We start from the raw sequence: 57,181 nt of genomic DNA, 5'->3' as shown, positions 1-57,181 counted from the left end.
CTGAGATGTTGCCTGATACAATCCGTACGACTGCCAAGATCGCGAGTCCGGTCAAGATACCAGCCACGATCCATTCGGTTTTCGTCAACGTCTTAATTCCGTTCTCACGCTGCGCTTTAATATAGAGCAACGTCCCTGGTGCATACAGAAGTGTCGTGAGCAGTAAATAGTCGATACCGGCCGCGTAGATCAACCAGATCCCGTAAATCGAGGCGACCGCACCGATAATAAGGTCACGCGTCCGACGTTCCCCGGCATCATAGCCAATCCCGTTTTTGGCGACTTTGACTTGGTAGAACGCCGAGAACGCATACGGGATCAAGATGGCGCTCGAAGCGAGTGAGAACGCAAAGTTATAAGCAGCGTCTGAGAACAGGAAGGTGAAGAGGAACAACTGAATCAACCCGTTCGTGAGCCAGAGCGCATTGGCCGGTGCGTTATTTTTATTCTCTTTCGTGAACCATTTCGGGAAGACGCCGTCTTTACCGGCAACAAATGGGATTTCCGCCGCAAGCAACGTCCATCCAAGCCAAGCACCGAGTACCGAGATGACGAGGCCCCCGTTGATCAGCATCGCGCCCCACGGTCCGACAGCCGATTCGAGCAAGTACGCCATCGCCGGTTGCGAAGCGTTCGCCACGCTCTCAGGGTTCAGCAATCCGAGTGACATGATCGAGATGAGCAAGTAAATGACGAGCGTACCGAGTAAGCCGATGACGGTCGCTTTCCCGACGTCCGAGCGCTTACGGGCCCGGCCCGACAAGACGACCGCCCCTTCGACACCGATGAATACCCAAAGCGTGACGAGCATCGTCGACACGACTTGGTCTCTCACACTGCCCCACGAGAAGCCGCCTTGGCCCCAAAAGTCGAACGTGAAGTTATCGATATTGAAGAAGAACAAGGTGATGGTGATAAAGGCAAAAATCGGAACGAGTTTCGCGATTGTCGTGATGATGTTGATCATCGATGCTTCGTGGATGCCTCGTAAAATCAACGAGTGTACGAGCCACAACATGATGGAGGCGCCGATAATCGAGGCGATGTTTTGACCACCTTCAAAGATCGGGAAGAAGTAACCGACCGAACTGAACAATAGTGTGGCGTAGGCGACGTTACCGAGCCAAGCGGATAACCAATAGCCCCACGCCGAGTTGAAGCCGACGAACTGGCCAAAGCCGGCGCGAGCGTAACTGTATACCCCGCCGTCTAGGTCAGGGCGACGCATCGTCAAGTTCTGAAAACTGAGACCGAGCGTGATAATCCCGATACCGGTGATGACCCACCCGATCAAAATAGCTCCGGCGTTCGCGCCTTGGGCCAAATCGGCCGCCAAGTTGAAGGCGCCCCCTCCAATCATCGAACCGACGACGAGGGCTGTCAGTGCACCAAGACCTAACCGTTGATCTTTTTTACCAGGACTCGCACCAGCCGAACCACTTGAGTCATGATCTAATTTAGTAGACATATAACTCATCCCTTTCGTTTAGTACGAATGAGGAGGACATGCCTCCTCGTTCGTCAGCGTTCGAGCCATTCAAACGTATCGGTGAGTGTCGCCGCCATGACGGCTTTGATCGTGTGCATCCGATTTTCCGCCTGATCGAACACGTATGAATGGCGGCTGCGGAACACCTCGTCGGTCACTTCCATCTCTTTCAGTCCATATTGTTCATGAATCGCTCGCCCGACCTCGGTCTCTAAATCGTGGAACGCCGGCAGGCAATGCAGAAACATGACGTCTTTATTTCCGGTCTTCTCGACCATGTCCATATTCACTTGGTACGGATGAAGGAGCTTGATCCGCTCTTCATATTCAGCTTCTTCGCCCATCGATACCCACACATCGGTATAGATGACGTCCGCATCAGCGACAGCTTCGTCGATGCTCTCCGTCAAGGTGATGCGTGCTCCTGTTTCAGCCGCGACCGAACGCGCGTAATCGACGACCTCGTCAGACGGCCAGAGCGATTTCGGCGCACAGATTCGCATGTCCATGCCGACTTTGGCACCACCGATCAACAGCGTGTTGCCCATATTGTTGCGTCCATCTCCAACGTAGACGAAACGAATGCCAGCCAAATCACCTTTTTGTTCTTTGACGGTCAAGAAGTCGGCCAAAATTTGCGTCGGATGATACAAGTCCGTCAAACCGTTCCAAACTGGGACCCCGCCATCCCGTGCAAGACCTTCCACCGTTTCGTGAGCGAAGCCACGGAATTGGATGCCGTCGAACATGCGTCCAAGCACGATCGCCGTATCACGGACCGATTCTTTTTTCCCGAACTGGATATCCGATTTCCCGAGGTATTCAGGATGCATGCCGAGGTCGATTGCCGCAACGGTGAACGCACAGCGCGTCCGTGTCGACGGTTTTTCAAACAAGAGCGCCACGTTCTTGCCTTCACAAATCCGGTGGGGAATCCCTTGTTTCTTTTGACGTTTGAACGCTGCCGATAAGTCGATCAAGTAGTTCAGTTCGTCCCGCGAAAACTCGTTAAGCGATAAAAAATGACGACCTTTCAAATCAAAGTTGAACGTTGTGGACATGTGTTTCTCCTCCTCGTTAAATATCTTCACGGATAATTGGACAACTCATACAACGTGGGCCTCCACGGCCTCGTGATAACTCACTCGACATGATTTCGATGACTTCGACCCCTTCTGAACGGAGCAGCTCGTTCGAAACGTAGTTCCGGTCATACGTAACGACGACACCTGGGGCGATTGCGAGCGTGTTCGACCCATCGTTCCATTGCTCGCGCGCCGCAGCGATCGGGTCGCCCCCACCACATGGGATCAACACGATTTCCTCTAGGCCGAGAGCCGATTTCAACACTTTCAACAAATCAGTGTGTTGCGTGATGTGCAGCTCACCTTCCGCGTTCAACGTCAGCTCGAAGATGTTCATCTTGCCGCCCGGTCCTTGGATGAAAGGATGGATCGTGAACTTATCGTGGTCGACCATCGTGAAGACGGTATCAAGGTGCATGAACGCACGCGACTTCGGAATCTCGATGGCGATGACTTTCTTGAACGTGCCCCCGTTCGCGAGCAAGTTGAGGGCAACGCGCTCGATTCCTTGGGCGGTCGTCCGTTCCGATATCCCGATGGCGACGACTTCTTTTGATAGGACGAGTTCGTCCCCGCCTTCCATCGCGAACCGATAGTCACGATCCGACCAGATCGGGATATCATGCTTCGCAAAGCGTGGATGGTATCTCATAATATATTGCGTGAACAGTGATTCGCGGCGACGCGCCGGTTCTTTCATGCGATTGATCGACAAGCCGTTCCCAATCGCCGCGGCCGGGTCGCGCGTGAAGTACAGGTTCGGCATCGGGTCGAGAAAGAACGGATACGTGTCCTCGATCATCTCGTGCAGATGACGGCGCTTTTCGCGCTTGATCTCGGTTTTACGGATACCGGCCATGACCGTCTCGATCAACTGTTCGTTATCATAAGCGAGTAAATACTCTTTGAGCGTCTCGTATGAACCGTTAATATTTGATTTTGATTCCGAAAGAATGTCGGCGACGAATCGTTCACGTACGCCAGGCAGCGATAGTGTCTCTGCCATCAAGTTTTCTAAATAGAGCACCTCGACGCCCCGGTTTTGTAGCACGCTCGCAAAGTAGTCGTGCTCTTTTTGAATGACCGGCAAATGTGGAATGTCGTCGAACAGGAGTCGTTCCAAATACTCCGGCGTCAAATTCTCAAGTTCGCGTCCTGGACGCTTCAATAGTACAGTCTTTAGTTCACCAATTTCTGAATACACGTGAATCGGATGTTTCAGCGTTGTATCCCGTGCGGTCAATTGATCCGTCATCGATATCATCTCGCTTCCTCCTAGTGATTCGGGTGTGTTTCTACCCTTACATTATCAACTTACCCGATTCCGAGGCGGGTAATTCCGACGTTCTGATTGTGGTCGATTCCACAAAAAAATGGATACAATATGAGTCAAATTGAATGAACAAACGGTTGTGAATCAATGAACAAGGAGAGGGCGACGGTTGGGATGGATACACGATGTATGAATTGTGAATAAAATCCATTATTTTTTCTTTTCAAATTAAGGTACGATAACGACAGGATACGAAAAATGACTTTAGAAAAGGAAGTGAGTCGATGGCCATCGAACGTACAGAACGCGCGCGTCATGAAGCCCAAGTGACAGCGCTCATCCAAAAAGGGGATCCGGTCGATTTCCGCGACGTGTTTTTAACACTTCACCCGGGTGAACAGGCCGACATCTTCATCGAACTTAACCAACCCGATCGGGCGTTTGTATACAGCGCTTTATCACCTGAAGAGTACACCGATTTATTTGAAAAATTAGAGCTCGATGAACAACAGCAGTTCATCCAAGAAATGCCACGCCCGTATGCGGTCAGCGTCTTAAACGATATGTTCTCGGATAATGCCGCCGACCTCATGACCGAACTTCCGGACGATTTCATGAACGAACTGTTCGAACAGATGGACGAGACCGAGGCGACCGAGGTCAAAGACTTGATGCGCTATCCAGATGATACGGCCGGTGCCATCATGACGACCGAGTTCATCGTGTTACAGGCCGACAAAACGATCGGGGCGACACTCGAAGAGTTGCGTGACCTCGGTCCTGAAGCTGAGACAATTTACTATTTATATGTAATCGATGTAGACCGACGTCTCGTCGGCGTTGTGTCGCTCCGTGATTTGATCGTTTCCCCGCTCGACCATCTCATCGCTGACATCATGGGGCGGCGGGTCGTTTCGGCCCACGTCATGGCCGATCAAGAAGACTTGGCCCGAACCGTCCAAAAGTATGACTTGCTCGCGCTCCCGGTCATCGATAGCGATGATCACCTGCTCGGCATCATCACCGTCGACGACGTCATGGACGTCATCGAACGCGAGACGACCGAAGACTTTGAAGAGCTGTCCGCGACGAAAGGCTCGTCTGACATCAACATGGGCCCGGTCGAGGCAGCGAAAAAACGTGCCCCTTGGATCATCAGCCTCATGTTCCTCGGGATGATCACCGCATCGACGATCGGTGGATTTGAAGATACGCTCGAGACGATCGTTTTGCTCGCCGTCTTCATGCCACTCGTCATGGGATCGGCCGGAAACGCCGCCACCCAGTCGCTCGTCGTCGCCGTACGTTCGATTGCGCTCGGCACGATCAATCGGAAAAATGTCGCCAAGATGATTCGCCGGGAGTTCGGAACCGGTGTCCTGCTTGGACTCGCCTGTATGGTCGTTATTTTCGGGGTCATCACGGTCCTGTACGATAGCGCCTTGATCGGCATAATCGTCGGCTTGTCGATTTTCGCCTCACTGAGCGTTGCCACGATTGTCGGTACACTCGTCCCGCTCTTGATCAACCGCCTGAAACTCGATCCGGCCGTGGCCTCGGGTCCATTCATCACGACGGTCGTGGACAATCTCGGATTGATCATCTACTTCACTGTCGCCACTTCATTGCTTCGCTTTTTCTGACACCTGACGTTTCAGGTGTCTTTTTTCGTGTGAGCTTTGTTACGGTTTGTTTACAAAAGCTATGATGGGAAATAATTATCGTGCCAGGCGGGTAATTACGAAAAGTACTTATAGATAAGAAGTAATACAAGGAGGGATAAATCGTGACGATTCAACAAGTTATATACATATTAGTGACCGGAGCCTTATTCATGGGACTCGTCGCTTACGTATCCTATCGCCTGACAAAAGGAAAAGTCGACAGCGCCGATGATTATTTCTTGGCTGGTCGCGGGCTGACCGGTCTCTTCATCGCCGGGTCGCTCCTGCTCACAAACTTATCGGCCGAGCAGTTGATCGGCTTGAACGGGCAGTCGTTCGCCGGCAACATGTCGGCGATGGCATGGGAAGTGACGGCCGGGATTGCCGCCATCATCATGGCACTATTCCTACTGCCACGCTTTCTCGGCATCGGGATCACGACGATCCCTGAGTTTTTAAGTCAACGCTATGACGAGGACGTCCGGCGCTTGACCGTCCTCTTGTTCTTGTTCGGTTACATGTGCGTCACGATTCCGTCGATGCTCTATTCCGGCGGACTCGCGGTCCTACAGCTCTTCGACGTGCCCGAACTGCTCGGGATCAGCTTTGAACAGTCACTTTGGCTCGTCATTTGGTTCATCGGTATCATCGGCGCTATCTACGCCATTTTCGGCGGCCTCCGCGCCGTTGCGGTGTCGGATACACTCAACGGCATCGGGCTCATCATCATCGGCTTCCTCGTCCCGACGCTCGGCTTTATCGCACTCGGCGACGGCAGCGTCGTCGAAGGGATGAAGACGATCGCGACGTCGAACCCTGAAAAGTTGAACGCGATCGGGTCATCGAACGACTCGGTGCCATTCCTATCCATCTTCACCGGAATGATTTTCGCGAACTTGTTCTACTGGGCGTTGAATCAATATGTCATTCAACGGGCTCTTGGGGCTAAAAACCTCGCCGAAGGACAAAAAGGTGTCCTCTTCACCGGTTATTTGAAGTTGCTCGTTCCGATCTTTATGCTGCTTCCAGGCATCATCGCGTTTCACTTATACGGCACGAACATGGACAAGGCAGACCTCGCCTATCCGAGTTTGATCGCCGATTTGTTACCGACGTGGCTCATGGGCTTCTTCCTCGCCGTCTTGCTCGGCGCGGTGTTCAGCTCGTTCAACTCATTGCTGAACAGTATCGCCACACTGTTCGTGCTCGACATTTATAAACCGAAGTTCAAACCCGATGCCTCGGACAAAGATTTGATCCGGGTCAGCAAATGGTTCGGGACGTTCGTCGCGCTCGTCTCGTTCTTCGTCGCACCGAACTTGATGTACGCGCCGGACGGTCTTTGGGACTTGATTCGCCGTTTCACCGGTTTCTTCAACATCCCGATTCTCGTCGTCGTCTTGATTGGCATGCTCGTCAAGCGCGTGCCGCCGATCGCCGCTAAAATCGTCATCGGCTTCCACGTCATCACGTACTACTTCTTAGTCTGGGGTATGAAACAGTGGTTCGGATTTGACCTTGGCATCAACTTCATCCACATCTACGGCATCTTGTTCGTCATCGAGACGAGTATCATGTTGTTGTTCGCCAAACTGCGTCCGATGCAACAAATCAAGCCGATCCGGATCGACCTCGGTCGGGTGAAACCTTGGCGTCATGCGATCTCGACGTCAATCATCCTCGTCGCCTCGATGGTGTTCGTCTACTTCGTCTTCTCTCCGATCGGTCTCGCCTATGCGGACGGGATCGTCTCGGGCTGGTTCTGGCCAGCGACGCTGACATTGTTCGCCGCGACGAGCGGTCTCGTCTGGGTATCGTACCGGTACTGGCTCCCGAGATACGAGGTGTACTTGAACAACCTTGGAACGACCGAAACCGAGCTCGAAGAAAAAGCGAGCGGCGGGTGACCTGCCTCTTTACAAAAACACCGTTCCTGCTGAAATGAATCAGTTCGAACGGTGTTTTTTCATCTGCAAAATCGCCTCACCATAAGAATGACACCTATCATTTTTCCATTATTTAGGTTAATGTGTAATGGTATGATTTACATACTTAGAAACGGAAAGGAACAGCCAAACGTCGGAGGTCCACTCATGAATACTAATTGGTCAGATTTTGAAATCTCATCCGCTTTTTCAGGCACATGTCTCGCTGTCCGAAAGCACGACCTATTAATTGAACGACAACAAGGATATGCGAATCGTTCCGAACGACTGCCAAACCGTGACGTGACTCGGTTCGGGATCGCCTCTGGCTGTAAGTTGTTCACGGCGATCGCCATCTGTCAGCTCGTCGAACAAGGGAAGCTGGCGTTCACTTCGCTGCTCCGAGACTGTCTATCCCTTGATTTACCTAAGTTTGATACACGTGTGACAGTCGAAACGTTACTCACTCATACGTCAGGCATCCCGGACTATTTTGATGAATCCGTCATGGACGACTTTGAAGAGTTATGGCAACAACGTCCGATGTATCAGCTAAGACGATTGAGCGACTTTTTGCCCATGTTCCAGCAACAGTCAATGAAACATGAAATCGGCGAATTCCACTATAATAACGCCGGTTACATTTTGCTCGGTCTCATTGTCGAACAAGCGAGCGGATTGACGTTCTCGGATTACATCGAACAGTTCGTCTTCACACCGGCCGGCATGACCGACTCCGGTTACTTCTCGCTTGACGCCCTGCCTGCCGATACGGCGCTCGGCTATATCAACAATCCGGACGGTTCATGGCGGACAAACCAGTACTCTATTCCCGTCAAAGGCGGTTCGGACGGAGGGGCGTTCGTGACGGTGGCCGACATGGCCAAACTATGGGACGCGTTGCTCAGGCATCGTCTTCTCGGTCAACAGATGACAACGCGGTTATTGACACCTCACGTGACCGTCAATGACCGGGGCGGACATTACGGGTATGGCGTCTGGATTCAACTCGAACCTAACGAAGAGGTATTCAAATATCACGTGATGGGCTACGATCCCGGTGTCAGCTTCCATTCCGCCTATTACCCTGCTTTCGAAGTCACTTCTGTCGTCTGTTCGAACGAGTCAGAGGGGGCGTTTGATGTGATGAAAGCGATTGAAGTGAAAGTGGGTGCGTCTTGATGATCATCCGTCTTTACGATGAACGAGATTTTGAACAGATTCAAGCGTTGAACGAAGCTGAGGGCTGGCACCAGCTCGTTCGTCAAGATGAGTTGACAAAAGAAGCATGGCGCCGCTCGAACATCGCTTTCGTCATCGAGTCTGAAACGGGACACGTGATCGCCTATCTTCGCGGTTTGACCGACACAAAAGTCAGCCTTTACGTGTGCGAGTTGCTCATCGCTGCTTCGCACCGCCGGCTTGGCCTCGGGGAACGGTTATTGACACACGTCCATGCACTCTATCCTGAGACACGACTCGAGATGCTCGCGAGCGCTTCCTCGCATACGTATTATGAACGCTTGAACTTCCGCCCCTTCTACGGTTTTCGAAAAACGATTCACGAATAGGAGAGAATTTATTTGAAACTTGCCCTTGTCACCGGTGCGTCACTCGGTCTCGGCCGTGCTGTCGCTGAAGAACTGTCGAGACGAAACTACGACGTCATCAACCTATCACGCTCGCAATCACGCGATTTAACGTTCAAACATATCGAAGTCGATTTATCCGACGTATCGAGTACACTTCGAGCCCTTGACCAAATCAAGCCGTACATCGCTGACGCCACGTCGCTACTCATCATCCAAAATGCGGCGTTGATCGAACCGATTCATCGGGCCGGCCACCTCGACACGGAGCAGCTCACCGCTCACGTTCAGGCGAATCTGCTCGCCCCGATGCTGATCACGAACGCCGTCCTCGCTTACGATGTGCCCGTCTCGCTCATCCACGTGACGTCAGGTGCCGCCAAACGTCCGATCTCGGGGTGGAGCGCCTACTGCGGCACGAAAGCTGGACTCGACCACTTTAGTGAGACCGTCGCGCTCGAACTAGAAGGAACGAGACATCGCCTCGCCTTGTTCAACCCGGGCGTGATGGACACATCCATGCAACAGACGATCCGCGCGTCTTCACGAGAAGCGTTTCAAGATGTCGAACAGTTTCAAGCTTACGAGACGGAAGGAAAACTCCGCTCGCCTGAGACGGTCGGCCGCGTCCTCGTCGAGCAGTTGATCGACAAGCCGTTTGTCAATGGAAAAACGTATACCATCCACGACCTCATCTAATTTTCAACCAGGTATAAAAATAGACCAACCCTGTCTCGTTTGACCGGCTACACTAGAGTCAAATCAAATGAGAAAGGGTGGCGTGATGTATGAAGACTATAGCGGGAGGATTGCTGTTTTTCGGGATATTCAGCCTCGTGCTATCGTTCACGATGATTGGAGATATCGCGATCGTCGGAGCGTTGGTGAGCGGTGTGTCCCTGCTGTGTAGCGTCGGACTCTGGTTCGGTGCCACGGAAGTGATGCGTATGCGTATGGACATGAGCGAAGTCAAAAAAACGTCTTTCCCTTCTGAATAAGGGAAAGACGTTTTGGATTCAGTTTTGGTTATCGGTCTCATCTTCAAAGTCATCATCGGCAAACTCTTCAAAATCGTACTCTTCGAAGTCTGCCTCATCGATAAAGATGTCACGATCATTGACGACGTGAATCGGGCCATTGGCCACATCGATTCGAATCGTCCATGCCCATGGAATGCGCAGTCGGCTATATACGCCCGTCCAGAATTCCATCGATTCTTGCTCGTATCGTTCGAACTCTGTCAGTAACTCTTTAAACGTTACTCCTGACAACTGGAAGTTTGATTCTTGGATTCGCTCGAGCGCGTTATGTGTCGCTTCAAGCTCCGCCGCGCGGACCATCTCTTCGGCAGTCGCCATTTCGAGAATAGTTCCATCTGGTGGCAGAATGTCGTATACGTTGAACAATTCGCCTTCTTCTACTTCTACTTCTTCATCAAACTCATAGTCGTCGTGCCGCATGCTTCATTCCTCCTCACTCTAATTGAATCTACTACATTGTACCATTCCACACCTCGTTATAACGAAACATTCGCGTATATATTTTCCAGAGTGGGTAATGATACAAAGGGAACAGATTTGCCATACAGAAAGGGGCCAATTTACAATGAACGACTCATTTCAAGCACTCGTGCTCGACAAGCGTGACGACCGACTCCATTCCGAGGTGACTGAGGTCGAGCTCGACTCACTACCTAAAGAAGAGGACGGCAACGTCCTCGTCGAGGTCCATTATTCGGCACTCAACTACAAAGACGCCCTCGGATTGACCGGATCGGGCAAAATCGTCAGCCATTATCCGTTCATCCCAGGCTGCGAATTTGTCGGGAAAGTCACCGAATCTGATCATCTTGATTTCAAGCCTGGGGACGAAGTCATCGCGACCGGCTTTGGCATCGGTGAGCGTCATTTCGGTGGCTTCAGCCAGTTTGCACAAGTTCCAGGAAATTGGCTCGTGAAATTACCGAAAGGCATGAACATGCGAGATGCCATCACGATCGGGACACCCGGACTGACCGCCATGTTCGCGATTGAGGCACTCGAACACGAAGGCGTTCATCCCGGTCAAGAAGTGCTCGTCACGGGAGCATCCGGAGGAGTTGGAAGTTTCTCGATTGCCTTGCTCCATAAACTCGGCTATCACGCCATTGCCTCGACTGGAAAAACAGATTCATCTTATTTAACTGATCTCGGTGCTGAACAGACAATACCACGCAGTGAATTGGAAGGAACCCCCCGACCACTCGCTCGCCAACGGTTCGATGCTGCGATCGACTCGATCGGTGGTAACACACTCGCAAATATTTTAAGCCAAACCCGATACGAAGGAACCGTCGCCGCTTGTGGACTAGTTGGAGGGCACGAACTTCCTGCGACCGTCTACCCGTTCATCCTGCGAGGCGTCCGTCTCGTCGGCATCGATTCGGTCATGCAGCCGATCGCAAGACGAGTGACGGCGTGGGAGCGTCTACACGAGCTGATCGAACCGCACGTACTCAACCAGATGGTGCACGAGATCCCGCTCCATGACGTCCCGCGTCAAGCCGAGGCGATGATGCGCGGTGAGCTGAGTGGCCGGACCGTCGTCCGCATGAACGACTAAACGTCAAAGAAGGGCTGAATCCAACGATTCAGCCCTTCTTCTGTATGCTTGGTAATGAAATTCAAACGGCCGGTTCTTGGCCTTTTAATTTTTTCAGTTCTTCTAACAAGATATCCGATTCATTGAACGGGATCGCTTCGCTGCCGACACGTTCGACATGGTCGTGCCCTTTTCCGACGACGACGATGCGCTTGCCGTCGAGCGCTTGCACGGCCGCATGGTGCAACGCGTCTCTTCGTGCTTCAAACGTCACATAATGCGTGTCCGCGTCGATCCCTTCGAGCAGCCCGTCAATGATTTGCTTCGGATTTTCGGTTCGGACATCATGTACCGTCACAATCAAATCGTCCGAATAGCGGCTCGCGATGCGTCCCATCTCAGCCCGTTTCGTCGGGTCACGGTCTCCGGCCGCGCTCAAGACGACGACGAGCTGCCGCTCCCCTTTTTGTAAAGTGGACAGACATTTTTCAAGCCCGTCCGGTGTATGGGCGTAGTCGATATAAATCTCCGCATCTTCCGTGTCAAGCCGCTCGAGACGACCTTTCGGAAGTGTGAGCCCTGGAACATTATCGATAATCGCGCGAAGCATGAGCTCCGACGTCGAGACGAGACCGATGGCCGCGGCCAAGTTGGCAGCGTTGAACGATCCCATAAAGTGAACAGGTGCTTCGATTGTCATCGCGTTCATTTTGATGCGGACGGTGTGACCTAGCCAGATGACTTGAATATCGGCCGGGACGTCTGCGTGCGTACTGTACATGACTTTCCGCCGTGTCGGTGCGAATGCGGCCATCGTCTCGCTCGCCGGGTCTTCCGCGTTCAAGATGATGGCGTCGCCGTCCGTCGTTTCAACTTGTTCGAATAGACGCGCTTTCGCCCGTGCGTATTCATCCATTGAACGGTGGTAGTCGAGGTGGTCGTGCGTCAAGTTCGTAAACGCCGCCGCATGGAAGCGGACTCCTTCGACGCGCCCTTCCATCATGGCGTGCGACGATACTTCGACGACACAGTCGGTCACCCCGGCATCTGCCATTTCGGCCAAGATGCGGTGCAAGACGACGGCTTCTGGCGTCGTGTTAGGCGTCTTTAACTTCTTATCTTTATAACGGGCTCCAATCGTACTGACAATCCCGACCGGACGTCCTGATAAACGAAATAAATCATATGTTAACGTAGCAGTCGTCGTCTTCCCGTTCGTACCGGTGACGCCGTAAATTCGCATCCGATGGGACGGGTGGTCGTAAAACGCGCTCGCCACCACTCCGGCCGTTCGTTTCGTATCGGCAACGACAATGTTTGGCACCTCGAGGTCAAGCGGAGATTCAGAAATCACCGCGCTCGCTCCTTTAGAGACAGCGTCTTCGGCGAATTCATGTCCGTCCACCGTATAACCACGGATGCATATAAACAAATTCCCTGGACTGACCTTTCTGGAATCTGTTTCAATTCCGGTCACCCATGGATCACATTCGATATCATCCATCTCATTTCCTAGAATGGCGGATAAATGTTTCGTCCTCATGCTGTGTACTTCCTTTCTCATGGGTGTCGCTAGGTTAACAAACCTTATCGTCATGGTACTAGATTTTAGGCTGAAATAGAGATGACAAATATATTACTTCCCTCTTTCATAGGAAAACATACGTCTAACTAGAAAATTCCTAGCCCATAACGGGACTAGGAATTCATTTCGCTATCCGTGAACCGAAGTCCTTGTTCAGCGAAAGCACTCTTTAACAATCGAAACACACTCGGTCCGACACCATGCATCACGGCGATCTTCATTCTCGGATAAGCCGTGAGTTGTTCGAGCGTATCAGTAGAGGCGGCAGTGCGCGTTCTGCCGGCGCCGAACATTTGGGGAGTGGCGTCATCCGACTCCCTCTTCTCCTCCAAATTTCCGGTCGACCATCGGGAGGCAGGCGAGGATGCGCTCGATGCAAAACGTCCGCCGGGCTTGCTTCATGATGTCCCATGCGATTACTTGTTCCCCTTGTAGCTTCATCAACTTGACCCGTCGCTTCGAGATGATCCCGTGACGATCCACATACATCAATTCGACGACCCGGCCCATCCGCATCCAACGCGTCACTTCATCCTTCATCCTGCCCCCTCCTTTGTTACATTCATTATACAGAACGTTTGTTCTTATTTCTAATCTAAAGGTGTACGTTTGAGTAATTTCCCGTATGCTAGAAGAAACGAATCTTTTGTGAAAGGGGTACGCCCGTCATGACATACGTCATGTTGGCCGTTTTGGCCATCTTCTTATTTATTTCCATGATTTTTGCCGCCAAGGCGTTGCCGAACTTGAAAGACGTCTTATTCAACCGCGGAAGCTTGTTCGGTCAAGAGAGCAAGACCGTCACGTGCCCGAACTGTAAACAGACGTTCAAACGGGCACCGGGCAGTAGCCAAACTTGCCCCCACTGCTATCATTCATTTTGACCTAAAACACCCGAAGACCCGCATAAACGGTTCTTCGGGTGTTTTTGAATGTGCTCCGCGGTCAAAGTAACCGTTTACGGCGCGGTGATTAGTGAAATATAATCATTACTTATTTAGCCGATTGACCACCGCGACCAAAACATGAGAGAACTGGACCCTCTGAAGGAGTTTACAATGTCATTTATTACCGACCGCGAATTGTACGAACGCATCCAACAAAAAGACGCCCTCGCTTTAGAACTCCTATACGACCGTTACGAACGCATATTATACGCCGTCACACTGCGTTTGACGACACGCCCTGACTTGGCGGAAGCCGCCCTCGTGACCGTGTTCACCGAACTTTGGCACAGTCACGTCTCATTTGATTTTTCCACGAGAACGGTTCGGTCCCATTTGCTCGCGAGCGCGCAACAATCGGCACTCCGCTTCGCTTAAAGTGCATGAAGTGAACTAGTGCGACCGTGTCTCCTGCACAAACCGCATCAACACCTCTAGTATTCCTTCCGCATAACTTCCCGCGGTCACACGATCGTGCTCAGACATGGCTTGCTCCGTCCCGTTGCCGAGGACGTATCCGTTACCGACGTGCTTCAACATCGCCAAGTCGTTCCCACTGTCACCGAACGCATACGCTTCGCCTACTTGAAATGCACAGCGGGTACAGACGTAATCGACCGCGGCGGTCTTCCCGGCTCCGCGTGGGATGAAGTCGATATCATACGCCCCGACGGGATCTCCGGCGAGCGGATTGCAGCGACTGACGTTGACCGCGATCCCAAAATCACGAGCGGCCGTTTGGATACGCTCTAGCTCGACTTCATCTTCACCGAAGTAATAATAGTTGTGCATCCACGCGTTCGTCCCCATGTTCGTCTGCGACTCAATCGTGAGCGCATGGTGAGTCACGACCTGTTCGACACGGCGAGAGAAATCAGACGGGAACAGTGACTGGAAGTTCGAGTCTAGCTCGAGTTCTCCTGCAGTTGTGACATGGTATAACTCTGTCCCGAGGCTCGAGGCAATCCGATGCGGAAAGTAGCGCATGTCGGCCCGCCTCACCTTCTCAGCAATCGTCTCAAGCGAGCTCCCCGTCACCCACATCGTCGAAAACCGATGGGAGTGCTGCTCGAGAAAATCTTCAAGCCGCCGCAAGTGCTCGAGCTGTTCAGCCGTACACGCATGCGGGAAATACGTCTCGTCGAAATCAAAACAGACGAGCGTCCGCCCCTCGTTCGTAAATCGTTTCATGGTCATCCTCCTTGTGTCGTCATACCCCATCTCGTATAGTAAAAGGACGAAAGGAATGAGCGACATGAAAAATCGATTAAGTCGGTACTACTGTCAGTATAGTGGAATCTTGATCGGTTTCGCCCTCGTCTTCGCCTTATTGTCCGGCGTGCGGACGTATCCGTTCTGGCATCAGTCGCTGTCAAACGGGCCCGCGCTTGTCATGACACTCGTCACGGCGGCGCTCTTCAGCTACGCGACACATCAGCTGCTCACCTACTTGAATTTACGACTCTTCCGTCAAATCGGGGATGCAACTTCCACGTGTTCACGTTGAACACGATGGATACATACGACTATTCACAAAATAGTCATAATCAAATAGGCATCCATTTGACGATTCTATCCGTTAGACAAATACAAGGGACTCCCTTCATGATTGACACTCCCACGGCTAAAGCCGCAAGCCCATCCCTTCAGGATGAGTGGGATTCCGAAGTGCTTGTGCGAACGCAGTCCATTTCTGTTTTGTCCGAGCCTTCAGATGAGGGTGTGCCATCACCCCTCCTGAGACAGACCCTATAGGTTCTCAGGCTGGTCGACTGTCACCATCGACCACAGGTGCGTATCGGATGTTCATCGCACCGACTAGATCTCTGTGTTTTTTGAATCCACACGGACAGGCGTACGTCCGGTCTTTCGCTTTGTTTCGTTCGCCGCAGGAAGGACAGGTTTGAGAGGTATAGGCCGGATTGACATATTCGACCTTGATCCCTTCGAGCTTTGCCTTGTACTCGATGAACAATGCCAAGCGATAGAACGACCAGGTGTGCAGGTTCTTGTTGTGTTTACGGCTTGTTCTTGCCGTCTGTCGGATGTTCGCCAGTTTTTCTAGGCGGATGACAGAAATATGGTTCTCTTGCGCGAAGTCGACGATCTCACGGCTCACCTTGTGATCTTTGTCTTTCATCCAGCGCTGTTCTTTGTTGTTCAGCTTCTTGATCGCATCCAGTTTCTTCTGTTGACCGAGCTCTTTCCGTTTCGCACGAAACTTGCGCTTCATATACTTGTTCTCACGCCCGTTCCCGAAGAACCGCGCCTTGCCACGATCTGTCGATGCGACGGCGGGGACTTTCAGGCCGAGGTCGACCCCGAGCACGTTGGTGCCCCCCTTCTCCGTCGTGGGGATCGTGACGGCGATCTGCGCGATCCACTTGTTCGATTTCTTCGTGATGCGGAGCGTTCCGAGCTTGTTGGCGAGGAGCGTGGCGTTCCGGTTGTCCGGGTCGACCATCTCGGCGCGGATTGCCGTCTTCTTGACCTTTCCGTCGATCATGATCGGGAAGGAGATCGACTCGAAGTCGAACGAGTAGTTTTGGTTGTTCCAGGTGCAGTACGGCTTCTTGAGGACAGGGACGACCTGGAAGTCCTTCTTCTTCGCCCTCCTGAACACGCTCTTCGCGTCTTGGATGGCCTGATTCTTGACGGCGCTCGGCAGGTCGGAACTCACGTTTTTGCTCGTCAGCTTTAAGCTTTCTCGAGCTTGCACCATGTCCGAGACGAGCTGGTTCGTCGTGCCGATGTAGGTGCGCATCATCCGCTTTAAGATCGATTGTTGCTCTTTTGTCGGACGAAGTTTGATGTTCACCGTCAATGTCTGCGACACGGTGTCACCCCCTTGTTTTTTGTTCCTCGACATAACGCTTGATGGTCTCACTGGAGACGCTTCCCTCCGTCGACACGAAGAAAGATCTCGTCCAAAGACTTGTGAGATGTGTGAGATGGGGAAACTCCTCTCGTAGTCGCTTCGACGAGACGCCTTTGATGCGCGCCATGATGTCAGACGGGCTGAGGGATGGCAACGCCGACAAGAATAGATGTGTGTGGTCCCGATCACACGCGATGGCGATGAGTCGAATGTCGAGCTCTTCGCAGACGTCACGGACGATCTCTTTGAATCGTTGCTCGAACGTATCGTCATCGAATAATTTTCGGCGATACCTCGGGCAGAACACGAAATGATATTGGATCATCGACACGGTGGTTTTGGTTCTTCTGTAATTGTTCATACGTTTATCGTATCATTAATTTTATTAGAGTGATACATTTTCTTGGGATAAGATCATACTTGTTGATTTCTGAAATTCCGACTAGCGGGACTCCGAAATCAAGCTCACGTTCATCCCACCACTAAAGGATTGGGCTTTCCCGTTCGCAAATTCTGTAAAGGAGAACGCCATGACTGATATTGAATTGTATGAGCGCGTCAGGAAAAAAGACAAGCAAGCGCTCGAAACACTATATGACCGCTACGAACGAATCTTGTACGCGTTCGTCATGCAACTGACGAAAGACCGCGACCTCGCCGAAGAAGCGATGCAAGAAGTCTTCATCAAGCTGTGGCGCGGCGGCGGTGTGTACGACGAGTCGAAAGGCAAGTTCAAATCGTGGCTGTTCACGATGAGCCGACACGTCACGATCGACTTGATTCGAAAACGCAAACCCGATTTACAGCTCGATGAATCATATGCTGAAGCGATTCCTTCCCCGTCCCCTTCTGTCGAGACCGAGGTCGAGTGGCAAGAAGAACGGGCCCAAATCGAGACGGCGATGGCCGAGTTGCCGGTCGAGCAACAAAAAGTCGTCCGGCTCATGTATTTCCAAGGTCTCAGCCAGCAGAAAATTGCCGATGCGTGCGACATCCCGCTCGGTACCGTAAAAGGAAGGATTCGATTAGCGCTGAAACAGTTACGAAAACATCTATCCCATGACGATATAGATAAGGAGGTGGAACGATGAACGCCTGTGACCAATTGATCGACTATTTCAACCAACATTTAACGGAAGACGAACGGATTCGCTTCGAGGCACATTTAGCAACATGCCAAACGTGCCAAGAAGAACTCGAACAACTCGAGGCACTCGTCGGAGGCGTCGCGTTCCTCTCTGAACCGACCGAACCACCGAGCGGCATGAAGGCTCGCATCCTCGACAACGTCTTTGCCGAAGACACAACTGAACCGAAGCTCGTCAAAGCCGAACCGGCTCCCGTCACACCGTTCACGGAAACCCGTAAGAAGCAGAAGTCTTCGTGGGGAGCGCTCGCACTCGCGGCCGCACTCGTCCTCTCACTCGTCGGTAACGGCTATCTGTTGATGAATCAAGACGAGCCGACCGCGATTACCTTGACCGATACGGTGCCACTCGAAGGCGAATCAGAAGGGGTCGCCTACTTGGCCGAACAAGACGGCGATCGCCAACTCATCGTCCAGACGAACGGCCTCGCACCGCTCGAGGCGAACGAAGTGTATCAAGTCTGGTTGCTCAAGGACGGATCTCCGATTCCGACCGGTGCGTTCGTCACAGACGATAAAGGCAACGGTACCGTCATCTATACGCTCGACTCGACCGAGTCAGCGACAGATTGGGACAAGGTCGCCGTCACGAAAGAGCCTGAACGGGGCAATCAAACACCCGAGGGCGACATCGTGTTAAGTGCCAGTCTCTGACATAGAACCGGATGACTTTACGCGTGAAGCGTAGGTGTCATCCGGTTCTTTTTTCGTTATGATGAGAGAAAGGAGTGGTACATATGAGAAAATCGAAAATCGGTGTCGTCGGCCTCGGCGGCATCGCCCAAAAAGCGTATTTGCCCATCTTGACGAACAGCACCTCGTTCGAACTCGTCGGCGCCTACTCTCCGACACAGGCTAAACGGGATGAAATTTGTCGGGCATATCGGATGGAATCGTTCACGGGACTCGATTCGCTCGCCTCGTCCGTCGATGCAGCGTTCGTCCATAGTTCGACCGAGACGCATTACGAGGTCGTTTCCTACTTACTCGCGCAAGGCGTCGACGTGTACGTCGACAAGCCGCTCGCCGCAACCGTCGAACAGGCCGAACGGCTCGTCGAAACGGCAGAACGTACGAACCGCAAGCTGATGGTCGGCTTTAACCGTCGCTTCGCCCCGATGTATAATCAAGTGAAGGCAGCGGCCCCGTTCCACTCACTCGACTTCGTCAAGCACCGGGGGGACGGCTTGCGCGGACACGATTACCGGTTCACGTTACTCGACGATTACTTGCACGTCGTCGATACGCTCCGCTATTTTGCCGGAAGCGACTTACGGCTCGTGACGGGACAAATCGAGACGACCGCATCGAACGGACTCCATTTCGCACGTCACGTCTGGCAAGATGAAAACGGCCTGCATACGACGTCGATGCACCGCAAGGCGGGCGTCAATCACGAAGGACTCGTCGCCATCAAGGACGGACTTCGGTTGACGGTCGATGAAATGGTGACACTCCATCGCTTCGAACACGGCTCGCATTCGACCGAGACGTTCGGTTCGTGGGATACGTTGCTCACGCAACGCGGCTTCCAAGGAGCAATCGATCACTTCATCACGGCGCTGACTGACGATACCCCGATTTTGACGGACGGACGCGAGGCGTTGCTCACGCAACAACTAGTCACAGACTTGTTCAGCAGACGCTGAGAGGAGGAAAAATCAGATGGATTTCTTTTTCTACATCATGATCATCGCCGTCATCGCCATCGCCTCGGACACAATCATCAAGACGCGCAAAGCCCGCATCGAGGAGCTGCGGCTCAAAGTCGAGCAAGAAAAGCTGGCAATCCAGCGGCTCGAACTCGAGATGAAGCGCGACCAGGACAAATTGGATGAACACGGATTTTAAAAAGACGGTCGGCCTTCATCGGGCCGACCGTTCGTGTTATAAAATGTTTCGTTCGTATGAAGCCGTCACGTCGAGGCGACGCTTTTGCCGCCGTTCGACGAGTGTCGACCAGGTGACGGCCGTGACGATACAGGCAGCGCCGATGAAAAAGTTGCGGTCGAGCTGTTCGCCGAGAACGAGCCAACCGAGATAACCTCCGACGAGCGGCTGAAAGAAGAAGAACAACGACCCGACGCTCGCATCCATCAGTTCGAGTCCTTTGTTCCAAAAGAAGAACGCCCCGGCCGTCGAGATGATGCCGACGTATAAAACGCTGAGCCAAAGGACGCTCGTCATGTCTGGAACGCCAGACTGCACGACTTCTAGCCCCATGAGCGGTGTCATCAAGACGAAGGCGATCCCAATCGCGAACGTCGTGATCGTCAGAGACGAGACCGTTTGCGAGGCGACTTTGACATACACGGACATGAGCGCCCAGGTGATGGCGGCACCGACCAAGACGAGGCTGCCAAGCAAATACGTCCCATCGACGTGCCAGCCGACGACGATGATGACGCCGAGCGTCGCTAAGACGAGTGACCCAATTTTGACAGGTGTGAGCTGCTCTTTCAAAATCAACCGGGCGAACAACACCATGAACGCCGGCGTCGCTGCTGTCACGAGTGAACCGGTGTGGGCATCGGACAGCTTCGTGCCGATGAATTGGAATGAGATCGAGGCGACGTAACCGATCACACCGACGCGCGCGATCCATTTCCAATCCTCGCGCCTCACTTGTTCACGACCGAACAACGACCATGCCGCGAACAAGACGATGAACGCGACGGCGTAGCGCATCCAGACGAGCGTGAACGGCTCGATAAACCCGAGCGCATACTTACTGACGACGTACATACCGCCCCAAATACTAGCGGCGAGCGCCAAACTGATGGCACCGAGCCACTCCTTGCGCATCTTCATCCCTCCTTTGATTCCTAACTAATACGACGTCCATCGAATGAACTCCTGTTTTTCAAGCGTTGTCGAAACCCAAGAAATCGCTTACACTAGTTGTATCGATGATTGAAAGGAGGGAGAAAGGTGAACTTTGTCGGACGTACGCACTGGTCAACTGAACATTTGTACATTTTGCGTGCGATTTTTCACGATGTCGCTTAAACAAGGGACCCGTCTGTCCTGTTTTAGACATTGTTGAAAATACGACGAAGCGCCTCTCTTCCTTACCGAGCGCTTGTTTGCGCTCGGTTTTTTTGATAGGCCTCGACTTTAGGAGGAACTTACATGTTGATCGACATGCACCACATTCAAAAACAATTCGGTGGCCACGCCGTCTTAGTTGATGCCAATCTTCACGTGAACGCAGGCGAGCGGATCGGACTCGTCGGACGGAACGGCAGCGGTAAAACGACGTTGCTCCACTTGATCGTCGGCACCGAGGCGCCGGACGATGGCACGATTTATCGAAAACAACGGCTCAACATCGGTTATTTGGCACAATTGCCCGACTATCCGGACAAGAGCGGGCGCGACGTGCTCTACACCGCGTTCGCCGAACTGATTCGACTCGGCGAGGCGATGCATGCGCTCGAGGCAGAGATGGCGTCAAGCGACAGACTTGAACCGTTATTAGACAAATACGGAGCGCTCCAAACCCGATACGAGCAGAGCGGCGGCTATGTGATCGACTCCAAAGTGAACGCTATGATCGACGGGCTACGCCTCACGCGGTTTGTCGACCGCCCGTTCGACACATTAAGCGGCGGCGAGCGGACGAAGGTCGGGCTCGCTTTGGCACTGCTGCAAGAACCGGAACTGCTCATCCTCGATGAGCCGACGAACCACTTAGACTTAGAAGCGATGGCTTGGCTCGAGTCGTTCTTACGGGACAGCCCGTCGACGCTCCTGCTCGTCTCGCACGACCGGGTCTTCCTCGATGCCGTCGCCACACGAATCGTCGAATGCGAGGACGGTGAGTTGACGAGTTTTGACGGCAATTACAGCTCGTTCGTCGCTCAAAAAGAGAAGCTGTTGCTCGACCAATTCCATGCCTACACCGAGCAACAAAAGAAAATCAAGAAGATGAAAGAGACGATCCGGCAGTTGCGGCAATGGGCGAACGAGGGCAATCCCCCGAACGAAAAGTTCTACCGCCGCGCCAAATCGATGGAAAAGGCGCTCGCTCGGATCGAGACGATCAAAAAACCACGACTCGAGGCGATTCAGCCCGACATCACGTTCACCGCGAGCGGGAGAACCGGGCGTGATGTGTTTGAAGTGACAGACGCTTCTGTCACGTATGATCAGACCGTGTTTCAAAACGTCTCGTTCTACGCCGGTCACGGGGAACGGATTGCCATCGTTGGACCGAATGGCAGCGGCAAGTCGACGCTCTTGAAGCTATTGCTAGGCGAGATCGAGCCGACTTCCGGAGACGTTCGCCGGGCGGAACGGGCCCGAATCGGCTACTTGTCCCAGCACGTCCAGTTCGACGACGGGCATCGATTGATTGAGGCGTTCCGAGACCGGATCGCCGTCGACGAGGGCAAGGCACGGCAGTTGCTCGCCCAGTTCTTGTTTTATGGAGCGAGCGTGTTCAAACCGGTCGGCAATTTGAGCGGCGGTGAAAAGATGCGGCTCATGCTCGCGGTCCTCATGCACGAAGACATGAACGTGCTCGTTCTCGACGAACCGACGAACCATCTCGACATCGAAGCGCGCGAGGCGCTCGAAGAAGCGCTCGACCGCTTCACCGGAACGCTCGTCGTCGTTTCCCATGACAGGTACTTCTTGAACAAACTGTTCCCGATCACGTATTGGCTCGATGGAACAATCACCCGTTTCCCGGGAAATGTCGCCTACGCGCTTGAAAAACGGGTTGAACCTCACATCGCTGAACCCGTCTCCCAACCGAAAGCCAAAATAGCCAAACCGAAACGGCCCGTCGATACCGCGGCCGACGAGGCACGATTGAACCAGCTCGAAGATGATCATCAGCGTCTACTCACTCAAATGAACGACACGAACGACGTCGAGGAACTGATGACGCTGCAACGACAAGCCGATGCGCTCCAAGCTGACATCGATACGCTGCTCAATCAGTTGCTTGAATCGATTTAACGACGAACGACGCCGTGTCAACGGCGTCGTTTTTGTTCGAACCAGGATTGGACTAAAAAGCCGGTCACACCGACCGCCATCAAAAAATACGGGACGACGCGCGGCACCGCGCTCGCCTCTCCGATTGACATGAGCAGCAGTCCGCTCACGAACGTGCCGAGCCAGTACAATTTCGGCATAGATTCACCCCTTCATTCATCACCTAAGAAAAAGCGCCACACGTGTGGCGCTTAACGGTGAGCATTTTCTAAAAAAGCGGACTTTCACCCGATCGAGAAACATCTCGATCGACCGTCCCAGCGGATTGGTCAAATACGTGCTAGAAAATCGACGCGATTCACGCAATGATTTCTGAGCGTACGTTCGTCTAGAGGTCGATATAGCCTGGCACAGAAGCAAAAAATCGGTTCCGGATTGGCATGTTACCGACACTTCGACTGTGAAAAATGAAATCTGTCACGAACCTCGTCCTGCTCACCTCTGTTTCCAGAAAAATCGATAGCCGTTGACGTCTGCTTCCCCAAAGCATCATGTTTGTCTGCCCCTTGCCATTTTAACATACGCAAGGTGGACGACAGATCGGATATGAAGGACGGTCACACAGGTCGATTTTTCTGACATGCTGTCTCTCGTTTCACCGAGCCGGCCTCGGCCAAACAACGACTGAATCTTTGTTTCATTCGTTGCCCCCTTTCAGCTCAACACGTTGAATGAGGACTACATTAATACAATAGCCGTTCTGCCCAGCGACGAACCCTAGTTCACCATTTCTTCAAAATTTCAGCTCATACATAACGATCCAGCGCATACGCGACCCCATCCGCCTCGGCGTCTTTCGTAATATGGGTACTGATGTCTTTTAGCGGATCGACCGCGTTGCCCATCGCAATTCTCGTCTCCGCCACCTCGAACATTGAGATATCATTCAAGTTGTCCCCGATCGCAACGATCTCTTCTTGCGGGATCTGATGATGCTCGGCGAGCTGCTTCAACGCCATGCCTTTACTCGCCTTCGGATGTCCAATTTCAATCTTCGTCCATCCCGCCGTCGTGATCAAAATATCAGTCCGCGGCTCGTAAAGCTTCCGTAGCTTATGCAGCTTACGACGATCGAACGAATAGATGAACACTTTGTACACTTCATCGGCTTCAAAATCAATCTCATCAATCGTATCGACGTACGTCAGGCCGAACTGTTCATTTTGAATCTCGATCTCCCGCTCGCCCCACTCTCGGGTGAACGACTGGTCGTGCGGCAACACCTCATCTAATTCGCTTTTTAACAAGTCGGTACCCGTGCGCAACACTTTGACACCGGCGTTCGTATAAAACTCGACGTACGTATCATGCTCATGCGCCACGTCCCATAACTCCTGAACGACTTGTTTCGGGAGGGCGTGATAGTAAATACGTTCATTTTCATAAAATGCGATCGCCCCGTTCCCGGAAAGGATCGGGCACGTCAACTCGCTCCGCTTCAAAATTTCCTCGATATCATGGATTGAGCGTCCTGACGAGATGGCGACCAAATCACCGCGCTCCTGGCGTCGCCGGATTGCTTGTTGGTTCGCTTCAGTGATGACACCGGTGCGCGACAATAACGTCCCGTCTAAGTCGATGGCAATCAATTTCATTTAATTCTCTCCTTTCAGCATGTTTGTCTCCATTCTAATTCCCTGATTTGCTCAGTCTCAACTGTCAGATTGCACAGTAAATGAAAACTCCGGTTTCCCACTTTCAAAAATAGGGAATTTATTATTAGTTCTCAATAATATTTGTCCGTTCGGAAAGGAGTTCTTTATGAACATCTCACCTGGAAAGCCGCGTTTGAATCGTGTGTTTTACATCTCTGCGAGCATCATTGCCCTGCTCGTCTTATTCGGTGCGATTCGCCCGACATTATTTGCTGACATCGCCGGCAGTATCTTCAACTTCACGACCCGGTCGTTCGGTTGGTTCTACTTACTAGCCGTCTTCTTTTTCGTCCTCTTCTTAATCTTCCTCGCTTTCAGCAAGTACGGAAAGATTCGTCTCGGGGCAGACAGCGACCGACCACAATACCCGTTCTTCACTTGGATCGGAATGTTATTTTCAGCTGGTTTTGGGGTCGGGCTCGTCTTTTGGGGCGTCGCTGAACCGATGAGTCACTTCATCACGCCCCCATATGCGGATACGACTGAACTGACAGTCGAGGGAGCCCGACTCGCCATGGCCTATTCGTTCTTTCACTGGGGCGTCAGTCAATGGTCCGTCTTCGCCATCGTCGGATTGATCATCGCCTACTTCCAGTTTCGCCGGAATACAGATGGACGGATTTCGACAAGTTTATCTCCGCTCATCAAAGAGCGGCCTTACAAACAACCGCTCAACCAAACAATCGACATTTTTGCCGTCATCGCGACGGTCATGGGTGTCGCGACGTCGCTCGGGCTCGGCGTCCTGCAAATCAATGGCGGACTGAATAGCGTCTTCGGGTTGCCGAACACGGCACTCGTCCAAGTCCTCATCATCGTCGTATTGACCGCCTTGTTCTTGACGTCGACGACGACCGGTCTCGATCGCGGGATCAAATGGCTCAGTAACATCAACCTTGGAACGGCACTCGTATTGATGGTGTTCGTCTTCTTCGCCGGTCCGACCATCTTCATCTTAGAGACGTTCACGCTCGGGCTTGGCGACTATTTGCAAAACTTTATCCGCTATAGTCTCCGTCTCCAACCTTATCAACAAGGGACGTGGGTACGGGACTGGACGATTTTCTACTGGGCATGGGCCATCGCCTGGTCGCCATTCGTCGGCGCGTTCGTCGCTCGTGTCTCACGAGGCCGTACGATTCGCGAATTCATCGTCGGTGTGCTCGTCGTACCACCGTTCATCGCGCTCATGTGGATCGCTGTGTTCGGCGGAACCGCCCTTCATCTCGACTTGTTTGAAGGGACATCGATCGCCCAGGCAGTCGATGCCGACGTCACGAGCGCCTTGTTCGTCACGTTTGCCGAGCTACCGTTCAGTTTCATCCTGTCTATCTTGTCGATTTTATTGATTCTCACGTTCTTGATCACGTCGGCCGACTCGGCGACGTACATCATCAGCAGTATGACAACGAACGGAAGCTTGAACCCGCCGCTTTCCGTCCGCATCGTCTGGGGTATCTTGCTTGGTGGTATCGCCGCTGTCCTGCTCATCGCGAGCGGACTCGAGGGGCTACAGACCGCTTCCTTGATCTCGGCCCTGCCGTTCACGATCATTCTAATCTTGATGGTGTACACGCTGTTCAGCTTGTTGCGTCAAGAGAACATCAAAAAAATCAAATGAGTTTGTCTGAGCCGCCGATTTCATGGCGGCTCTATTGCTGTCTCAATGCGTCGGTCCGTGTTGACACGTATGCGTCCGATTGCTACGCTTTTGTCAGCATGGCACGATAGTCAAAGGGGGAAATGGTATGGTTCAAGATTTCACACGCGGTTATGCGGAGACGCGAGACGCAAGCGACCCACTCGCACGCTACCGGGGAGAGTTTTACTTGCCGCAGGACGGGATCTACATGGACGGGAATTCGCTCGGTCTGTTATCGAAACGAGCCGAGAAGACGTTGCTCGAATCGCTCAGTGATTGGAAAGAACTCGGAATCGACGGCTGGATGTCGGGGCGCCATCCGTGGTTCAATCTGTCAGAAGAGCTGGCCGCACTCAACGCGCCGCTCATCGGTGCGAGCACCAATGAAGTCATGGTCACCGGATCGACGACCGTCAACTTGCATCAGCTCGCCGCCACGTTCTTTAAACCGGTCGGCAAACGGACGAAGATTCTCGCCGATGCGCTGACGTTCCCGTCGGACATTTACGCACTCCAAAGCCAACTCTTGCTACGCGACCTCGATCCGGCCGAACATCTCGTCCAAGTGCCGAGTCGTGACGGTCGTTATTTAAATGAGGATGACATCATCGCCGCCATGACCGACGATATCGCGCTCATCGTCTTGCCGACGGTGTTATACCGGAGCGGTCAGATTCTTGATATGGCCCGTCTCGCCAAAGCCGCACACGAACGCGACATATTGATTGGCTTTGATGCATGCCACTCGGTCGGCGCCATCCCGCACGCGTTTCATGATTGGGGCGTCGACTTCGCCTACTGGTGCAACTACAAGCATTTGAACGGCGGACCGGGAAGTGTCGGTGGGCTGTTCGTCCACGAGCGTCATTTCGGGACGACGCCAGGTCTTGCCGGTTGGTTCGGATCACGAAAAGACAAGCAGTTCGACATGGACCACACGATGACACCGGCTGAACATGCCGGTGCGTTCCAAATCGGGACACCGCACGTCATGAGCCTCGCGCCACAACTCGGCGCGCTCGAGATGTTCAATGAGGTCGGCATGGAAGCGATTCGTGAGAAGTCGCTCGCTTTAACGACGTATATGACCGAATTGATCGATGAACTGCTCGCACCGCACGGCTTCGTCATCGGCAGCCCGCGCGATGAAAAACGTCGCGGTGCCCACTTGAGCCTCGAGCATCCGGAAGCGGCTCGTATCTGTAAAGCGCTCAAACAACACCGTGTCATTCCTGATTTCCGAGCGCCGAACATCATCCGCCTCGCACCGGTCGCGCTCTACAACACGTTCACCGACGTGTACGACGTCGTCATGATCTTGAAAGAAATAATGGACAATAAAGAATACGAGGCGTTCGAGAACGTCCGTGAAGTCGTAGCTTAAGGAGATTAACGATGAGTGAACGTATCGAACATAAAGTCGAGCAATCGATTCAAACTGACTTTTCAAAAGACATGTCGTATGGCGACTATTTACAGCTCGACCCGATCTTATCGAGTCAACATCGCCTGTCGGACCACCACGACGAGATGCTGTTCATCATCATCCACCAGACGAGTGAGCTGTGGATGAAGTTGATCTTGCATGAGTTGACTGCGGCCGTGACCGCCATTGAAACGGGTGAGCTCGAACGATCGTTCAAAATGCTCGCCCGCGTCTCGAAAATCCAACAACAGCTCATCCAATCGTGGAGCGTCCTCGCGACGCTCACACCGGCCGAATATTTAGAGTTCCGTGACGAGCTCGGCTCGTCATCTGGTTTCCAATCGTACCAGAACCGCCAGATTGAATTCGCGCTCGGCTTTAAAAACGCACGGACGCTCAGTGTCTATGCCCATGACGAGGCACTCTATCCGCTCCTTGAAGCATCACTGAACGCACCGAGCATCTATGACGTGACCGCCCGTGAGATGCACCGCCGCGGACTGCATATCGACGCGGACGTGCTCGACCGGGACGTGACGCAGGACTGGGAGTGGAACGAGAGCGTCGAGAACGCTTGGGCCGCCGTGTACCGGGACGTCAACACGTACTGGGACTTGTATGAACTCGGCGAGAAGTTGCTCGACATCGGCAACCAACAACAGATGTGGCGTTTCAATCATATGAGCACGGTCGAACGGATCATCGGTCAAAAAATGGGCACGGGTGGATCGTCCGGCGTGAACTACTTGCGCCGCGTCCTCGACCACCGTTTCTTCCCTGAACTATGGACCGTCCGGACAAAATTGTGAGGAGACATAACGATGACACAATGGATTGACGTATCACAGCCGCTCGACGACTCGATCACGACATGGCCGGGCGACACAAAGTTCAACTACGAGATCGCTTGGCCGATGGCGGACAGTGGCTCCGTCAACGTCGGCAAAGTGACGATGAGTCTACATACAGGCACACATATCGACGCCCCGTTCCATTTCGACGATGCCGGCAAGCGGGTGATCGACCTCGACCCCGGGCTCTACATCGGACCGGTCCGGGTCATTCATTTGCCCGGGCGACAAAAGATTGAAGCAAGTGATTTGGACGGATTCGACTTGACCGGTGTCGAGCGCCTCATCCTGAAGACGGACGGATGGCCGAACAAAGCTGAATTTCCAAGCCAGATCCCGGAACTGACGCCATCCCTCGCCGAGCGGTTGGGACAGCTCGGTATTTATTTGATTGGTCTCGACCTGCCATCGGTCGACGCCATCGACAGTAAAGACATGGACGCCCACCACGCGCTCGCGCGGAACGGCGTCCACATCCTCGAAGGGCTCGTCCTCGATGCGATCGCGCCCGGGGATTACGAATTGAACGCCGTCCCGCTTCCAATCGTGGAAGGTGACGGTAGCCCGGTGCGCGCATTGCTTCGCTCGATTGACTAACTGATCTTACATCCACTCCATTTTGACGGTGTGGATGTTTTTGTTTTATGTGAAAGGAACCATTGACGCTTGAGTTTGCAACTGTTCGGGAATGGATAATCATCGGAAGTGTGTAGAAAGGAGTGTTTTTTATGAAGACGATTTCTATGGTATTACCTGCCTATAACGAAGAAAAAAACATTCCTCTCATCTTCGACGCCATCCATGAACAGTTTGACGGCACTCCTTATTCTTATGAAATCTTATTCGTGAATGATGCAAGTTCGGATCGTACACTTGATGTAATTAAATATTTGGCTAAGCGTCATCCTGAAGTGCGTTACATCTCATTCTCGCGAAATTTCGGGAAGGAAGCAGCCATCCTGGCCGGGTTACAACACGCGACGGGGGATGCGACGATCTTGATGGATACCGATTTACAGCATCCGCCGTCCCTGATTCCGGACATGGTTGCCGGTTTCGAGCAAGGATTTGATCAAGTCATCGCCAAGCGCGACCGAGCCGGCGAAAGCAGGACTCGAAAACTGGCCTCTCGGACGTATTACAAGCTTATCAACAAAATCGTCGACGTCGAACTCGAGGACGGTGTCGGTGACTTCCGTCTGCTAAGCCGCGAGGCTGTCGACGCTCTCTTACGAATGAACGAGCATCAACGGTTCTCAAAAGGCTTATTCTCGTGGATTGGCATGGAACAAAAGACGATTACTTATCAAAATGTACTCCGTCAAAACGGCGAGACAAAATGGTCGTTTAGCCAACTATTCAATTACGGTGTCGATGGGTTGATCTCTTTCAATTCGAAACCGCTGCGCTTTTGCTTTTACTCAGGCGTATTGATTTTACTACTGTCGATGCTCTATATTCTGTTGACACTGTTTGACATCATTCAAGACGGTATCGACACACCAGGCTATTTCACGCTCATCTCAGCCATCCTGTTACTTGGTGGAATCCAGCTCGTCAGCCTCGGGATCATCGGTGAGTACGTCGGTCGCATCTATTTTGAGACGAAACGCCGTCCGGCCTACTTGATTCAAGAAACTAACATACAAAGGAAGAGTGCGAATGAACAAGAGAAAGGCCGAGTTTATAAGATTCGTCGCCATTGGGGGAATTAATACTCTTAACTACTATTTGATTTATATGTTGTTTCATCATCTATGGAACACCGGCTATGGGGTCTCTCATGTGGTGGCATTCACGCTCAGCATGATCGCCTCTTTCTTTTTGAACAGTTATTTCACGTTCAAAGTCAAACCGACGCTACGGAAATTTTTGCAGTTTCCGTTGACGCAAGTCGTCAACTTCACAGTCACGACGGTGTGTATTTATTTGCTCGTCGAACAACTGAACGTCTCGACGACGTTGGCCCCGTTGTTCGCCATCTTTATCGCTGTGCCGGCGACGTTCATCGTCACGAGTAAAATTTTGAAACGTGAGCAATCGACAATATGAGACAGTTCAAACTCATCAGTGTTGCGTTGCTCGTGTCGACCATCGCCCACGCTTTTTTCATCTACTATCAATCACAGGGTGGCTTCATCGCCGGACCGAATGACGGCTTATCGCAAATGGTCCCGTTCAAGCATTTCCTTTACGAAACGTTCCATAAAGGGAATCTCGTCTATGCCGAGGACTTCGGCTTCGGCGGCGGTATCCTCACACAACTCGCTTACTACTTTTCGACGTCAGTCGTATTTTGGCTCTCGGTCGCCGTCGTTTCCTTATTTGATGTGCTCGGACTCGTCACACCTGACTTGGACATGTGGTTGCGTCTCGCCTTGATTGTGAGTGTCATCCGGCTCGCTGTCGTCATCGTGTTCGCGACGTATGCGTATCAGTTGTTTAACGTCCGCACACTCCACGCTTTCGTCGGTGCCGTCATTTATGGTGTGTCGGTCATGTACATCCGTCACGTGACGTTTTGGGAGTTTTTTGCGGACGGCTTTTTGTGGGTCCCGCTCCTTGTCATCGGTCTCGAACGCATCATCCGAAACGGTCGCGCCGACTTCTTTATTGTTGTTAGTGCCATCATGCTGATCAATAACTTTTACTTTGCCTACATCAATTTAGTCTTCGTTCTCGTCTATGTCTTGTTCCGACAATTCATTCACCTACCCGAAGATCGGGTCAGTCGTAAACAGCAATGGTTGCTCTATAGCGGATCTGGCGTCATTGCCCTACTTCTGAGTTCGTTTGCGTTCATTCCGGCGACTTATGGCTTTTTGCAAAATGAGCGACCATCGCTCGAGCATGAGATTCGTTGGATTCAGCTCGACAATTTGTTATACGATAGCAATCTGCTGATCCTACCGGCCGTCTTCCTACTGTTCGCTCTTTATCGTCCGCTCTACCGTCACGTCACGTTTCGATTGTTTGCGAGCATGAGTCTACTGTTGACCCTACTCCATTTCAGTCCGCACGTCGGTAGCTTCTTCAACGGCTTCTCGGCACCGCAATATCGCTGGGAGTATTTGGCGAGCTTCACGATCGGCGGCATGGTTGCTGTCGGCTTGACGCATTGGCGCTTCGAAAAAACATCATTTTTCAAGGCAGCAGTCGTAACCGTTTTGGCTTATCTCGGTTTTGGGCTATTCGGTAACGCGCCATGGCCAATCGTGTTCGGTATGTTTGCCCTCATGATTTTAACCGTCTTATCGTTTTGGCTTAAACCATTGTTGGCTCCGTACCTCATCATCGCGTCTTGTCTCATCGTGTTCAACGGTTACACGAAGTTCGCGCTCCACGATATGGCGATCGTCAACACGAACGCGACGTTCGTTACGAGTGAGCAGTACAACAGCGCTGAACAACGGGAACTCATCGACGTCGTCCGTGAAAAAGCCGGTCCGCTCGAACGCGTGGACTGGATGATACCGTTGCGAAACAATACACCGATCGTCCAGTCGTTCCTTGGGACGAGCCTATACTCGAGTATTTTGAACGGGAATTTGCTCACATTCTATTGGAGCGACCTTGAAATTGATATGAGACGGGAAAGTGTCAGCCGTTACGGGACACTCGGCAACCGTTCGAACTTACATCATGTGCTGTCGACTCCTTATTGGATGCGTGATAAAACAATCGCGAGCGAAGCGCCGTACGGCTTCCAACTGCTTGCCGAAACAGAACGTTACGCCGTTTATGAAAGCGAGACCCGCTTGCCGTTAGTCCGGACGACATCAAACACGTACAGTCGTGAAGCGCTTAAAGATGTCTCAATATTGACGCGTGAGCAAGCGATGCTGTCCGGTGTCATCTTAGAACAGGGAACCGCAGCACCGTCCCCAGCGCAAACGATTACGTTTGTGAGTGCGCCTGTCAATGCGGTATGGGAAGATGAGACACTCCAAGTCACCGCTGAAGAAGGCGGAGTCGACTTTATTCCGGACGTCCCAGACTCGGCGGCGGGTGATTTGTACGTCTCGTTCAAGATTCGCAAGCTTGAAGGTGATGGTTTCTTCATCCGGCTTGGGAATTACCGGACGACTCGAAAACCAGAAGCGTCGATTTATCGGACCAATCTCACTTCGATGACGCTCCGGACACCTCTCAAGAAAAACGTACCGCTCCGTCTACCGGAAGGAACGTATGTGCTTGAAGACGTGACGATCGAGTGGGAAGATTATGCGACACTCGAAGACGCCCTTGAAGAAGCGGCTTCTATCCCGGATATTCCGGTCGTTTGGGACGGACCTGACATCGACTTCACGGTTGAAGACGCAACCGAAGGGACATATGCCGTCCTCCCTGTTCCGTATGAACGAGGGTGGAAGGCGACTGTGAACGGAGAGCGACGCGACGTCTTGCAAGCAAACTATGCTTGGAGCGCCGTTTCACTCGACGAAGGTCGCAACGAGGTCGCGTTGACGTATCGTCCGCCGTTCTTCACACTCACGACCGGGCTTACACTCTTCGGAGTTATCTTATTCGGATTTTACCTTGTATTAGCTCGACGCATACAAATGCGAATAGCATCTTAACAATAAACATTGAAAAAGAGTCAGCGTGTTTTTCGATCAACACGCTGACTCTTTTTCATTTAACCAACTCGAGGTCGACCGGAATGTTTTCTTCCACGGTCTCACCTTTCAAGTAGTTGACGGCTGCTTCGACACCGAGTTTTCCGATCTCTGTCGGTTTTTGCGCCACCGTTGCGGCCATCGTTCCGTCTTCAACAGCCTTGACCGCGTCATCCGTCGCATCGAAACCGATGACTTTGACATCGCTCAATCCGGCACTGCTCAACGCTTGGACCGCACCGAGTGCCATTTCGTCATTGTGCGCGAACACCGCGACGATATCTTTATTGTCTTGGAGAATGTTTTCCATGACCGTTAAGCCTTGGGCCCGGTCAAAGTTTGCCGATTGTTTGGCCACGACGTCGAGTTTTCCATCGATTGCCTCGTTGAAGCCTTGACCGCGATCGCGTGTGGCCGATGCTCCTGGAATACCTTCTAATTCAACGACTTTCCCGCCTTCCCCGACGAGTTCAACCATGTACTCACCAGCGAGCTTCCCGCCAGCTGCGTTGTCTGACGCGACGTGGGCGACGACTTCTCCCGATTCTGCGTTCCGGTCGACCGTGATGACAGGGATACCAGCATCGTTCGCGCTTTGAACAGCGGCTCCGACCGCTTCGGAATCCGTCGGGTTAATCAAAATCAAATCCATGCCTTTTTGAATCATATCTTCGACGTCGCTCACTTGTTTCGCCGCATCGTTTTGTGCGTCAGCCACAGTGAGTGTCGCATCGAGTTGCTTCGCCTCTTCTTCAGCTCCATCTTTCAAAGCAACGAAGAACGGGTTGTTCAATGTAGAGATGGAGAGTCCGATCTTAAAGTCCCCATCTTTTGGTTCTTGTTCCGAACTTGTTCCCGGTTGTTCCGTCGAACAAGCCGCCATCATGACCATTGTCAGTACGAGTAGCCAAGCTGTCCATTTTTTCATCTTCTGTTTCCCCTTTCGATGATTACGCGTTTTGTTTGCGATCAAGTAGCACCGCGAATAAGATAACGGCCCCTTTGACGACGAGTTGGAAGAACGACGAGACGCCGAGAAGATTCAAGCCGTTATTCAACGTGCCGATAATTAGAGCGCCAATCAATGTTCCGACAATCCAACCACGTCCCCCGGCTAAACTTGTTCCCCCGAGAACAACAGCCGCAATCGCATCAAGCTCGTATGAAGTACCTGCCGTCGGCTGAGCCGAATTGAGACGTGACGTTAAAATGATTCCTGCTAACGCTGCCAACATGCCTGACAACGAGTAAATCATCACTTTGACTTTATTAACGCCAATCCCCATCAGTTTAGAGGCTTCCTCATTACCGCCAATCGCATACGTATGGCGTCCGAACGTCGTTTTTTTCAAGATGAAGTAGAGTATGCCGAACGCAATCAACATCGTGACCGCCGGCACCGGAATAATCCATAAGTAGCCACGCCCTAACATTTCAAACCAAGTTGAGTCCCCTAAACCGGTGATCGGCCGGCCATCCGTGTATACGAGCGTCAGCCCTCGGTAGATGGTCATCGTCGCCAGCGTCGCAATGAACGGCGCGACTTTTCCGTATGTGATGACGGCTCCGTTAAACGCACCGAGCACGGCACCTGCAATCAATCCGAGCGCGATCGCCATGACAGCGTGTTGACCATCGACCATCATCCCGGCGACGAATGCCGAAGAGAGCGCGAGAATCGACCCGACTGATAAATCAATTCCGCCTGTCAAAATGACGAACGTCATCCCGAACGCAATCAAGGCGTTGATGGAAACTTGCCGCAAGACGTTAAAGATGTTGTTCAACGAGAGAAATCCTGGTTCGAGAGCCGTCACCACAACGATGATAGCAAGTAATCCGAACAGTGGACCGAGTTTTTGCCCCCATCCGAGCTTTTGCGGTCGCCCTAGCGCAGCCGTTGCTTTCAATTCCATATCATTGTCCTCCTGTCGCATATGTCATGACTTTTTCTTGCGTCGCCTCGTCTTTTGCTAACGTCCCTGTGACGACGCCTTCTCGCATGACGACGATTCGATCACTCATCCCGAGCACCTCGGGTAAATCCGAAGATACCATGATGATTGCGACACCTGCCTCTGCCAACTCACTCATAATCGTGTAAATTTCTTTTTTCGCCCCGACATCGACTCCTCGTGTCGGTTCGTCGAGGATGAGCACATCTGGTTCGACGCCAAGCCACTTGCCTAGAACGACTTTTTGTTGGTTCCCGCCAGAAAGCGACTTCACTTTTTGTTCCATCGAATGATGTTTGACACGCAGCTTCTTCAAATATCCGTCCGCGAAGCGCTCCTCGTCTTGTCTCGAGATGATTGTTCCCTTCGCCCGTTTATCGAGCGTTGGTAGCGACAAGTTTTCTCGTAACGAGAAGTCGAGGAGCAACCCTTCACCTTTTCGGTCTTCTGTCAAAAACGCGATACCGTGACGAATCGCATCAGCCGGCCGTCTGATCTTTATTTCTTTTCCATTCAGTTTGACGACACCGCCTCTTGTGCGGTCGGCGCCGAACAAGGCGCGCATCACCTCGGTCCGACCGGCTCCCATCAATCCTGAGAAACCGACGATTTCACCCGCCCGTACATCGAACGAGACGTTGTGGAACCGGTTACCTATCAAACTATCAACTTCGAGGACGACGTCGCCAATCGTGGCGGTCCGGTCCGGGTAACGTTCCCCGATCTCGCGTCCGACCATCTCTTTGACGATTTCTTCAAATGACGTCTCGGCGATAGGATGCGTCCCGATCGACACCCCATCACGGAGAACGGTGATGCGGTCACACAGTTCAAAAATTTCTTCCATCCGATGGGAGATATAAATGATGGACACGCCTTGGTCACGTAATGCACGCGATACCGAGAACAACGCCCGAATCTCACGGTCGGTCAAGGCGGCCGTCGGTTCGTCCATGACGATGACTTTTGCGTCTGTCATGAGCGCTTTCGCGATCTCAATCATCTGTTGTTGACCGACGGACAAGTTTTTAGCAAGCTCATCGACTTCCATGAATACGTTCAGCTCGGCCAAATATTCCCGGGCGCGACGCTTCATCTCTTGTTGCTTGATGACACCGAACGGACCGGTCAACTCCCGACCGAGGAACAAGTTTTCCATCACCGTCAATTCCGGCAAAATATTCAACTCTTGATGGATGAAGGCGATGCCGGCTCGTTCGGCTTCTTTCGGATGTTTGAACTGCCGCACGGCACCATCGATTTGGACCTCCCCTTCGTCTTGCGCGTGAAGTCCGGTCATCACTTTCATAAGCGTCGATTTGCCGGCCCCGTTCTCACCCATCAACGCGTGAATTTCACCAGGCAACAATTCAAAGTCCACACCTCTCAATACACTTACCGGACCGAAAGACTTATGGATGCGTTTCAACTGGATGTGCATCGAACCCCTCCTTAAAATAAAACGCCGGCGTGTAAAATGACGTTCGCATACGGTGTCGCTTCACCTGTACGAATGACGACTTTCGCCTGCTCGACTTCACGCTTGAACGCTTCATGCGAGCATGTCTTGACCGTTTCGAATCGTTCGGTCAACGCTTTGGCAATCGGCTCGTTCTCGGTGAACACTTCGTCCGCCACCGTAATCTGTTCGATGACCATGTCAGCCTCAACCGCATTCAACACATCAAGAAATGACGGTTCGCCTAGACGTAGTGCTAAATCGACCCGCTTTACTCCTTTAGGGATTGGCAGTCCGCAATCGGCGATGACGACTGTATCCGTATGTCCCAGGTCAGCAAAGACTTTTGCCAAATGACTATTGAGAATCCCCTGTTTTTTCATCACACTCGCTCCAATCGTCTCATCACGTCGGCTCGGTTCGGCATCCCGCCTTGAGCCCCGAATCCTTCCACGCTCATGCCCGAAGCTACGACGGCAAAACGCGCGGCTTCTTCTAAATTGTTTCCTTCCACGAGGGAAACTGCGAGAGCGCCATTGAATGTATCTCCCGCTCCGGTCGTATCGACGACATTCGCCAGGATGGCTGGGATATGTTGAATCGTCTTCCCGTCGAAGAAACGAACACCTCTTACTCCTTCTGTCACAATCAATTTGTTTGGGTAACGGCGCAATACGTCTTCAATCGGCAAGTCGCCGAATAGATCGCGGCATTCGTGCTCGTTCGGCGTCACGTAGGTCACCTTTTCAAGTAACTCACTCGTGAGCGCTTGAGACGGCGCCGGATTTAACAGGACTGGAATGTTTCGCTGATGACAGTACGTACTCACTTGTTCGACGGTTTCAATCGGAATTTCTAGTTGCAACAAGACGAGCGTCTGGTCATCAAGCAGTTGCTCCAACTCCACGTCGGTGAAGCGTACATGCTTGTTCGCGGATTGAACGACGACGATTGAGTTATCGCCGTCTGCTAATACGATATGCGCCGTCCCTGTCACTTCTTCGCCAATCGTTCGCAGATGACGCGTCCCGACCTGGTTCTGTTTAAAATTTTGACGGATTATATTCCCAAATTCATCGGATCCGACGCAACCGACCATCTCGACCTGACCACCTAGTCGAGCGGCAGCCACTGCTTGGTTGGCGCCTTTTCCCCCGGGTACCGTCTGAAATGTATTCCCGATGACCGTCTCTCCAGCCTGCGGACGTTTATTTGTCGTGACAACCAAATCCATAGATACACTCCCGATGACAACAATTCGGTTCATGCGTCATGCCCCTTTCGTTTCGTCGTCTGTCGCTCTGTCAGTGTGACAGGCAATAAAATTTCTTTTGCAGCGGTCTCTTTCTTTTCAATCAAATCAAGAAGCCGCTCGGTCGCTAGTCGCCCCATCTCATAGATCGGTTGAGCAATCGTCGTGAGTGGCGGAGACGTCATCTCACCTAACTCGATGCCATCATACCCGATGACTTGTAAGTCTTCAGGCACCCGGACGTTGCGACGCACCGCTTCCTGCAATACTGCGGCGGCGATGACGTCATTGGCGGCAAACACACCATCGAACGGCCAATACTCGTCAAATAATGTTTGTGCCGCCGTGAGCGCCTCTTTGAATGCAAAACTAGAATGTGTCATCCCGACGAGCCGGTCACCCGCCACGTCGAGAAAACCATCTGTCCGTCGTCTCACCGTTAGGAGGTGCTTAGGCCCAGCGATGTGAGCAAGCTTTGTTGCCCCACAGCTCAACAGCGTCTCCGCTGCGAGGCGTCCACCTTCATACCCGTTCGAGATGACGGCATCAATCCCCGGCTTGACGATACGATCTAACGCCACCATCGGTAGTTCTAACTTTTCATAGTTCGGGTTATCCGAATGGTTCGTCGTAATAATCAGTCCATCGACATGCATCGTCTGAAGAGCGACCAAATACGTCTGCTCTTTTGAAAGTTGCTCATCCGTGTTGCAAAGTACGACCTGATAGCCGTGCTGGTTGGCCACGTCTTCAATCGCTCGGGCCAATTGTGGAAAGAACGGATTTGTAATATCCGGCATAATCAAGCCGATCAAGCCCGATGTCTTTTTAAATAATGAACGCGCGACTCGGTTCGGGGCATAGTCAAGTTCGGCGATGGCCCGCTCGACGGCTTCCCGCGCTTCTGCACTTACGTATCCGTTATTGTTCATGACACGGGACACGGTCGCGACAGAAACGTTCGCTCGTTTGGCCACTTGTTTGATTGTCGCCATCTCGAACCTCCTTTTTGGTAACGCTTACAAAACAAGCATAATGTGTAACCGGTTACATATCAACTATTTTTTAAAATTAATCTGTATCAGCTAAGAATTATGAGAACAGGAGCGCCCTCCCATCAAGGAAGACGCTCCTGTTCTCCTGGTCATTTTACGTTTTTCAGATTCCTCCATTAAGAGATGAACGGTTGTCATAATCATCACGCGTGATGACATAGACCAAACTTCGAACGGTCCGCCCGTCCAACCGGGTCAGCTCTTGCGTCGTCGTGAACGCATACGTGAAACCGCACTTCTCGACGACACGACGCGACCGGTCATTGAAATCGAAATAACCGCACCAAATTCGTTCAAGGGCGAGGTCGACAAATCCGTGACGAAGCAGCTCACGCACCGCTTCCGGGACGTAGCCTCTCCCCCAATGATCCGGACTGAGCACGTAGCCGATTTCGCGCTGGTTGTCGTGTTGGATATCCGGATCTGGTCGCCGGTCGTGCAAACCGATGCTGCCGATCAGTTCGCCGGTCGCTTTCAACGTGATCGCCCAGACGTCTTGATCTTGCTGGAACATACGGATGACGTCCCGCGTCTCGTCGACGGACTCGTGCGGGGCCCAGCCCGCCATCGGTCCGACCCGCTTATTCTTCGCATAGCGATGCATCGCTTCGGCGTCATCGAGCTGAAACGCTCTGAGCCTTAGCCGTTCTGTGTCTAATTGAATCATGTCAGCTGCTCCTTCGCTCGTTTCCCTCGCCTCAGTTCCGGGAACAACGGAACAGAGGAGGGATGACGATGCCGTTTGATTACGACTTAGATTTTAAAACGATTGATTTTCGCGAGCAGCCCGAGCTGTATCGCGTCGGACGAGGCGAACAAGGCGTCCTGCTCGTCGAACCGTATAAGAGTGAGATTTTACCGCACTGGCGCTTTAAGACACCTGCCATCGCCAAACAGTCCGCCGATGAGATTATGGACTTGTTCGAGGCGTATCGGGCCAACGATGACTTCGTCGGCATGGACATGGCGCGGAAGTTCATCCAGATGGGCCATACCCGGGCCCGTCGTTACGCCAACTATAAAGGTGGCCGCAAGTATAAAGACGACGGGGACATCCATGACCGCCAAATCGATGAAGAGAAAGCCGAGTCGGCCCGCATCTTCAAAGAGCGCTGGGACCAGATCCGAGCGGACAAGGATTATTTGAAGCGAAAGAAAGCCCATCAAAAACAATTTGGCTAATCAACGGACCATGACGATGAAGTTCGTCTGCCCTTTGACGAACGCGGCGACTTGACGGAACCCGACCTGTTCATACAAATGGATGGCCCGCTCGTTGAATGCGGCCACGGTCAAGCGCAGCGGTTTCTCCTCGCGCTCTGCTGCGCCAAGCACCGTCTCGACGAACGAACGACCTTGTCCTTTACCGGTGCGGTCCGGGCGCATGCCCAATCCGATATCGAGATGGATGGCATCGTACGCGTATGTCGGGTTCGGAACTTGCGCGTACGGTCCGAGGCAATAAAAACCGAACAACCCTTCATCGTCGTGAATCGCATGATAAGTCATTAACTCGTCTAACCCTTCAGCCGAAGGGTCCTGATTATAAAAATCATAGGGTGCTTCATACGTCCACGCTTGGATGGCGCGGGCGTTTTCTCGTGTCATCGGTCGAATGTGCATAACCTCCCCCCTTTCTCGCATCTGTTCTTGTTCGTGCCACAGTTGGTGTTTCCCTGTCTCTGTCCAAAGAAAAAGGATGGGTTGCCCCATCCTCTCGTTATTTTCGTGTCCATGTCGCCGTGATGTCGACGTCGGCCGCATGCATCAAGTTATGGATCGGGCACCGGGCCTCGACGCCTTTTTGTAGCGCCTCGATCCGTTCATCCGACTCGGTCGTGTCGAGCACGATGTTGACGTGCACGTTCTCGAAATAAGTCCGGACCCCTTCGACGCCTTGGAAGCCGCGCGGGTCGAGCGTCCCTTCCGTCGCGAACGTCACACCGTCATAGTTGAAGTCCTGGTCTTGCGCGACATAGGCGATCATGATCGTCGTACACGATGATAGCGCCCCGAGTAAGTATTCGAGCGGATTCGGTCCGGCATCGGTCCCGCCGAGACGTTCCGGCTCATCGACGATAAACGGCTCTAGGTCGCGCACATGCACCGTCGTCTTCACACTCGTCGCTTCGCCCTCGGCCCGCATCGTCACTAATGGTTTTTCTGACATCCCATCTCCTCCTTTTGAAATCACATCTCTACTACCGTTCCCGTTATGTCGGACCGTGTAACGCGTCGTCGTAAATCGCATAGTCATTTTTACCTTGCTGCTTGATTTGATACATCGCTTGGTCCGCCTTATGAATCAACGTGTCCAAATCCATGCCTTGGTCTGGCGCGACGCTGACGCCGATGCTCGCTCGAATCGGGATCACCCCGTGACCTAGTTTGAACGGCCGTTCTGTCAACATCGTCCGCAGCCGCTCCACGAACGTGACGATGCCCGCTTCTTCCACGTCCGTCAAATAGATGTAGAACTCGTCACCGCCGACGCGCGACGCGAGCCCGGTGTCCGGCGTCGCTTCTTCGAGCAGAACGCCGAGGTGGATCAAGAAGTCATCGCCGACTTGATGGCCGTACGTGTCGTTGACTCCTTTAAACCCGTCAAGGTCAAGGATGACGAGGGCAAGGTTGTCCGCTTGAAGCAACGCTTGATCAGCTTGTTCATAAAAAGCCCGGCGATTGGCGAGTTTCGTGAGCGGGTCATGATAGGCGAAGAAACGAATCGACTGCTCCGCTTCCTTGAACGTGTGGACATCGCGAATCAAAATCATGCCGTGAATTTTTTGATTGATAAAGACGAAGTCGCCATCGATGACGACATATCGTTCTTGCCCGGTCTTCGTCTGAATCTTCGTCTCGAACTCTAAAAATTTCTTTTGAGTCATGAAGTGCTGTGTATAGTGATCGCACCACTCCTCACGCTTCTTCTCCGGCAATAGGTCGACGAATCGTTCATTGACGACACGGACCGTATGGAACAACATACGTGCGGCCGGGTTCGCGCTCTCGATTCGACCGGTATCGTCAACGAGCAGGATGGCCGATGGGTTCAAGTTGTACAACGTTCCGTAGCGCTTGGCGTAAGAGGCGAGAAAGTCGAGTCGGTTCATCGCCAAAACGAGCGCCACCGTCCAGACCAATCCGCCGTACATATACGCATAAGGCGGGATGACTCCACGAAATTGGAAGTAACCGAACACGATGTCCCAAATCAAGACAAGCACCGCCGTCAAGATGAGCAGACGCAGCACCCGTTGATGTTCATGCCGTTCTGCTCGTTTGAGCGCATACGCCAGCAACAAAATAATCAAAAAGTGAAAGACGTTCCCGATCGTCATCGTCGTCAAATAAGAGACGTTGAATTCAGGATAAATCCAGAGCCCGACTTGGTCGAAGCGTTGACTGTTGATGATGTTCTCTTGTCGAATGAACGTCAAAGAAACCGGGATCAACGGCAAGTAGATTGCATACGGGTATACCCATTTCGGCATCTTCGCACCGACACCCGTCACTTTGACGATGAAATGGACCGAAAAGATAAAGATCAAAATACCGGCATTGCCGAACCAATAGGTGACGAACGCCGGGCTCGCTTCAATCGGTGACAAGTGACGGCCGAAATCCGCCAAAAACAGCATTGCGTAACCGAATACGAACAGACTGAGCAGACGATGCTCGACTTGTCGCGGGTTACGTAACAAGACGTCGAGCGCGAGATGGCTCAACAAGAAGGCCGGCAGTAAATAGGCGGCCATATAAATAAATAACGCGGTCATGAACAGACCCCTTTCTTGAACAGATACGTCTTTACTTTCTCTATCGGCCGCATCATTTCCTTTTTCGAACAGGCTGACATATCACCGCAAAAAAAAGCGAGCGGATTCGAATCCGCTCGCTCGCATGGTTTATATCGTCTCTTCGATCGCAGTGTCACCTTTGACCAAGTCGATGGCTTTGTTTGCCGCTTCTTGTCGACCGATGACATGGGCCAAGAACGCTGCGACATCCGCCCGCGGAATCTCGCCCGTCGACACGTTGTCGACGTTCACTTTGCCTGTACCGGCATCGTCTGTGAGTGCGCCTGGACGGACGATCGTATAGTCGAGTCCACTCTGTTCGAGCAAACGGTCCGCATGATGTTTTGCCACGTAGTACGGTTTCATCGAATCGGGCCATGCCGAGCGATCTTCCGCTTTCAAGGCACTGAGCATCACGAAGTGCTTGATGTTGCCGTTCGCTTGGGCCGCCTCGACACTTTTCGCTGCACCGTCTAGGTCGATGAGTAACGTTTTGTCGGCTCCCGTGCTGCCGCCCGAACCGGCCGCGAACACGACTGCGTCCATGCCGCTCATCGCTTGCTTCAACGTCTCAACGTCACCTTCTAAGTCTCCGAGAACCGCCTGATAGCCGTTCGCTTTGAACTCGTCTAGCTGCTCTTGTTTCCGCACCATCGCGGTGACTTCGTGCTTCCCATCCTGCTTCAATCGTTCTACGAGTTGCTTTCCAATCTGTCCATTCGCTCCAATTACAAATACGTTCATCTGTCTTCCTCCTCAAATAAAATTCAGAGACAAGCGAAACGCCGTGTGGCCATGGCCACGTCCGGTGCAGAAGCAATGGCCGAGATGACAGCTACGCCGTCAGCCCCGTCACGTCGAATCGCTTCGACGTGTTCAGGCATGATTCCACCAATCCCCACGATTGGCAAATGCTGAAACCGGGCTCGCACTTGCCGAATGAGCATCGTTCCATTCACTTCGGCCGCGTCTTGTTTCGACACAGTCGGATGAATCGGTCCAATTCCGACATAATCGGCGTATCTCGAAGCCGTTGCGGCTTGCTCGATCGAGTGGACTGAGACACCGAGCCACTTCTTTGAACCGATTCGCCGACGAACGACTTCGGCTGCTGCGTCCTCTTGTCCGACATGAACTCCGTCCGCATCGAGTTTGATTGCCAGCTCGACGTCATCATTGACGATGAACGGGACACGGTACTGTCGACAAAGTGTATGCAACGCTCGTGCCATCGCTTCTTTTTTATCCCCATACAGTGGCTCTTTACCTTTTTCGCGAAATTGAAAACATGTCACACCACATTGAAGCGCCGTTTCGACCGTCTGAACGAGATCAAACGTATCCGCTGTGCCGCAGATGAAGTAGAGCTTTAACCGCTCAACGATAGGCGATGGACTCAATGGAAACCACCTCCTTCGGGTGCTTGTTATACGCCCAATGATTTGTCGGTCCATGCCCGCTGCCGATTTGTAATCCGTGGGAGATGGCACTATGGATGAACTGTTTCGCCTTCTGCGCGGCTTCCGTAACGGTATGCCCGTTCGCGAGCTCCGCTGTTAGCGCAGCCGAAAACGTGCAGCCGGTCCCGTGCGTATCTTTCGTCAGCAACCGTGGTGTCACCATTCGAAACGTATCGGTCTTCGTCATGACTAGGTCTTCGGCGAGAGGACCGTCCAAATGACCGCCTTTCAACATGACGACGTTTGCCCCGTAAGACAACAAGCGCTCAGCTGCTTTCATACGATCAGTGAACGTACAAATCGTCAAGCCGGTCAACACTTCAGCTTCAGGGATATTTGGCGTGACGACCGTCGCCATCGGTAACAGCCTCGTCCGTAGCGCGGTGACGGCGTCCCGTTCAAGCAAGGTCGCACCGCCTTTAGCGATCATGACCGGATCGACGACGACATTTTGAAATCGATGCTGCTCGATTGCGTCCGCCACGACGTCAATCAACTCACGATTGAACAGCATCCCGGTCTTGCACGCCGAGATGATAAAGTCTGATCCGACTGCATCAAGCTGGCGTGCGACGAGGTCGGCGGAGACGGCTTCGACACCGTGCACGCCACGCGTGTTTTGAGCCGTCACCGCGGTCACGACACTCGTGCCAAATACGCCTAATTCTTGAAACGTTTTCAAATCGGCTTGGATTCCGGCTCCCCCGCCAGAGTCCGAACCGGCGATGGTCAAGACTTGAGGCCTCATCGCGCGAACACCTCGATTCGGTCGCTCGGCAGGTCAGTTGACGTCATGGTAGCGAGTGCGTTGAGAAAGTGGATTGGGAAATCCCCCGGACCCGTCGCTGCTTCACTCGCCAACTCGCCGCATCGTGCATATCCGGTGAGCGCGGTCGAGGTTGCCGTCATCACGTCCGGTTCAACAGCAAGGAACGCACCGACGACCGCACTGAGTAGACAGCCGGTGCCTGTCGTCTCTGTCATGAGCGGATGACCGCCCAAAATCTCTAGCGTGACCGTACCATCGCTCACGAAATCCGTCGCACCGGTAATCACGACAACACAGCTATATCGGTTCGCTGCTCGTTCAGCGAGTTGTTGCGGATGATGTGTGCCGCTTCCGGCGTCGACCCCTTTCGTCGTCCAACCGGCATCGACAAGCGTGGCGACTTCCCCGGCGTTCCCACGGATGACCGTGACGCGGACGTCTCGCAAAATCCGTTCGACGACGTCGCGGCGGAACGGTGTCGCCCCGACACCGACCGGGTCTAGGACGACAGGGCGGCCCGACTGATTCGCGGCTTGTCCGGCGCGGATCATCGTCGCCTCGGTCATCGTGCCGAGCGTTCCGATGTTCAAGACGAGGGCGTCGCTCACCGTCGCCATGTCTGCCACTTCTTCGATCGCATCGGCCATGACCGGGGACGCACCGATGGCGAGCAATCCGTTCGCCGAGAAGTTGGCCACCACTATGTTTGTGATGTTATGGACGAGCGGTCGCTTCAACCGGACGGCTTCCCATAGATCCGGCCTCATTGTCCCACCTCAAGCGGCAGTTCCCACGATTCGAGTGTCCAGGCCATCTCCCAAAACGCGAGCTCATAGTAGCAACTTTTCAAAAACAGTTGCTGATAGCGAATCCGTTCTGACTCCATCGCTTGTCCCGCCAATTCGTCAAGTCGCTCGATCTGCTCTTCGACGAGTTCACGGAACCATTCCGAACCGTACGTCGCAATCCAAACAGAATAGATCGGATGGTCTGGCTCTGCGTCCTTCAAGCGCTCCCCGATCTCGTAATACACCCAGTAGCATGGAAGAATCGCCGCGAGCACGTCTCCGAGCGTCGGGCCGGCTTGTTGCATATGTAGCGTGTATGCATAAGCCGTCGGAGCTGGTTCGAACGTCGCCCACTCCATGTCACTCACCTCGAGCATCGTAAAAAATTCCCGATGCAACTCGTGCTCCGCCTCGATCGTGTGGAGGGCGTGCGTCAAAAATCGGCTCGCCAGCTCCATCGTCGGGGCAAGTGTAGCGCCCTTCGCCTGTACTTTCGAAAATTGATTCAAGTAGTACGAGTCTTGCATCACGTAATGCCGAAACTTCGCCTCGTCGAGCGTCCCGTCTCCGAGCGCGCGGACGAACGGATGGTGGAAACTCGCCTCAAACAAGGCGTTGGCCTCTTGGCGGATGTGTGCGGTAAATGTCATCGTATTCTCCTCCTTTGTATGAAAAAAGACGCCGCCTCCCATAACGGAAGCGGCGTCGGCCATACACAAAGAGTGTGAGAAAGGACGTTTCGCCCACTTCCCTCCGCTAGCGTGAACTAGATCAGGTTCAAAGGGTCTGGACCTTGTCCATCTCAGCCGCGTCAAGCGACTCCCCTAGTGGCAAACATTATGAAATTCGGTCATCTTCGACCACATCATATCAATCTTTTTGAAAAATGCAAACCCTTTAACGCGAGAAGCGACGGTTGAGCGCGGTCCCAAAATGCGAGAACCGTTCCGTCCCGAGCTTACGACGGTTCGAGGCCGCGAACACGTAATAATCGACCTTCCCCATAAAATAAATCAAGCGCAGTCCTGCGATAAAGAACGTGATGGTCGTGCTGATCGCAAAGCCGACCCCATACCAATCGATCCCGCGCGATAGTAACGACAACGTGAACAAGGCGTTCAATGTGAAGAACGATAGGTTGACGAACAACGCACCACGCCGGTCCTCAAAATAAAGCAAGAGCAGCGTCAGTACGAGAATCATCGCGTTCGCGAACGCGGCGAGCGTCGTCATCCGGAAAATTTGACCGACTTCTTCCGGGACACCAATCCAACCGACGAACACACCCGCCATCAGGATCGCGAACAAGGTGACAACACCTTGACTTCGCCCAAGTCGGATCAATTCATTTTTCAACACCGTCGTCATCGTCTGCTTCGCCTTCTCAATTTGGTGTAACGCCCCGCCATAATTGATCAAGCCGTAAAACGTTCGGTAGCGCTCGTAAAACCTTGTCTCGACAGCGACGACGAACAAGAGCTGGGTCGGGATGATCGTCAAGTACGACCAGAACACAGCCGTGTCATAATACGGATTGAACACGAACGAATCGGCAATCACCATGCGACCTTCACCAAACCAAATGATGAAGTTGGTCACCCAGATCCCAAGCACGTATAACACACCAATCGCGAACAAGTCCGGATACTTATCAAAGTACCGGAAGTATGAAAACTCTCGCGTCGCATACCTGAGCGGAAACGTCCGAAGCATCGCGAAGAATAGCCCGAACAGCGTCACGACCATCCCAACGGTAAAGCCAAACAGAAGCTCGAGGCTCGATGGGTTGACCATGAGACGACTGATCAAATAGACGCTCGCGACTGAAATAACCCCGCCTAGCAAGAAGCTGTAAGCGACCGCTTGATAAAATTTGGCGGCGCTCAAGAACAAGAACATGACCCAGATGACGTTGATGGTCATGAATAAGACGAACAGGACGAGCTTATAGGCGAAACTGAGCGGTGAAATCAGCCAAAACACGCTATACATGACGACGGCAGCGAGAATCGTCACTTTTAACATGCCGGTGAAGACAGGAAAGATCTCATGGGCTTTCTTTTCATAAAACAAATCGGCCACGTATCGCGTGACGACGAGCTGCTGAAAACTAAATAGAATTTGCGAGAAAATGAACGCGTAAGACACGGATAGCATAAACAGTGTCCGTTCCTCGAGTGACAACATCGGCATCTGAAACGCCAACCATTGAATCGTACCGACAACGAGGATGACAATCAGCCAAGGGCCCGATGTGACGAGACCGGAAAACGTGTACGCCTTCAGTCTTGAAGAGTAATAGTCTTCTTGAAACAGCTTTTGTAACTTAAACCCGATGCCCGCCATACTGTTCCCTCCTCGCTTCATAGATGGCTTTATAGCGGTCGACGAACTGTTGCAATCGATAATACTGACGGACACGCTCGCGGCCGTTTTTACCGAAGCGCATCCGTTCGCGCGGATAATCCATCATCCATTCGACTTTGTCAGCGATGGCTTCCGGATGGACCGGAGGAACGATGAAGCCGGCCGGACCGAACGGATCGTCAGCGCGTCCGTAAAGTAGTTCCGAACAAGCCCCGACATCGGTCGCCACCCAAGGGATGCCAGCCGCCATCCCTTCTAAAATGGCAAGCGGCTGCCCTTCCGATATGCTCGTCAACAACAACAAATCAAATTTCGGCAACCAGTCTTGTACGTTCACTTTCCCGACGAGTTCGACATAGTCGGTCAGCCCGCTCTGCTCAATCAGTAGACGACACTCTTCGGCGTACTCTTCGTCCTCATCAAGCGGACCCATGATCGTCAGTTTAAACAGCCGATGGCGCTCTTGAAGGATTTTTGCGGAATAAATCATCGTCTTCAAATCCTTGATCGGAACGAGGCGGACGATAGCCCCGATTTGGAACACATCATTCTCGGCTCGCTCAAGCGTAGCGTGGATATGACGGTCGTCAATCCCGTTGGCGATAATTTTCGTCTTCTCGCTAGGCGCGCCAATCCACTCTTGATATTCGCGATTCCGCTCAAACAGTGTGATAATCTCGTCGGCCGCGTTATACGCCTCGCGTGACAAGTGATGGAAAAAGCGAACCCATCTCGGTTTGTAAGGGGACGGAATCCAATAAGACTGAAGGATTTCTTCCTCGCGTTCACGTGAGTAGATGCCGTGTTCGGTCAAAATGAACGGGATACCTTGCGTCTCTTTCATGTAAGATGCGACGACACCGGCGTAGCCTGTCGAGATGGAGTGGACGAGATCGACTTTTGGTAACGGTTGATGCAACACACGCAAGATCGGCATATACATACTCTGCCACATCCAAAAATAATCGATGAACGAGCCACCGTTCATTTCTTCTGCGTAAGCCGATTTTACGTTTCTCCAAAAGAACTCGCTTGAGAAGAAGGCTTGGCTTGATGGGACTTGTTTCCCGAGAATGCCAAGCGCTTGCCGGTTCGGGTTTTTCAACATGAGCCATTCCGAAATTTTCCGCTCGTCTTCGGCGTCGAGCTTCATTCGACCCTTCGCCTTTTTATCCATATCGCTTAAATAAAGGTGTGTGATTCCTGACACGTTTTGCGGCAACTCATATTTCATATCTTCTGGCCGCTTGACCGATGGCTGAATCGAGATGATTTCAAACTCGACTTCCGGCATCGCTTCAATCAGCGTCTGCGTCCAACTCGAGACACCTCCGCTCACATACGGGTAACTCCCTTCTAACACGAGCCCAATCTTCATTGCGGGTCCCCCTTGATGGCGATTTCAGCGTTCGCTGATGTCAATTGGACGAGATAGAGTGGACGGTCCGCCTCCATCTGCTCGACCGTGCCGAATGCGAATTTGCCTGTGTCCAATGATTGGCCCACTTTTAGACGGACGGTGAAGTGTGACGGATTGACGAGTCCGTCCCCGGTCAAATAAATGGTCTCGTCATCAAACGTGACGTTCAAGTCTGCCTCTTGATACGTGATTAGTTTTTCCGTCGCATAGTGTTGTGTGTAGGCCTCTAAATAGGGATAGCTGACGTTAACATCATCGACGATTTTTTTCAAACTGGCGAACATCGTATCCCAGTCGCGACCGAAAGCACGGTCTGGGTCGATGACGTCATCCGGGTGGATAAAGTGTGAAAACACCCCAAAGTTAGCGATCGCATCGACCATTTGGAAGATCGAACCTCTTTCTTCCCCGTAGTCACTTGTGATGCGCGGGAAATGATAGATTCCGGTATGTGTCGTATCAAATTCGAACTCTTGGACAAAATCACCATTTTCCGGGTCGCCGGTGTAGAGTGACGCAATCGTCCGCAGTTCAGGCAACGCCTCAGCAATCGCGTCGACACCGGTGCGATTGAGTGCATTCGAAGGTGGGACGTATGATTTGAGTTGTTCTGCCGGGAAATAGTTAGCAAATACCGACTCTGCCTGCAGCAACGAACGCTTCATCTCGTCCTTGTCTTTCCACGGAATATATCCGTACGTCGGGTCGATCGGTTCATCGGCCGTGACAAGCGATTGGTGGTTATATCCGTGCAACCCGATTTCACCACCCTGCGCCAATAGTTTTCGACCGAAATAGAGCATCGGGAACTCGCCGCGTTTAATCAATTTATCATCTAGCAGTTCCATCTCTTCTTCGTACGTCCCGATCATCGCGCCCGTGTAAATGAAGTCGTCATCTTGAGCCATGTCGACCATGTCTTTCCACCAATCTTCGGCAAAGAAGTCTTTGACCGATTTATCGAGTGGTGTCGCCGAGACATCTTTCATCTTGCCGTCCATGACTGGAGCCGGAAAGTCATCGATATACATGAGCTTAATCGCCGCTTGGGCACCCACGAACGCAGGCGGTAACGTTCCGAGCGTTTGGACGAACAGTCCGCGAATCATCTTTTGATCGGTGATCGTTGTATTCCAGTACAGAACGTTCCCATCACCGACCTCATATTCCCAAAGGACGGGAAATCCTTCCGCTGACAGCAAAACGTTCGCTTCGTCTGCAATTGCGAAGTCAACGACACTATGGACGAACAGATCGTCCGGTGGATTCAAGTCGACATAACCCGGGAAAATCGTTTCTTCGAAGTTCAGACCGTAAACGTCTGGAACGAATTCACCGATTTCTTCGATACCTGTCACTTCATTCCAAGCGGGGTCTTTGAAACGGTTGGCGAACACGACATTGCCTCCTTGTTCGACGAACCGTTTCGTCTCTTGCAATGGCCATGTCGCGGTTTGTTCTCCTGTAAAGACGATGATGTTGTAGGGAGACGGCGTGATTGAACTAACTGCATCCGCATCAATTTCTTGAACGTCTAGTTTGGCGTAACGCAAGCCATACAATAAATTATCTGCCGTATTGACCGCCAAATCACCTTCGTCTCGGACAAGGTAAACTTGAAGTTGATGCTCTCCTGTTTTAGCGGAAGCATCCCCTTGCAATTGGTCGATATTCATTCGTTGTTCAGCAACGTTCGGTAACAACGTATGCAAGGAATGGATCCTCAAGTATTGGATTGCACCGACGACGACGAGAAATAACACGATGAAGAGCGAGAATGAGATTATAGTTCGTTTTTCCATGATGTCGAGTCACTCCATTCTTCAAACAACAGTCGGTGCTCATACGGCACATCGTCTAACGAAAATTGTGTTTGCATCATAAACATGACAGCCTTCACCTCGGTCCACCGCTCCCGTTCATAGTAAAAATCGATGAGCATGAGATGGGCCTCGATGCGTTCCGGGAAATGGTGAACGTACTCCTTCAATATTTCGAGCTGATCTCTAGGACGTTTTAACGTGATGTAGACTTCGTTTAAATCCTCATAAATCCATGGCGACGGCGGATACAGTGTCTTCGCTGTCAAAATCTCTTTTAACCAGGCCTCACGTCTGTCTTTCAACATGACTTCCGTGATCAGTTCACTGTGAATCATCCGTTTGTAAATTGTCGCTAGCCGGCGAATCGTTTCCGGGTTTCCTAAATCGTATTCATGCTTCGCCAATTTCAATTCCTGCTCGTACTGATCGATGAGAATATTCATCGTCGCGGCCGCATAGTGGACCGTTTCACTGTCCGTGCTATTAAGCCCCATCTGCAAGTATTTCCCTTGGTTATTGATGGACTGGTTGACGTGCGTCAAAATCGAGTGCTTGCGAATCGCCGGATCTTTTGAATTGATGGCATCGGCTAACGGCAGCAGGCTAGAGCTTGTTTTCGCATCGTGCCGAATCTGCTCATAATTGACGACCCGAAAATCAATATACTCATCGTAATCTTCAATCAGTCCGCTCCGATCGAAGCGTTCTGCGAAGCGATAAATTGCATATACTGCGACTTCCGCGACAAAAGGTAAAAATAGGCCGAAGCATAAAGCGACTACTGCCACCCCATAGTCTAGCGCTTTCATTTTCCGCTTCAACACCACTAACAAAACGAACGCCAAGATTGCGTGAATCACATAGAGCCCAATCCAAACTAAACTGTCGATGGCTTCCATGAACTCACACTCCCTTCTGGATCAAAATCCCTTCGATCCGATCATAAATTCGTTGACGGTTCTCCTCACTCGTTCCTGGGAGCAAGAGTAACAACTTGTTTTCGTCTTGGTCATAACCGACGATATCAATCTCTCGCAAATACGAATGCACGATCGCTTCAATACTTTCGAGCGAGACCGGTTCATAATCGAGCGCATACTCGAGTACGATGAACGGTTGATCGTGATGAAGTTTCTTTTGTTCTTGAAGCGCCACTATCTCGATGAACGCCTCTTTCTTGTAGAACGATGTGCCCGGGTAGCGCTTCTCGTGCTGCTCTTTACGAATCAAGTTTTGCGCGTTTGTGATTCGCGTCCCGATCCACGAGAACAGGATATTTAATACGTGGAGGTCATCTGTCGTCAATTTCCGGAGCGGCAGACGCTTAATGACGACAACTTCACGCGTCTCTCCGTCAATCACGATCGGAGCGAGCAACATCGGATCCGTGTCGTCGTCATCAAGTTGCCGTAACATCGTCTCTTGGACTTGGAAGAAACGTTTGAACATGCTTGACGCCTCATCTAAGAAAATGGTTTGTGGAAACTCTTTCTTCTCGGCTTGGCGAATGATTAGACGCATCGACTTTTGCGATCGATCGACATGATAGATGGCGACGTCGCTCGCCAAGAAATATTTTTTTAGCAGACGAATCGTCTCGCTACGAATCAATTCAGGATGTGGCAGGTCAAGCGAGACAGCTAGTTCGTACAATTGATTTAAACTGTATTCCGATTGAAGTAATTTTTGACGAAGGGTCGTTTGCGAAGTGTTGAGTAAATCGACGGTCTCTTTCAAATACGTGTTTTCATCTTTCAGTTCTTCGTTGCGAAACTGACTGATTTCATAACGCTCTCGAAATGAAGTGCTAAACAAGCCGACGATGACAGTGAGTGCGAAGTAATAGAAAAGTGTGAGAAGTGAGTTTGTATCGTAGAACAGTAAGAAGATATCGCCTCCGACAAGTCCGGTGTAGAGGACTTTGTACAGAAGCAAGACGGCGAAACTGATCAACCCAAAGGTTGTTCCGTAACGTAGCGCGAACAAGATGGCGGCTACATAAAATAGGTTCAAATCATTTTGAATCGTCCCTAAATTGAAAGCTAAATCGATTCCGATCAATAGAGTGAACACGATAAAAATTTCGGCCCACTTAATCCACGGACGGTCTTGAGCATATAGAATGATAATCCCCTCCCAACGATTAGTCACAGCTTCATAACACGAATGTCATGCTTACTTATTTGGCGCTCGCAGCAAATTCCCCTGCTAATTATCTTAATTCCCTTCCTGAAAATCCCATGTGTCATAATAAGTGGGTTCATGATAATGGATAAACCCGTTCGCTTCCGCCAAGTCTCGACTAATAGCTTCCTCTTGGTCCGAAACGGTAAGTACTGCAATCCCATACTGTTCTTGAATCACATTCATCCGGTCCAACATTTCCATCGACCAAGAGTCCGATGTGATCTCCGAATAATTGAACCCCTCCCACATGAACCCGTCCACGTATGGAGCGCTCGTTCGTTCAAGCGTTTCGATTCCCCAATTTTGTACAATCGGGACCCCAGGGTAAGTCTGCTTAATCGCTTTTAAAAATGCTTCTAATCCGTTCAATTGCTCAGTCAAGTCTTCGGGATAGTCGAGGTGTACATCGTCGATATCTCCAACCGTGTCTAAAAAGATACCGTCCAAGTGTTTATTGATGACTTGCTTTTGAATCTCGCGCATCAAAATCTTCCGAAAATGGTCCGAACTGATATCTGTCAAATAGGAATCCCATTTCGGAAAATAAATCCGCTCTCCGTCCCGGTAGAAAAAATCGTCTTGTTTCATTTGACCGATCAGTTCCCGATTCCACGTGTCCGCTTCCATCACGTTTATATAGCCGAGCACTTTCGTGCCGTTCGAACGAATCGCTTCAATCTGCTCCGGTGTATACCAAATCGGTTCGATGATCACGAGATCATACCGGGTCATATCCTCGATAATCGCCTCGGTCGGAATGTTGTAAAAAATTTTGTACGAGCTGATTTTATCAAAATTAAATGGCGTCTTCGTGGTACATCCACCTAGCAGCAGAAGTAGCACTAAACTCGTCAACCTAAAGCGTCGCACACGGACACCTCCTTGTCGCAGAATCCTTCATGGTGCAATTAGGTCCGTTTGACGTCAATTGTTCAGGGAAACAACTTAGTATGACTTAGCAAAAAAGGAGAGATGAGGATGAATACGATTTTACTGACGGTTGCCCTCTTATTCGTCGGACTGAACGTATATACCTTCTTCCGCCGACAGACGTACCGGCAGACCGGATTTGACGGCCGATTATTTAGCCACCTTTTCATCAGCTTGTTAGGTGTGTTGATTGGGTTTGCCTTGGTTTATTACGTGTTGTCGTGGGACGGGGTCATTCTCGTCACGTCACTTGAGACGATGACCGCTGTCGAGCCATCATGGCAAAACCTGCTCTATTTCAGCGGCGTCACGCTTCTATCAATCGGATTTGGTGACTTACTGCCGGTTGGGCCGGCCCGTCTGTTCGCCCTACTCGAAGCGGCAATCGGAATCTTGCTCCCGACCGCGTTTTTCGTAAAATCGATGTACAAAAAAGAAGACTGACAAGCAGTCTTCTAACGTCCGGTGATAAGTAAAAACATGTTAAATGCGACGAGTCCAAGCGGAAATAAGGCCACGACAACGATTGGCCATTTCTTCGTCCGGATGCCGACAAATAAGAGTAAACTCCCCACTAGGAGCGCGATGAACGTCGTATACGGATTCAAGCGTCATTCCCCCTTCTATAGAGTGGGTTTCCCGACTCGGCTAAAAACTAATCGTTTGAAGTCCAAAGCGTCGAAAAAGCGTCACGAATCCGCTTGGACTCGTCGTCCCGAAATGAGTTGCCACTTTTCTCCGAAACACGCCGACTGAAGACGCAGAACTGCTCGACCAACGTTTCAAACGCGGCTGCAATCGCCGCAGGATCCGCGACCGGGTATGTCCGTAAGTATGCTTGCCAAGCTTGATTTGATAAGTGGTTCACCAAAGCGTCCCCAGCTTTCCCGATATTCGAGGAAAAGCCGGTCCTATATCCGACATCCCACGCCATCATCTGTCGGAGCATGTCTCGCATGATCGTCACGTGATCGAGCGCATACAGCAGTTGATTGCGCCTTAGTCCTTTCACGACATACAATGACACCCACCAAAACTCGTTCCAACACGACGCATAGTCAAACGCGCTCGGGCGTTTGACTCGGTACGTCTCATCGCTCGGCACAGGACGTCCTGCCGTGTCATCTTTATCGAGCATGACGAGACTGAGCGAATCTTCCGCAATCGCCTCCTGCACGACGCGAACAGGACGAACGGTCAGATCGATCCGATGACCGGCTGCAAACTGGACGAGAAACGCAAACCGCTCGTATCTTGTTTGAGACGGTGACTCGTCCGGTGTCTGCATGATCAACACCTCGCCGAACCGATCGATCCAGGATCGATCCGTTATGAACGATGATACGTCCAGAACGAAAAACGTGACATCTACATCTTGAAACCGGTCTGGGGAGACGTGCGGATTGACGAGCGATCCGTTCAACACCATGATTCGGATGTCTTCCCGCTCCTCCGCCAAAGCGAGTAGCTGCTCGAGCACCTGGTTATTGTTCATTCGACGATGGCCCCGAGCGAACGGGCGACTTGGACCGCCTGCATGACGTCGAGTTTCGTCTTTTTGAGCGCAACGTCCGTGAAATCGACCCCGTCCATGTCAGCACCTATGAAGTCGGCAGCCGTACAGTCCGCATGCTGCAGAACAGCACGTGTCAACGCAGCGTTCGTCCAGCGCGACTCCGTCAAGTCCGCCCCGTACAAATCAGCCTCTACTAGACGAACATCCGACCAATTCATTTTTCGGAGCGGTGCGTGACGCAAATTGACGAACGACCAGTCGCCCCCACGAACGGTCACGCCCTCAAACGTACACGACTCGAACGAAGAACCGGTCGTCTTGCACTGATCGAACTCACGTGAACTACTCACCACTTATTTGCTTCGCAACTTGAAGTGGGAGCTTCTTGGGAAGACCATGCTTTGACCAGCCACGGTTGTGGACCAAGCTCGTCGGGCAGTCCCTGCCCTGGGGTGTTTCAGTCCGCGAGGCGCAACAGGTTGAGGCTCGCGTTGACGTCGCGGTCGTGGTGCGTGCCGCATGCGGCACAGGTCCACTCGCGGACGTCCAGGTCCTTCTTGCCGCCGTTCTCGCCGCAGGCCGAACAAACCTGGGTCGAGGCGAACCACGGGTCGGCCTTGATGAGCGTCCGTCCATAGAACCTCGCCTTATATTCCAGCTGGCGGACGAACTCGCCCCACCCGGCGTCCCCGATCGATTTTGCCAGGCGGCGGTCCTGCATCATCTCCCTCGGCTTCAGCGTCTCGACGACGACGACTTGGTTCTCGTCGACGATGCGTCGTGACAGCTTGTGGAGGGAGTCGTGCCGTCGGTTTTTGACCTGCTCATGTTTCTTCGCGAGGACGAGCCGGGCCTTCTCGCGGTTCCGGCTGCCGGGCTTCTTGCGGGAGAGCGCGCGCTGCGCCCGTCTCAGCCGCGCCTCGGCCTCGCGCAGGTTGCGCGGGTTCGGGACCTTCTCCGTCACCATCGCGTCGTTCGTCATGACGGCGAAGTGCCCGAGGCCGAGGTCGATCCCGATCTTGTGCTCGGCGGGGACCCACG

61 protein-coding genes and 1 riboswitch (1 of these 62 cut by a window edge) are annotated in these 57,181 nt (G+C 52.3%); of the genes, 24 read left to right on the top strand and 37 right to left on the bottom strand.

Annotated features, from left to right (window positions below; translation table 11 throughout):
• The 3 genes in view from arcD to arcA are tightly spaced (at most 53 nt apart) and all read right to left on the bottom strand, a layout consistent with a single transcriptional unit that may run on beyond the window.
• Nucleotides 1–1,468, bottom strand: the 5' portion of a protein-coding gene (gene arcD / locus KNP77_RS04045) for an arginine-ornithine antiporter (protein WP_131439395.1). 8 nt of this gene lie to the left of the window's left edge; the window shows 1,468 of its 1,476 coding nt (coding positions 1–1,468); its start codon is at nt 1,466–1,468; its stop codon lies off the left edge, out of view.
• Nucleotides 1,469–1,521: 53 nt separating this feature from the next.
• Nucleotides 1,522–2,550 carry an ornithine carbamoyltransferase gene (gene argF, locus KNP77_RS04040; RefSeq protein WP_070329153.1) on the bottom strand — a complete coding sequence of 343 codons (1,029 nt, stop codon included), beginning with the start codon at nt 2,548–2,550 and terminating at the stop codon, nt 1,522–1,524.
• A gap of 16 nt (nt 2,551–2,566) precedes the next feature.
• Nucleotides 2,567–3,796, bottom strand: a complete 1,230-nt coding sequence (arcA, locus tag KNP77_RS04035) for an arginine deiminase (protein WP_070329178.1) — start codon at nt 3,794–3,796, stop codon at nt 2,567–2,569.
• 335 nt (nt 3,797–4,131) lie between these two features.
• Between arcA and mgtE the strand changes: the two genes are divergently transcribed.
• The 6 genes from mgtE (at nt 4,132) to KNP77_RS04005 (ending at nt 10,023) form a co-directional block, all read left to right on the top strand.
• Nucleotides 4,132–5,490 (top strand): magnesium transporter, encoded by a 1,359-nt coding sequence (gene mgtE, locus KNP77_RS04030; RefSeq protein WP_131464755.1) that lies wholly within the window; start codon nt 4,132–4,134, stop codon nt 5,488–5,490.
• Nucleotides 5,491–5,633: 143 nt separating this feature from the next.
• Nucleotides 5,634–7,418, top strand: coding sequence for a solute:sodium symporter family transporter (locus KNP77_RS04025; RefSeq protein WP_131439401.1), 1,785 nt, complete (start codon nt 5,634–5,636; stop codon nt 7,416–7,418).
• 186 nt (nt 7,419–7,604) lie between these two features.
• Nucleotides 7,605–8,618, top strand: coding sequence for a serine hydrolase domain-containing protein (locus KNP77_RS04020; RefSeq protein ID WP_131508295.1), 1,014 nt, complete (start codon nt 7,605–7,607; stop codon nt 8,616–8,618).
• Nucleotides 8,618–9,007 carry a GNAT family N-acetyltransferase gene (locus KNP77_RS04015; protein WP_070329157.1) on the top strand — a complete coding sequence of 130 codons (390 nt, stop codon included), beginning with the start codon at nt 8,618–8,620 and terminating at the stop codon, nt 9,005–9,007. Before KNP77_RS04020 ends, KNP77_RS04015 begins: the two co-directional genes overlap by 1 nt.
• 12 nt (nt 9,008–9,019) lie before the next feature.
• A complete protein-coding gene (locus KNP77_RS04010) occupies nt 9,020–9,724 on the top strand; it encodes an SDR family NAD(P)-dependent oxidoreductase (protein ID WP_214888733.1) in 705 nt (234 codons plus the stop codon).
• A gap of 89 nt (nt 9,725–9,813) precedes the next feature.
• Complete coding sequence (locus KNP77_RS04005; RefSeq protein WP_070329159.1) at nt 9,814–10,023, top strand: hypothetical protein; 210 nt, start codon at nt 9,814–9,816, stop codon at nt 10,021–10,023.
• An 18-nt stretch (nt 10,024–10,041) separates the two neighbouring features.
• On the opposite strand, the gene KNP77_RS04000 is transcribed toward KNP77_RS04005, so the two are convergent.
• A complete protein-coding gene (locus KNP77_RS04000) occupies nt 10,042–10,485 on the bottom strand; it encodes a hypothetical protein (RefSeq protein ID WP_070329160.1) in 444 nt (147 codons plus the stop codon).
• A 145-nt stretch (nt 10,486–10,630) separates the two neighbouring features.
• Here KNP77_RS04000 and KNP77_RS03995 point away from each other — a divergent pair, with 145 nt between their 5' ends.
• Nucleotides 10,631–11,626: an MDR family oxidoreductase gene (locus KNP77_RS03995; RefSeq protein ID WP_131490294.1), complete on the top strand. Its 996-nt coding sequence runs from the start codon at nt 10,631–10,633 to the stop codon at nt 11,624–11,626.
• A 61-nt stretch (nt 11,627–11,687) separates the two neighbouring features.
• On the opposite strand, the gene KNP77_RS03990 is transcribed toward KNP77_RS03995, so the two are convergent.
• Nucleotides 11,688–13,148, bottom strand: a complete 1,461-nt coding sequence (locus KNP77_RS03990; RefSeq protein ID WP_131464763.1) for a UDP-N-acetylmuramoyl-L-alanyl-D-glutamate--2,6-diaminopimelate ligase — start codon at nt 13,146–13,148, stop codon at nt 11,688–11,690.
• A gap of 348 nt (nt 13,149–13,496) precedes the next feature.
• Nucleotides 13,497–13,730: a hypothetical protein gene (locus tag KNP77_RS03985; protein ID WP_070329164.1), complete on the bottom strand. Its 234-nt coding sequence runs from the start codon at nt 13,728–13,730 to the stop codon at nt 13,497–13,499.
• 128 nt (nt 13,731–13,858) lie between these two features.
• On the opposite strand from KNP77_RS03985, the gene KNP77_RS03980 reads away from it, so the two are divergent.
• The gene (locus KNP77_RS03980) at nt 13,859–14,074 is read left to right on the top strand and encodes a zinc-ribbon domain-containing protein (protein WP_236636574.1); all 216 of its coding nucleotides are present in this window, start codon (nt 13,859–13,861) and stop codon (nt 14,072–14,074) included.
• 174 nt (nt 14,075–14,248) lie between these two features.
• Nucleotides 14,249–14,512 carry a hypothetical protein gene (locus tag KNP77_RS03975; RefSeq protein WP_131464765.1) on the top strand — a complete coding sequence of 88 codons (264 nt, stop codon included), beginning with the start codon at nt 14,249–14,251 and terminating at the stop codon, nt 14,510–14,512.
• A 15-nt stretch (nt 14,513–14,527) separates the two neighbouring features.
• On the opposite strand, the gene KNP77_RS03970 is transcribed toward KNP77_RS03975, so the two are convergent.
• On the bottom strand, nt 14,528–15,325 hold the full coding sequence (locus KNP77_RS03970; RefSeq protein ID WP_214888730.1) for an HAD-IIB family hydrolase: 798 nt from the start codon (nt 15,323–15,325) through the stop codon (nt 14,528–14,530).
• Between the two features lie 64 nt (nt 15,326–15,389).
• On the opposite strand from KNP77_RS03970, the gene KNP77_RS03965 reads away from it, so the two are divergent.
• Nucleotides 15,390–15,641 carry a hypothetical protein gene (locus tag KNP77_RS03965; RefSeq protein ID WP_214888727.1) on the top strand — a complete coding sequence of 84 codons (252 nt, stop codon included), beginning with the start codon at nt 15,390–15,392 and terminating at the stop codon, nt 15,639–15,641.
• A 252-nt stretch (nt 15,642–15,893) separates the two neighbouring features.
• Here KNP77_RS03965 and KNP77_RS03960 read toward each other — a convergent pair whose 3' ends face one another.
• Complete coding sequence (locus KNP77_RS03960) at nt 15,894–16,970, bottom strand: RNA-guided endonuclease InsQ/TnpB family protein (protein WP_214888724.1); 1,077 nt, start codon at nt 16,968–16,970, stop codon at nt 15,894–15,896.
• 4 nt (nt 16,971–16,974) lie between these two features.
• Nucleotides 16,975–17,373 (bottom strand): IS200/IS605 family transposase, encoded by a 399-nt coding sequence (gene tnpA / locus KNP77_RS03955; RefSeq protein ID WP_083274143.1) that lies wholly within the window; start codon nt 17,371–17,373, stop codon nt 16,975–16,977.
• Nucleotides 17,374–17,542: 169 nt separating this feature from the next.
• Here tnpA and KNP77_RS03950 point away from each other — a divergent pair, with 169 nt between their 5' ends.
• The 4 genes from KNP77_RS03950 to KNP77_RS03935 all read left to right on the top strand — a co-directional run bounded on the left by KNP77_RS03950 (nt 17,543) and on the right by KNP77_RS03935 (nt 20,010).
• A complete protein-coding gene (locus KNP77_RS03950; RefSeq protein WP_070329168.1) occupies nt 17,543–18,103 on the top strand; it encodes an RNA polymerase sigma factor in 561 nt (186 codons plus the stop codon).
• Nucleotides 18,100–18,813: an anti-sigma factor gene (locus KNP77_RS03945; RefSeq protein WP_214888721.1), complete on the top strand. Its 714-nt coding sequence runs from the start codon at nt 18,100–18,102 to the stop codon at nt 18,811–18,813. The genes KNP77_RS03950 and KNP77_RS03945 overlap by 4 nt, the downstream gene beginning before the upstream one ends.
• An 83-nt stretch (nt 18,814–18,896) precedes the next feature.
• The gene (locus tag KNP77_RS03940) at nt 18,897–19,808 is read left to right on the top strand and encodes a Gfo/Idh/MocA family protein (RefSeq protein ID WP_214888718.1); all 912 of its coding nucleotides are present in this window, start codon (nt 18,897–18,899) and stop codon (nt 19,806–19,808) included.
• Nucleotides 19,809–19,824: 16 nt separating this feature from the next.
• Entirely contained in the window at nt 19,825–20,010 is a 186-nt protein-coding gene (locus tag KNP77_RS03935; RefSeq protein ID WP_214888716.1) for a hypothetical protein, read from the top strand.
• Nucleotides 20,011–20,046: 36 nt separating this feature from the next.
• On the opposite strand, the gene KNP77_RS03930 is transcribed toward KNP77_RS03935, so the two are convergent.
• The gene (locus KNP77_RS03930) at nt 20,047–20,964 is read right to left on the bottom strand and encodes a DMT family transporter (protein ID WP_071398509.1); all 918 of its coding nucleotides are present in this window, start codon (nt 20,962–20,964) and stop codon (nt 20,047–20,049) included.
• A gap of 327 nt (nt 20,965–21,291) precedes the next feature.
• On the opposite strand from KNP77_RS03930, the gene abc-f reads away from it, so the two are divergent.
• Entirely contained in the window at nt 21,292–23,127 is a 1,836-nt protein-coding gene (gene abc-f, locus KNP77_RS03925) for a ribosomal protection-like ABC-F family protein (RefSeq protein ID WP_214888713.1), read from the top strand.
• Between the two features lie 17 nt (nt 23,128–23,144).
• Here the strand turns inward: abc-f and KNP77_RS03920 are convergent, their stop codons facing one another.
• Nucleotides 23,145–23,306, bottom strand: a complete 162-nt coding sequence (locus tag KNP77_RS03920) for a hypothetical protein (protein ID WP_167615757.1) — start codon at nt 23,304–23,306, stop codon at nt 23,145–23,147.
• A 606-nt stretch (nt 23,307–23,912) separates the two neighbouring features.
• Nucleotides 23,913–24,761, bottom strand: a complete 849-nt coding sequence (locus KNP77_RS03915; RefSeq protein ID WP_131464775.1) for an HAD family hydrolase — start codon at nt 24,759–24,761, stop codon at nt 23,913–23,915.
• Nucleotides 24,762–24,927: 166 nt separating this feature from the next.
• On the opposite strand from KNP77_RS03915, the gene KNP77_RS03910 reads away from it, so the two are divergent.
• From KNP77_RS03910 to KNP77_RS03880, 7 genes are all read left to right on the top strand, one after another.
• Nucleotides 24,928–26,442 (top strand): BCCT family transporter, encoded by a 1,515-nt coding sequence (locus KNP77_RS03910; protein WP_131490299.1) that lies wholly within the window; start codon nt 24,928–24,930, stop codon nt 26,440–26,442.
• Between the two features lie 127 nt (nt 26,443–26,569).
• Nucleotides 26,570–27,847 (top strand): kynureninase, encoded by a 1,278-nt coding sequence (gene kynU, locus KNP77_RS03905; RefSeq protein ID WP_131490300.1) that lies wholly within the window; start codon nt 26,570–26,572, stop codon nt 27,845–27,847.
• An 11-nt stretch (nt 27,848–27,858) separates the two neighbouring features.
• The gene (gene kynA / locus KNP77_RS03900) at nt 27,859–28,698 is read left to right on the top strand and encodes a tryptophan 2,3-dioxygenase (RefSeq protein ID WP_214888710.1); all 840 of its coding nucleotides are present in this window, start codon (nt 27,859–27,861) and stop codon (nt 28,696–28,698) included.
• Between the two features lie 12 nt (nt 28,699–28,710).
• Nucleotides 28,711–29,337, top strand: coding sequence for an arylformamidase (kynB, locus tag KNP77_RS03895; protein ID WP_131439437.1), 627 nt, complete (start codon nt 28,711–28,713; stop codon nt 29,335–29,337).
• Nucleotides 29,338–29,468: 131 nt separating this feature from the next.
• Nucleotides 29,469–30,455 carry a glycosyltransferase family 2 protein gene (locus KNP77_RS03890; RefSeq protein ID WP_131439439.1) on the top strand — a complete coding sequence of 329 codons (987 nt, stop codon included), beginning with the start codon at nt 29,469–29,471 and terminating at the stop codon, nt 30,453–30,455.
• On the top strand, nt 30,403–30,792 hold the full coding sequence (locus KNP77_RS03885; protein ID WP_131439441.1) for a GtrA family protein: 390 nt from the start codon (nt 30,403–30,405) through the stop codon (nt 30,790–30,792). Before KNP77_RS03890 ends, KNP77_RS03885 begins: the two co-directional genes overlap by 53 nt.
• Nucleotides 30,789–33,320 (top strand): YfhO family protein, encoded by a 2,532-nt coding sequence (locus tag KNP77_RS03880; protein WP_214888707.1) that lies wholly within the window; start codon nt 30,789–30,791, stop codon nt 33,318–33,320. Before KNP77_RS03885 ends, KNP77_RS03880 begins: the two co-directional genes overlap by 4 nt.
• A gap of 55 nt (nt 33,321–33,375) precedes the next feature.
• Here the strand turns inward: KNP77_RS03880 and rbsB are convergent, their stop codons facing one another.
• The 7 genes from rbsB to KNP77_RS03845 form a co-directional block, all read right to left on the bottom strand.
• A complete protein-coding gene (gene rbsB / locus KNP77_RS03875) occupies nt 33,376–34,287 on the bottom strand; it encodes a ribose ABC transporter substrate-binding protein RbsB (RefSeq protein WP_131490303.1) in 912 nt (303 codons plus the stop codon).
• A gap of 22 nt (nt 34,288–34,309) precedes the next feature.
• Nucleotides 34,310–35,275: an ABC transporter permease subunit gene (locus tag KNP77_RS03870; protein WP_070329454.1), complete on the bottom strand. Its 966-nt coding sequence runs from the start codon at nt 35,273–35,275 to the stop codon at nt 34,310–34,312.
• A gap of 1 nt (nt 35,276) precedes the next feature.
• Complete coding sequence (locus KNP77_RS03865) at nt 35,277–36,755, bottom strand: sugar ABC transporter ATP-binding protein (RefSeq protein ID WP_070329455.1); 1,479 nt, start codon at nt 36,753–36,755, stop codon at nt 35,277–35,279.
• A gap of 11 nt (nt 36,756–36,766) precedes the next feature.
• The gene (gene rbsD / locus KNP77_RS03860; protein ID WP_214888704.1) at nt 36,767–37,156 is read right to left on the bottom strand and encodes a D-ribose pyranase; all 390 of its coding nucleotides are present in this window, start codon (nt 37,154–37,156) and stop codon (nt 36,767–36,769) included.
• Nucleotides 37,156–38,040 (bottom strand): ribokinase, encoded by an 885-nt coding sequence (gene rbsK, locus KNP77_RS03855; RefSeq protein WP_070329457.1) that lies wholly within the window; start codon nt 38,038–38,040, stop codon nt 37,156–37,158. Before rbsK ends, rbsD begins: the two co-directional genes overlap by 1 nt.
• Entirely contained in the window at nt 38,037–39,020 is a 984-nt protein-coding gene (locus tag KNP77_RS03850) for a LacI family DNA-binding transcriptional regulator (RefSeq protein ID WP_131464789.1), read from the bottom strand. Before KNP77_RS03850 ends, rbsK begins: the two co-directional genes overlap by 4 nt.
• Before the next feature lie 163 nt (nt 39,021–39,183).
• Nucleotides 39,184–39,747 carry a GNAT family N-acetyltransferase gene (locus tag KNP77_RS03845; RefSeq protein WP_214888702.1) on the bottom strand — a complete coding sequence of 188 codons (564 nt, stop codon included), beginning with the start codon at nt 39,745–39,747 and terminating at the stop codon, nt 39,184–39,186.
• Between the two features lie 68 nt (nt 39,748–39,815).
• Here KNP77_RS03845 and KNP77_RS03840 point away from each other — a divergent pair, with 68 nt between their 5' ends.
• A complete protein-coding gene (locus tag KNP77_RS03840; RefSeq protein WP_214888699.1) occupies nt 39,816–40,262 on the top strand; it encodes a DUF4385 domain-containing protein in 447 nt (148 codons plus the stop codon).
• On the opposite strand, the gene KNP77_RS03835 is transcribed toward KNP77_RS03840, so the two are convergent.
• The 14 genes from KNP77_RS03835 to KNP77_RS03770 form a co-directional block, all read right to left on the bottom strand.
• Nucleotides 40,263–40,703, bottom strand: coding sequence for a GNAT family N-acetyltransferase (locus KNP77_RS03835; RefSeq protein WP_236633485.1), 441 nt, complete (start codon nt 40,701–40,703; stop codon nt 40,263–40,265).
• Nucleotides 40,704–40,800: 97 nt separating this feature from the next.
• Nucleotides 40,801–41,250 (bottom strand): OsmC family protein, encoded by a 450-nt coding sequence (locus tag KNP77_RS03830; protein WP_016509231.1) that lies wholly within the window; start codon nt 41,248–41,250, stop codon nt 40,801–40,803.
• Between the two features lie 43 nt (nt 41,251–41,293).
• Nucleotides 41,294–42,859, bottom strand: coding sequence for a GGDEF domain-containing protein (locus KNP77_RS03825; RefSeq protein ID WP_214888696.1), 1,566 nt, complete (start codon nt 42,857–42,859; stop codon nt 41,294–41,296).
• A gap of 129 nt (nt 42,860–42,988) precedes the next feature.
• Nucleotides 42,989–43,624, bottom strand: coding sequence for an SDR family oxidoreductase (locus KNP77_RS03820; RefSeq protein ID WP_070329462.1), 636 nt, complete (start codon nt 43,622–43,624; stop codon nt 42,989–42,991).
• 23 nt (nt 43,625–43,647) lie between these two features.
• Entirely contained in the window at nt 43,648–44,319 is a 672-nt protein-coding gene (thiE, locus tag KNP77_RS03815; protein ID WP_370259179.1) for a thiamine phosphate synthase, read from the bottom strand.
• Nucleotides 44,258–45,088, bottom strand: coding sequence for a bifunctional hydroxymethylpyrimidine kinase/phosphomethylpyrimidine kinase (thiD, locus tag KNP77_RS03810; protein WP_070329464.1), 831 nt, complete (start codon nt 45,086–45,088; stop codon nt 44,258–44,260). Before thiD ends, thiE begins: the two co-directional genes overlap by 62 nt.
• Nucleotides 45,085–45,876, bottom strand: coding sequence for a hydroxyethylthiazole kinase (gene thiM, locus KNP77_RS03805; RefSeq protein WP_214888693.1), 792 nt, complete (start codon nt 45,874–45,876; stop codon nt 45,085–45,087). Before thiM ends, thiD begins: the two co-directional genes overlap by 4 nt.
• Nucleotides 45,873–46,547: a thiaminase II gene (gene tenA / locus KNP77_RS03800; RefSeq protein ID WP_214888690.1), complete on the bottom strand. Its 675-nt coding sequence runs from the start codon at nt 46,545–46,547 to the stop codon at nt 45,873–45,875. The genes thiM and tenA overlap by 4 nt, the downstream gene beginning before the upstream one ends.
• A gap of 81 nt (nt 46,548–46,628) precedes the next feature.
• Nucleotides 46,629–46,733, bottom strand: a riboswitch (TPP riboswitch).
• A gap of 61 nt (nt 46,734–46,794) precedes the next feature.
• On the bottom strand, nt 46,795–48,243 hold the full coding sequence (gene pelG / locus KNP77_RS03795; protein WP_070329467.1) for an exopolysaccharide Pel transporter PelG: 1,449 nt from the start codon (nt 48,241–48,243) through the stop codon (nt 46,795–46,797).
• Entirely contained in the window at nt 48,224–49,642 is a 1,419-nt protein-coding gene (pelF, locus tag KNP77_RS03790) for a GT4 family glycosyltransferase PelF (RefSeq protein WP_070329468.1), read from the bottom strand. The genes pelG and pelF overlap by 20 nt, the downstream gene beginning before the upstream one ends.
• Nucleotides 49,639–51,486 carry a DUF2194 domain-containing protein gene (locus KNP77_RS03785; protein ID WP_214888675.1) on the bottom strand — a complete coding sequence of 616 codons (1,848 nt, stop codon included), beginning with the start codon at nt 51,484–51,486 and terminating at the stop codon, nt 49,639–49,641. Before KNP77_RS03785 ends, pelF begins: the two co-directional genes overlap by 4 nt.
• Nucleotides 51,468–52,406: a tetratricopeptide repeat protein gene (locus tag KNP77_RS03780; RefSeq protein WP_131504972.1), complete on the bottom strand. Its 939-nt coding sequence runs from the start codon at nt 52,404–52,406 to the stop codon at nt 51,468–51,470. Before KNP77_RS03780 ends, KNP77_RS03785 begins: the two co-directional genes overlap by 19 nt.
• A gap of 4 nt (nt 52,407–52,410) precedes the next feature.
• Nucleotides 52,411–53,658 (bottom strand): GAF domain-containing protein, encoded by a 1,248-nt coding sequence (locus KNP77_RS16120; RefSeq protein WP_214888673.1) that lies wholly within the window; start codon nt 53,656–53,658, stop codon nt 52,411–52,413.
• Between the two features lie 66 nt (nt 53,659–53,724).
• Entirely contained in the window at nt 53,725–54,564 is an 840-nt protein-coding gene (locus KNP77_RS03770; protein WP_236633714.1) for a glycoside hydrolase family 191 protein, read from the bottom strand.
• 108 nt (nt 54,565–54,672) lie between these two features.
• On the opposite strand from KNP77_RS03770, the gene KNP77_RS03765 reads away from it, so the two are divergent.
• Entirely contained in the window at nt 54,673–55,068 is a 396-nt protein-coding gene (locus tag KNP77_RS03765; protein ID WP_070329472.1) for an ion channel, read from the top strand.
• A gap of 11 nt (nt 55,069–55,079) precedes the next feature.
• Here the strand turns inward: KNP77_RS03765 and KNP77_RS03760 are convergent, their stop codons facing one another.
• The 4 genes from KNP77_RS03760 to KNP77_RS03745 all read right to left on the bottom strand — a co-directional run.
• Nucleotides 55,080–55,232, bottom strand: coding sequence for a hypothetical protein (locus KNP77_RS03760; RefSeq protein ID WP_167615759.1), 153 nt, complete (start codon nt 55,230–55,232; stop codon nt 55,080–55,082).
• A gap of 47 nt (nt 55,233–55,279) precedes the next feature.
• Entirely contained in the window at nt 55,280–56,119 is an 840-nt protein-coding gene (locus KNP77_RS03755; RefSeq protein WP_214888670.1) for an aminoglycoside 6-adenylyltransferase, read from the bottom strand.
• On the bottom strand, nt 56,116–56,490 hold the full coding sequence (locus tag KNP77_RS03750; protein WP_353048806.1) for a pentapeptide repeat-containing protein: 375 nt from the start codon (nt 56,488–56,490) through the stop codon (nt 56,116–56,118). Before KNP77_RS03750 ends, KNP77_RS03755 begins: the two co-directional genes overlap by 4 nt.
• Before the next feature lie 107 nt (nt 56,491–56,597).
• Nucleotides 56,598–57,181: RNA-guided endonuclease TnpB family protein (locus KNP77_RS03745; protein ID WP_214888667.1), on the bottom strand; the 584-nt coding region annotated here is incomplete at its 5' end.

It is taken from the genome of Exiguobacterium sp. s142 (genome assembly GCF_018618455.1).
Lineage (GTDB): Bacteria > Bacillota > Bacilli > Exiguobacteriales > Exiguobacteriaceae > Exiguobacterium > Exiguobacterium aurantiacum_A.
Note: the sequence above shows the minus strand (reverse complement) of the source record. Positions and strands in the feature narration are given on the sequence as shown.

Excerpts from the sequence above, each read along its gene's own strand:
- argF (WP_070329153.1), bottom strand. The coding sequence starts at position 2,550 with ATGTCCACAACGTTCAACTTTGATTTGAAAGGTCGTCATTTTTTATCG.
- mgtE (WP_131464755.1), top strand. The coding sequence starts at position 4,132 with ATGGCCATCGAACGTACAGAACGCGCGCGTCATGAAGCCCAAGTGACA.
- KNP77_RS04020 (WP_131508295.1), top strand. The coding sequence starts at position 7,605 with ATGAATACTAATTGGTCAGATTTTGAAATCTCATCCGCTTTTTCAGGC.
- KNP77_RS04015 (WP_070329157.1), top strand. The coding sequence starts at position 8,618 with ATGATCATCCGTCTTTACGATGAACGAGATTTTGAACAGATTCAAGCG.
- KNP77_RS04005 (WP_070329159.1), top strand. The coding sequence starts at position 9,814 with ATGAAGACTATAGCGGGAGGATTGCTGTTTTTCGGGATATTCAGCCTC.
- KNP77_RS04000 (WP_070329160.1), bottom strand. The coding sequence starts at position 10,485 with ATGCGGCACGACGACTATGAGTTTGATGAAGAAGTAGAAGTAGAAGAA.
- KNP77_RS03995 (WP_131490294.1), top strand. The coding sequence starts at position 10,631 with ATGAACGACTCATTTCAAGCACTCGTGCTCGACAAGCGTGACGACCGA.
- KNP77_RS03990 (WP_131464763.1), bottom strand. The coding sequence starts at position 13,148 with ATGAGGACGAAACATTTATCCGCCATTCTAGGAAATGAGATGGATGAT.
- KNP77_RS03985 (WP_070329164.1), bottom strand. The coding sequence starts at position 13,730 with ATGAAGGATGAAGTGACGCGTTGGATGCGGATGGGCCGGGTCGTCGAA.
- KNP77_RS03980 (WP_236636574.1), top strand. The coding sequence starts at position 13,859 with ATGACATACGTCATGTTGGCCGTTTTGGCCATCTTCTTATTTATTTCC.
- KNP77_RS03975 (WP_131464765.1), top strand. The coding sequence starts at position 14,249 with ATGTCATTTATTACCGACCGCGAATTGTACGAACGCATCCAACAAAAA.
- KNP77_RS03970 (WP_214888730.1), bottom strand. The coding sequence starts at position 15,325 with ATGAAACGATTTACGAACGAGGGGCGGACGCTCGTCTGTTTTGATTTC.
- KNP77_RS03965 (WP_214888727.1), top strand. The coding sequence starts at position 15,390 with ATGAAAAATCGATTAAGTCGGTACTACTGTCAGTATAGTGGAATCTTG.
- tnpA (WP_083274143.1), bottom strand. The coding sequence starts at position 17,373 with ATGAACAATTACAGAAGAACCAAAACCACCGTGTCGATGATCCAATAT.
- KNP77_RS03950 (WP_070329168.1), top strand. The coding sequence starts at position 17,543 with ATGACTGATATTGAATTGTATGAGCGCGTCAGGAAAAAAGACAAGCAA.
- KNP77_RS03945 (WP_214888721.1), top strand. The coding sequence starts at position 18,100 with ATGAACGCCTGTGACCAATTGATCGACTATTTCAACCAACATTTAACG.
- KNP77_RS03940 (WP_214888718.1), top strand. The coding sequence starts at position 18,897 with ATGAGAAAATCGAAAATCGGTGTCGTCGGCCTCGGCGGCATCGCCCAA.
- KNP77_RS03935 (WP_214888716.1), top strand. The coding sequence starts at position 19,825 with ATGGATTTCTTTTTCTACATCATGATCATCGCCGTCATCGCCATCGCC.
- KNP77_RS03930 (WP_071398509.1), bottom strand. The coding sequence starts at position 20,964 with ATGCGCAAGGAGTGGCTCGGTGCCATCAGTTTGGCGCTCGCCGCTAGT.
- abc-f (WP_214888713.1), top strand. The coding sequence starts at position 21,292 with ATGTTGATCGACATGCACCACATTCAAAAACAATTCGGTGGCCACGCC.
- KNP77_RS03920 (WP_167615757.1), bottom strand. The coding sequence starts at position 23,306 with ATGCCGAAATTGTACTGGCTCGGCACGTTCGTGAGCGGACTGCTGCTC.
- KNP77_RS03915 (WP_131464775.1), bottom strand. The coding sequence starts at position 24,761 with ATGAAATTGATTGCCATCGACTTAGACGGGACGTTATTGTCGCGCACC.
- KNP77_RS03910 (WP_131490299.1), top strand. The coding sequence starts at position 24,928 with ATGAACATCTCACCTGGAAAGCCGCGTTTGAATCGTGTGTTTTACATC.
- kynU (WP_131490300.1), top strand. The coding sequence starts at position 26,570 with ATGGTTCAAGATTTCACACGCGGTTATGCGGAGACGCGAGACGCAAGC.
- kynA (WP_214888710.1), top strand. The coding sequence starts at position 27,859 with ATGAGTGAACGTATCGAACATAAAGTCGAGCAATCGATTCAAACTGAC.
- kynB (WP_131439437.1), top strand. The coding sequence starts at position 28,711 with ATGACACAATGGATTGACGTATCACAGCCGCTCGACGACTCGATCACG.
- KNP77_RS03890 (WP_131439439.1), top strand. The coding sequence starts at position 29,469 with ATGAAGACGATTTCTATGGTATTACCTGCCTATAACGAAGAAAAAAAC.
- KNP77_RS03885 (WP_131439441.1), top strand. The coding sequence starts at position 30,403 with ATGAACAAGAGAAAGGCCGAGTTTATAAGATTCGTCGCCATTGGGGGA.
- KNP77_RS03880 (WP_214888707.1), top strand. The coding sequence starts at position 30,789 with ATGAGACAGTTCAAACTCATCAGTGTTGCGTTGCTCGTGTCGACCATC.
- rbsB (WP_131490303.1), bottom strand. The coding sequence starts at position 34,287 with ATGAAAAAATGGACAGCTTGGCTACTCGTACTGACAATGGTCATGATG.
- KNP77_RS03870 (WP_070329454.1), bottom strand. The coding sequence starts at position 35,275 with ATGGAATTGAAAGCAACGGCTGCGCTAGGGCGACCGCAAAAGCTCGGA.
- KNP77_RS03865 (WP_070329455.1), bottom strand. The coding sequence starts at position 36,755 with ATGCACATCCAGTTGAAACGCATCCATAAGTCTTTCGGTCCGGTAAGT.
- rbsD (WP_214888704.1), bottom strand. The coding sequence starts at position 37,156 with ATGAAAAAACAGGGGATTCTCAATAGTCATTTGGCAAAAGTCTTTGCT.
- rbsK (WP_070329457.1), bottom strand. The coding sequence starts at position 38,040 with ATGAACCGAATTGTTGTCATCGGGAGTGTATCTATGGATTTGGTTGTC.
- KNP77_RS03850 (WP_131464789.1), bottom strand. The coding sequence starts at position 39,020 with ATGGCGACAATCAAACAAGTGGCCAAACGAGCGAACGTTTCTGTCGCG.
- KNP77_RS03845 (WP_214888702.1), bottom strand. The coding sequence starts at position 39,747 with ATGATTCAATTAGACACAGAACGGCTAAGGCTCAGAGCGTTTCAGCTC.
- KNP77_RS03840 (WP_214888699.1), top strand. The coding sequence starts at position 39,816 with ATGCCGTTTGATTACGACTTAGATTTTAAAACGATTGATTTTCGCGAG.
- KNP77_RS03835 (WP_236633485.1), bottom strand. The coding sequence starts at position 40,703 with ATGCACATTCGACCGATGACACGAGAAAACGCCCGCGCCATCCAAGCG.
- KNP77_RS03830 (WP_016509231.1), bottom strand. The coding sequence starts at position 41,250 with ATGTCAGAAAAACCATTAGTGACGATGCGGGCCGAGGGCGAAGCGACG.
- KNP77_RS03825 (WP_214888696.1), bottom strand. The coding sequence starts at position 42,859 with ATGACCGCGTTATTTATTTATATGGCCGCCTATTTACTGCCGGCCTTC.
- KNP77_RS03820 (WP_070329462.1), bottom strand. The coding sequence starts at position 43,624 with ATGAACGTATTTGTAATTGGAGCGAATGGACAGATTGGAAAGCAACTC.
- thiD (WP_070329464.1), bottom strand. The coding sequence starts at position 45,088 with ATGAGGCCTCAAGTCTTGACCATCGCCGGTTCGGACTCTGGCGGGGGA.
- thiM (WP_214888693.1), bottom strand. The coding sequence starts at position 45,876 with ATGAGGCCGGATCTATGGGAAGCCGTCCGGTTGAAGCGACCGCTCGTC.
- tenA (WP_214888690.1), bottom strand. The coding sequence starts at position 46,547 with ATGACATTTACCGCACACATCCGCCAAGAGGCCAACGCCTTGTTTGAG.
- pelG (WP_070329467.1), bottom strand. The coding sequence starts at position 48,243 with ATGGCGGGCATCGGGTTTAAGTTACAAAAGCTGTTTCAAGAAGACTAT.
- pelF (WP_070329468.1), bottom strand. The coding sequence starts at position 49,642 with ATGAAGATTGGGCTCGTGTTAGAAGGGAGTTACCCGTATGTGAGCGGA.
- KNP77_RS03785 (WP_214888675.1), bottom strand. The coding sequence starts at position 51,486 with ATGGAAAAACGAACTATAATCTCATTCTCGCTCTTCATCGTGTTATTT.
- KNP77_RS03780 (WP_131504972.1), bottom strand. The coding sequence starts at position 52,406 with ATGGAAGCCATCGACAGTTTAGTTTGGATTGGGCTCTATGTGATTCAC.
- KNP77_RS03765 (WP_070329472.1), top strand. The coding sequence starts at position 54,673 with ATGAATACGATTTTACTGACGGTTGCCCTCTTATTCGTCGGACTGAAC.
- KNP77_RS03755 (WP_214888670.1), bottom strand. The coding sequence starts at position 56,119 with ATGAACAATAACCAGGTGCTCGAGCAGCTACTCGCTTTGGCGGAGGAG.